Here is a 47,229-nt window from a genome sequence, read left to right as displayed (position 1 = left end):
GGTGTTTATATATGATTTGTTTTTTTTTTTTCGTGTTTTGGTGGGGGTGTTTTTTTTGGTGGGGGGGTTGGGTGTTTGCTGCGGTGTGTGTTTCTTTTTTTTTTCCCCCCCCCCCCCCCCCCCCCCCCCCGCGGTGATGTGGTCAAACCTCGGCGGCTTCGATTTCCACCAGCAACTGGCGATTCTTCACCTGGTCGCCCTGGCTTACGCCGACGCGGCGAACGATGCCGTCGACGCCAGCCTTGAGCGGGTGCTCCATCTTCATCGCTTCCAGCACCACCAGCAGTTGCCCCTTGCTGACGCTGGCGCCCTCGGTGACCAGTACATCGACGATGGCGCCATCCATCGGTGCCTTGACCGCGCCGCTGCTGGCGGCGTTCTGGCCGCCGGCCGGCTCGTGGGTGACATCAACCAGTTCCAGGTTGCCGTGCTCACCATACAACCACAGGTGCTCGCCTTCGATGTGGTAAGCCTGGCGGCGGCGCACACCGTCCAGTTCCAGGGTCAGCCAGCGACCGTCGCTGGCTAGCAGGCGCAGGGACAGCTGTTCCTCGCCATGACGCACGCAAAGGTGCGCTTGGGCGCCGCTGGCGAGTACGTCCAGCTCCACGGCGTGCTTGTGCTCGCCCTGCTTGAGGACGAAACGCCAGGGCGCACTGCCGGCGCTGCGCCAGCCGGACAGGCCGGGCTGATGCGCACGGGCATCGGCCGAGGCCTGGTAGAGCAGGGCGGCGGCCATGGCCAGCTCGGCCAGGCTGGCGGTGTGCGGATGTAGGCTGGGGTCATCGGCGAAGTGTTCGGCGATGAAGGCCGTGGTGGCATTACCGGCCGCGAACTCCGGGTTCTTGAGCAGGTTGGCGAGGAAGCGCTGGTTACCGTTGACGCCGAGCAGCACGCACTGCTCGACGGCGCGCACCAGCTTGCGCCGGGCTTCGTCGCGGGTTTCGCCGTAGGCGATGACCTTGGCCAGCATCGGGTCGTAGAAGGGGGTGACAGCCTGGCCTTCGACCAGGCCGTGGTCGATGCGCACATCAGCCAGCAGTTCGGGCTCCCAGCGCAGAACCTGACCAGTTTGCGGCAGGAAGCCGGCGGCCGAGTCCTCGGCGTACAGGCGCACCTCCATGGCGTGGCCGGTGAGGCGAATGTCGTCCTGCTGCAGCGGTAGGGGTTGGCCTTCGGCGACGCGAATCTGCCAGGCCACCAGATCCTGCCCGGTGATCAGCTCGGTAACCGGGTGCTCGACCTGCAGGCGGGTGTTCATTTCCAGGAAGAAGAATTCGCCGCTGGCGTCGAGCAGAAATTCCACGGTGCCGGCGCCGACGTAGCTCACCGAGGCTGCAGCCTTGACCGCCGCTTCACCCATGGCCTTGCGCAGCTCCGGTGTCATGACCGGGCAGGGTGCCTCCTCGACCACCTTCTGGTGGCGACGCTGCACCGAGCAGTCGCGCTCGCCGAGATAGACGATATTGCCGTGCTGGTCACCGAAGACCTGGATCTCCACATGGCGTGGGCGGATCACTGCGCGTTCGAGGATCAGCTCGCCGGAACCGAAGGCATTCTGCGCCTCCGAGCGGGCGGTGCGAATCTGCCCCAGCAGTTCGGCGGATTCGTGCACCAGGCGCATGCCGCGGCCGCCGCCACCGGCACTGGCCTTGATCATCAGCGGGTATCCGATGCGTTCGGCTTCGCTGGCCAGGGTGTCGTCATCCTGGGCGGCGCCTTCGTAGCCGGGGATGCAGGGCACGCCGGCCTCCAGCATGGCGATTTTGGACAGGCGCTTGCTGCCCATCAGGTGGATGGCTTCCACGGTCGGGCCGATAAAGACGATGCCGGCTGCTTCACATGCGCGGGCGAAATCGGCGTTCTCGGAGAGGAAGCCATAGCCGGGGTGGATGGCGTCGGCACCGGTCTTGCGCGCGGCTTCGATGATGGCGTCGATGCGCAGGTAGGACTGGTTGACCTGGGCCGGGCCGATGCACACGGCTTCGTCGGCGATCTGCACGTGGCGGGCGTCGGCATCGGCCTCGGAGTACACCGCCACGGTGCGGTAGCCGAGTTCGATGGCGGTGCGCATCACCCGACAGGCGATCTCGCCGCGGTTGGCGATCAGGATCTTGTTGAATGCGGGCATCTTTGTGTTCCTGCTGTGCTACCTGGATGGTCTGTTCCGGATGGCATCCGGGTTACGTCAATTCATTCCCTCTCCCCTTGGGGGGAGGGTTAGGGAGAGGAGCTGCGCAAGGCCAAACCCTCTCCCCCAGCCCCTCTCCCGCAAGCGGGAGAGGGGAGTTTTACTGTACCCATTTCGGCTTGCGCTTCTGCACGAAGGCCATGGTGCCCTCGACGCCTTCGGCGCCGGTCACGGCGGCGGCGAACCGTTCGGCAGCGCGGTCGAGCAACGGGCCGAGTGCTTCGCGTTCGCTGGCCAGCAGCAGGGCCTTGGTCTGGGCATTGGCCTGTGGCGCACATTGGCGAATCTGCTCCAGGGTTTCGTCCAGGCGCTGTTGCAGGGCAGCTTCATCGTGCTCGCAGTAGTGCACCAGGCCCAGACGCAGGGCCTCGGCACCGTCGAAGCGGGCGGCGGTCAGGGCCAGGCGGCGCGCATGGGTCAGGCCGATGCGGTGCACGACGAAGGGAGCGATCTGCGCCGGGAGAATGCCCAGCGTAGTTTCCGGCAAGCCGAACTTGGCGCCGCTGGCGGCGATGGCCACGTCGGAGACGCAGGCCAGGCCGAAGCCGCCACCCAGCACGGCGCCTTCCAGCACGGCAACCAGCACCTGCGGCGCGGCCTGGGCCTCTTCCAGCAGCGCACCGAAGGCGCGGTTCAGCTCGCGGTAGGCGTCCCCACCTTTGGCGCGGGCGCCAGCCATGTCCTTGATGTCGCCGCCGGCGCAGAAGTGGCCGCCGGCGCCGCGCAGAACCAGGGCGCGTACGTTCGGATCATGGCGCACGGCCTCCAGGGTGGCGCGCAGCTCGCTGACCATGGCCAGGCTCATGGCGTTGCGACTGTCCGGCCGGTTGAGGGTGACGTGCAGCACGCCACCGATGTAATTCAGCAGCAGGGTTTCGCAGTGGGGCAGATCGTTCATCGCATAGCCTCGGTGTAGGGCGGGTGAAACCCGCCGCACGGGATGAGTGGCAGGTCAGCCTTTCTTTTTCCCTGGCAGGATGCCCATCAGCTTGCAGATGATGCCGAGCATGATTTCGTCGGCGCCGCCGCCGATGCTGACCAGGCGCACGTCGCGGTAGGCGCGCGACACCGGGTTGTCCCACATGAAGGCCATGCCGCCCCAGTACTGCAGGCAGCTGTCGGACACTTCGCGGCCCAGACGGCCGGCTTTGAGCTTGGCCATCGACGCCAGCTTGGTCACGTCGCGGCCTTTCACGTACTGCTCGGTGGCCTGGTAGACCAGCGCGCGCAGGCACTCGATCTCGGTCTGCAGCTCGGCCATACGGAAGTGGATGACCTGGTTGTCGATCAGTGGTTGGCCGAAGGTGTGGCGCTGCTTGCAGTAGTCGATGGTGGTGTCGACGCAGTGTTCCAGACCCTTGATCATGTTGGCCGCGCCGAACAGGCGCTCTTCCTGGAACTGCAGCATCTGCATCATGAATCCGGCGCCTTCGTGGCCGATGCGATAGCGCTGCGGCACACGCACGTTGTCGAAGAACACCTGGGCGGTCTCGGAACTGCGCATACCGAGCTTGTCCAGGTGCGGACTGACGGTGATGCCGGGCGTCTTCATCGGCACCACGATCAGCGACTTGTTGACGTGCGGCTTGTCGTCACTGGTATTGGCCAGCAGGCAAATGAAGTCGGCCGACGGCGAGTTGGTGATCCACATCTTGCTGCCGTTGATCACATAGTCGTCGCCGTCTTTGCGGGCGGTGGTCTTCAGGCCCGCCACGTCTGAGCCGGCGCCGACTTCGGAGACGCCGATGCAGCCGACCATCTCGCCGGTGATGGCCGGACGCAGGAACTCTTCGCGCAGCTCATCGGAGCCGAAGCGTGCCAGGGCCGGGGTGCACATGTCGGTCTGCACGCCGATGGACATCGGGATGCCGCCGCAATGGATGGTGCCGAACTCTTCGGCGGCGACGATGGAGTAGCTGTAGTCCAGGCCCATGCCGCCGAATTTTTCCGGCTTGGAGATGCCCAGCAGGCCCAGCTCGCCGGCCTTCTTGAAAATGTCATGGATGGGGAAGCGGCCTTCCTTTTCCCACTCATCGACGTGCGGGTTGATTTCCTTGTCGACAAAGTTGCGGACGGTACGGCGGAGTTCTTCGTGCTCTTGAGTGAAGATCATTGTTGTTGTTCTCCAGTAGAGTGCGCTGTGCGCACCGCGATCTTGGTTGGTGCGCATGGCGCACCCTACGGTCAGAATCTCGCGACGCCGAAGCTGTTCTTCTTCAACGGTCGCAGGTTGGCTTCGGCGCAGATGTCCAGCAAGAAGCCCAGCAGCTTGCGCGTATCGCGCGGGTCGATCAGGCCGTCGTCCCACAGGCTGGCGGTGCCATAGAGGGCGGTGGACTGGCTGTCGAGCTTCTGCGCAGTGACTTGTTCGAGCATGTCGAGCATCTTCGGATCGGCTTCCTTGCCTTCCTTGACGTGCTTGTCCTCGGTGACGATGCGCAGCACCTTGCCGGCCTGGGCGCCGCCCATCACGGCGGTCTTGCTGTTGGGCCAGGCGAAGATGAAACGTGGGTCGAGGCCGCGGCCGCACATGGCGTAGTTGCCGGCGCCGTAGGAGCCACCTACCACGATGGTGAGCTTGGGCACCGTGGCGTTGGCCACGGCCTGAATCATCTTCGAGCCGTGCTTGATCACGCCGTTTTGTTCCGATTCCGTTCCGACCATGAAGCCGGTGGTGTTGTGGAAGAACAGGATCGGCGTGTTGCTCTGCTCGCAAAGCTGGATGAACTGCGCCGCCTTGGCCGCGCCCTGCGGGGTGATCGGGCCGTTGTTGCCGATGAAGCCGCAGGCCTGGCCTTCGATCTGCAGGTGGCCGCAGACGGTCTGGCTGTCGAACTCGTTCTTGAAGTCGAGAAACTCCGAGCCATCGGCGATGCGTGCAATGATCTCGCGTACGTCGTAGGGCTTCTTGGCGTCGGCCGGCACCAGGCCGAGCAGTTCCTCGGCCGGGTAAAGCGGCTCACGCCAGCTTTTTGCCGGACGCGCCGGCAACTGCTGGTTCCAGGGCAGCATGCCAAGGATCTCGCGCGCCAGGCGCACGCCGTCGGCGGCGTTCTCGGCCAGGTACTCGGCGGTGCCGGCGACCTGGGCGTGCATCTCGGCGCCGCCGAGTTGCTCGTCGGTGGCGATCTCGCCGGTGGCGGCTTTCAGCAGAGGCGGGCCGGCGAGGAACATCTTGGCCTTGCCGCGTACCACCACCACGTAGTCCGACAGGCCGGGCTGGTAGGCCCCGCCGGCGGTGCTGGAGCCGTGCACCACGGTGATCTGCGGCAGGCCCATGGCCGACATGCGCGCCTGGTTGGCGAAGCCGCGCGCGCCTTCGACGAAGATGTCGGCGGCGTAGTTGAGGTTGGCGCCGCCGCTCTCGGCCAGGGTCACCACCGGCAGTTTGTTCTCGAAGGCGATCTGCTGCAGGCGCAGGGATTTCTTCAGGCCCGTGGGGGAGATGGTGCCGCCCTTGATCGCGCTGTTGTTGGCGATCACCAGGCAACGCACGCCGGCGATATAGCCGATACCGGCGATCAGGCCGCCACCGGCCTGGCTGCCGTCCTTGTCGTCGTGCAGCTTGTAGCCGGCCAGCGAGGACAGTTCGAGAAAGGGCGCGCCGGCATCGAGCAGCAGGTTGATGCGTTCGCGCGGCAGCAATTGGCCGCGCTTCTCGAACTTGGCCTTGGCTTCCTGGGCCTTGTCGAGCACCTTCTGCTCGACGTCGCGGAAGGTCGCGATGGCTGTCAGCATGGCGTCGCGATTTTGCGCGAAGGCTTCGCCATGGACATCGATTTCCGATTGGATCACGGGCATCGCCTTACTCCTGATCTTTCAGTACGTCGGGCACGTAGGCCCGGTGGAAACCGTTGTAGGACTCGCTGTTTTTCGCCTTGCCCAGCGTCCAGGCGCGGGTGCCCTGGCTGGCGGCGCCATCGATACGGATGGTGTTGCCGCTGATGAAGTTGGCGCCGGGGCTGAGCAGGAAGACGATGGCCGCGGCGACCTCGGACTCGGTGCCGATGCGCTGCAGCGGCACGTGATCCTTGAGGTTGCGGATCATGTTCTTCATCGACTCGGGGTAGGTGTCCATGCCGCTGGAGGCGATCCAGCCCGGCGCCACGGCGTTGACCCGCACGCCAGCGTGGCCCCACTCGTAGGCGGCGGTCTTGGTGAAGTTCTCCATGCCGGCCCGCGCCGCGCCCGAGTGGCCCATGCCGGGCATGCCGCCCCACATGTCGGCGAGCATGTTGACGATGCTGCCACCGTGCTTGCTCATGCTTTGCAGGAAGACTTCCTTGGCCACCAGAAAGCCGCCCACCAGATTGGTGCGCACTACGGTCTCGAAGCCTTTCTGATTGATGCCGATCAGCGGCGCGGGGAACTGGCCGCCGGCGTTGTTCACAAGCTGGTGGATGCGCCCGCGTTCCTTGATCACCGCGCCGATCATGGCCTTCACGGCTTCTTCGTCGCGGATGTCGCAGACTTGGAAGCTGGCGCTGCCACCGTCCTCGGTGATCTCGGCGCAGGTCTTCTCCAGCTTTTCCTGCTTGCGCCCGACCAGCACCACATGAGCGCCCAGATGGGCCAGCTCGTGGGCCACGCAGCGACCGATGCCGCTGCCACCACCGGTGACCAGAATGGTCTGTTCATTGAACAGGCCAGGTTTGAATACGGAGTCGTAGCTCATTGTTCTTGTTGTCCTGAGTGATTACGGTGCGCGTTGCGCGCTACGAGACGGTTGCAGTGTTCAGGCTGTCGGCCAACGCCTTGGGCACCGGCACCGGGAACTCCAACAGTTGCTGGGCGAAAGCCTTGCCCTGCGGGTCGATGCGTAGGCTGGCGACGCCACCACCGCCCAGCGCGTTCTCCAGCAGGAAGTTGAGGCTGTGGCTGCCTGGCAGGTACCAGCGGCTGACGCGGCCCTGCTCGGCGTCCAGGGTATGCGTCATCCAGTTGGCCACGGCTTCGGGCGTCAGTGCAGCAGCGATCCATGCCAGGTATTCGGGCTTTCTGGCCATCACGCCGATGTTGCTGTGATTACCCTTGTCGCCGGAGCGGGCCACGGCCAGGCGGATCAGGGGTACGGCGGAGTCGGCTTCACCCATTGGCACGGGCAGGGCGGCCGGTGCACGAAGCTGGGCCGGATCGTAGATATCGATCTGCGGCAGGGCGACCGGCTGGCGTTCACCATCGATCTCGACGCTCAAGGCGCAGGCACTCTTGTCCACCAGGAAGCTGAACAGGCGGATCACCGGGTAGACGGTGGGGCGGCCGCCGACGATGCCGGTCAGGCCCGGCGCCATGCCGGTGGCAGCCTGGGCGATCTCGCGGGAGAAGAGGATCAGCGCCTCCTTCTTGGCATGGCGTGCGGCGATCTTCACCACCACTTCGCGGCTGTATTTGCGGTGAGCATGGACGCCATAGGTGGCTTCGCTGCCGAGCAGCTCGACGCTGACTTCTTGGTAACGGCCCCAGCCGCGCTCGGCGAACATTTCTTCGGTCTTCTTGATGATCGCCTCGCTGACCCGTTCGGCCTTAGCCACGGCATCGATACCGGCCAGCAGGAAGCTGGCGGTGCAGCGGAAACCGTCCGGGTGCGTGGCGCTGACCTTGTACTGGTCGGTGGGCGGCACGCCGCGTGCGCCCTGCAGCTGCACGCGGTTGTCACCGACCTGGCTCAGCTCGACCTGGGTGAAGTCGCAGATCACGTCCGGCAGCAGGTAGGCGCGCGGATCGCCGATCTCGTAGAGCATCTGCTCGCCAACGGTAAAAGGCGTGACCAAGCCGCCGGAACCATCCGGCTTGGTCACGACGAAACGGCCATCGTCCTCGACTTCGACGATGGGAAAGCCGATGTGCTCGTAGTCCGGCACGTCGCGCCAGTCGGTGAAATTGCCACCGGTGCACTGCGCGCCGCACTCGATGATGTGCCCGGCCAGCGCGGCCTGGGCCAGCTTGTCGTAGTCGCTCCAGGCCCAGCCGAATTCGTGCACCAGGGCGGCGCTGACCACGGCGCTGTCGACCACGCGGCCAGTGATGACAATGTCGGCGCCCTGTTCCAGAGCGGCGACGATGCCCGGTGCGCCCAGGTAGGCGTTGACCGACACGCAGAAGGGCGGCAGCGGCGCGTCAGTGAACATCTCGCGGGTGCCGGCCTTGACCAGCTCGCCGAGCTTGGGTTGCAGGTTGTCACCGTGCAGCACGGCGATCTTCAGGTTCACCCCGGCCTGCTCGCAGGCGGCGCTCAGGGCCGCAGCGCAGGCCATTGGGTTGACCCCGCCGGCGTTGCTGATGACGCGGGTTTTCTTCGCTGCCAGTTCTCCGAGCAGCGGCGCAAGCACCTCGACGAAGTCGCGGGCGTAGCCGTCATCCGGCTTCTTCATGCGCGCACCGGCCATGATCGACATGGTGATCTCGGCCAGGTAGTCGAACACCAGATAATCCAGTTCGGCGCCGCGAACCAGTTGAGCGGCAGCGGTGGAGGTGTCGCCCCAGAAAGCGGAGGCGCAGCCGATGCGTACGGTTTTGGTCATTGGAATTGGCCCGTCACACATTTGAGAAGGTGAGCTCACACTACCAAGCAAGCGCTTGGTTGAAAAGTGGCGAAAGACGACAATTCGGCCAAAAATGCGCCCAAGCGCTTGCTTGGTCAGCTGGCGCCGCATACATTTCATCAAGCAAGACAAGCACTTGCCGGCAGCATGAAGAATTAATCAGAACAATCGCCGAGCAGGGTAATCAGGGGAGAAGTCAGCGTGGACGAACACAGAGCCCAGGCCGTGATGCAGGAACTGGTCGATAGCGGCCAGGTGACCGATCCGGACAGTGCCCGCGGCAAGCTGTTGCAGATGGCTGCCCACCTGTTCCGCAGCAAGGGTTACGAGCGCACCACGGTGCGTGATCTGGCCGCCGCCATTGGTATTCAGTCGGGCAGCATCTTTCATCACTTCAAGAGCAAGGACGAGATTCTGCGCTCGGTGATGGAGGAAACCATCGTCTACAACACTGCACTGATGCGCTCCGCGCTGGCAGAGGCGCAAGGCACGCGCGAGCGCTTACTGGCGCTGATCCGCTGCGAGTTGCAGTCGATCATGGGCGGTACCGGCGAGGCCATGGCCGTGCTGGTATACGAATGGCGTTCCCTGTCGGACGACGGCCAGGCGCAGGTGCTGGCCTTGCGTGATACCTACGAGCAGATCTGGCTGGCGGTGCTTGGCGAGGCGCGCGATGCCGGTTATTTCAAGGGCGACCCTTTCATTCAACGGCGTTTTCTCACGGGAGCGCTGAGCTGGACCAACACCTGGTTCCGCTCGCAAGGGCCGATGAGCCTGGATCAACTGGCCGAAGAAGCGTTGTCATTGGTCTGTAAGGAAGCTTGATCGATTTCGGCTAGGCTAGTAGCAACTGCCGGTTTTCGGCTCGAACTCGGGCGCAGCGGTCTTCCCGCGCTGCGATCCGTGACGAGAGGTCGAGTTTGCGCGCATTAGCCTTTTGCCTGCTGTCCTGCCTGTTGCTGCATGTGCCTGTCGCGGTTGCGGTCGAGGAGGTGCGTGTCGGCGGTTATCACTTCCCGCCTTACCTGGATAAACCTGACTCGCAGCACCCGCAAGGTCTGGTACCCGAGTTGCTGCAAGCGCTCAACGCGGCGCCGCAGCGGTATCGCTTCGTCCTGGTGCCGACCTCTGCAACCCGCCGTTACCGCGACCTGGAGAGCGGCCGCTTCGATCTGATGTTTTTCGAGTCAAGGCGTTGGGGGTGGCAGGGCACTTCATCCCTGGTCTTGGGGGTGGATATCGATGATGCGGAAGTTTATGTCGCTGCGGCTGAGCCGGGGCGTGGCCAGGAGTATTTCGAGGACCTTAGCGACAAGCGCATGGCGCTCTATAACGGCTATCACTACGGCTTTGCCGGATTCGATGCCGACCCTGACTATCTTGCGCGCACCTTCAACGCGGTGCTGACCTACTCCCACGACAGCAACTTGCGCATGTTGCTGGCGCGACGAGCCGACATCGCAGTGGTGACGCGTTCATACCTGGATTCGTTTCTGGCCCGACACCCGGGAATACTGCCTGAGCTTCTGGTATCCGAGCGCCTGGACCAGCTCTATCACCATCAGGTTCTGCTGCGGCCGAAGGGGGCTTTGAGTCCTGCCGAGGTGGCGGAATTGCTCGGTCAGTTACAAGCCAATGGCGAGCTATCCAGGCTACTTGGACGGTATCGTCTGACATTAGGCGGCAAAGTGTCTGCGCAGTGAAAATCCATCTAGTCGGTCAGGAGAGACTGGAGTAGGCTGCACCACACTAGAAGAAGGATTTTTTGGGGATTCGACATGCGGCATTCGCGGCGCTGGGTTCATGAGTGTTGGGCTGCCTTGGGTCTATTGTTTGCCAGTTCTCTTTACGCTGCCGAGGTCGTCAAGGTCGGCGGTGCGCACTTCCCTCCGTACGTCATCAAATCCAACCTGCAAGAGTCGAGCGGCCTATTGCCGCAACTGCTCGATGCGCTCAATCAAGAACAGGCCGAATACCATTTCACCATGCTGCCCACGGCCATTGTGCGTCGCTTTAGCGACCTGCAACGAGGGCGTATCGACATGGCGATTTTCGAGAACCCGCAGTGGGGTTGGCAGGACATCGACGCCGAGGCCGTCGACATGGGGCTGGAAGACGCCGAGTTATTCGTCGCCAGAGTGGAAGAGCGGCGCGGCCAGGAGTACTTCGAGCAGCTCGAAGGCAAGCGTCTGGCGCTCTACCGCGGTTATCACTACGGCTTTGCCCAGTTCAACAGTGACCCGGAGTTTCTTACCCGCACCTTCAATGCCAATCTCGGCCACTCTCACGACAGCAACCTGCTGATGGTGGTGCGCGGGCGTGCGGATGTGGCGTTGGTGACCCGCTCCAACCTTTACGACTTCGTTGAGCGTAATCGCGAGCATGCGCGCAAGCTGCTGATCTCGGAGGGGGTCGATCAGGTCTACCGTCATCACGCGATGATCCGTCCCGGCGCCCCGATAAGCCCTGAGCGCTTCGCCGCCTTGCTCGAGCGGCTACGGGTAAAAGGCGAATTGCAGCGCATATTTTCGCCTTACCGTATAGCTGTCATGCCAGTCGTAGCGGATAGCTCAACAGCATTAGATGCAGCAGATTGACTGCTGCGTGCAGGGCGATTGCCAGGCTAATGCGGCCGCTGTAGTGAAAGGCCAGCCCATAACCCAGCCCTGCGCAGGTCGCCACCACGGCAGATAGCGCGCTGAAGGGCAGGTGGGCTGCGCCGAAAAGACCCGCCGTCAACAGCAAACCAGGCCATATGCCCAGACGCTTGATCAAGGCGTTTTGCAGCAGACCGCGAAATAGCAATTCCTCCGCCAGCACCGCTACGCCGAGATTGACCGCCAGCCACAGCAGCAGGCCCTGTGGCCATTTCGGTTGCCAGGCGACCAGGCCCAGCGCCATGGCCAGTAGCGGTACCAGCAGCAAGGTGGCGATGCACGCCAGCCAGGCACTTTTCAGCGAATTCACGGGGCTGCGCGGTTGCCCTAGCCACCAGGCGAGCAGGGCGGTTCCCAGCAGCAGTTTGTCCCAGGACAAGCGCAGCGCGTAGGGCGCGGCGTCCGGGCTGAGGATGCGCGGTTGCCACAACTGCCAGGGGCGGAAACCGGGTATGAGATGCGCCGCCAGGGCGCACCCACCGAGCAGGATCAAAGGCAGCCATAGCCAGTTTGGCAGGCGCGGTTGTCCGGCCAGCAAGACGATAACGAACACGCTGCCCAACAGCAGGCCGACGGGCTCGATGAAGCCCAGGCCAGCGCCCAGAGCGAGGGTAAGAGCGGGGAACAGCAAGCGCAGATGCAGGGGCATGGCACCTTCTCCTGAGAAGGCGCGCAGTCTAGCAGGCAGTAGAAAAACTACCTCGGCTTTGGCTTCTTGCGCTGCGAGGGCGCGGAGAGGAGAGTGGTGGCGCTTAGCGTTGACGCTCGCGTGCGTCCTTGGCTTCTTGCTCGACGGCGCGTTTACGCATGCGTTCGAGCTGGTCTTCGCTCAGACGCATCTTTTTGGCGCTGCTGCGCAGCACCAGCAAACTACCAATCACCGAGCCGAACACCAGGACCAGCAGCAGCCAGACGTACCAAGGCATGATGACTCCTTACAAAGGACTAGAGTCGTCACCATAACCCGAGGGCCTAAACTTGTCAGTCTGCCTGTACTGCGACTGCCTGCATGCTGCTGTCGTCCTTGAGCTTCACGCCGCTCAGTTGTAGGCGCAATGCCTGACGAGCCAGGTATTCGAGCTTGTGTGCTGCCAGTTCGTAGGGCAGGCCTTCAGGTCGCACGTTGGAGATGCAGTTGCGGGCGCTGTCCAGGCAGCCCACGCGCGGTGCGTAGGTCAGGTACAGGCCGAGGCTGTCCGGCGAGGTCAGCCCCGGCCGCTCACCGATCATGACGATCACCAGACGTGCGCGCAGGGCTTCACCGATGCCGTCGCCAATCGCCACGCGCCCCTGTTCGGCCAGCACCACCGGGGTGTTGGCCCAGTCGGTATCGAAGCGATCGCGCAGGGCTTGCAACAGCGGCAGGGCATGACGCTGGACGGCAACGGCCGATAAACCGTCGGCGAGGACGATGGCGATTTCAGGCGCGGGCAGTTCGTGCTGCAGTTGCACCTGGCAGGCGCCATGCAAGTGGCGGCCGTGATCCGGGCGCAGCAGGTAGGTCTGCCGGTCTTCGGCATTGCTGCGTACTTTCAAGGTGCGAAAGCCTGCCGCATGCAACTGGTGCTTGAGTTCGCTGAAGTCCAGCGGACGATGTACCGCATCGCGCGCCTGGGCATGGGCCAGGCCGAACTTCAGCACCTCGCGGGTGGGTAGGCTGCAGCCGACGCGGCCGAGCGCGATACGCGCCGAGGTATGCGTGCGCAATTCGTCCCAGGGGTTGTGCTGGATCAAGTCGATCTGTTTCATCAGGCCGCTCCGGAAATCTGTGGCAACTGCTTGAGCAGATGATGGCCGCTACCGATCTCACGCAGGCGGCCGCTGGGTTCGGTAATGGCCATGCGCGCCAGCCAGGCGTCGAATTCCGGTGCGCGTTTCAGGCCCAGCACGTTGCGCAGGTATAGCGCGTCGTGGAACGAGGTGCTCTGGTAGTTGAGCATGATGTCGTCGGCACCCGGGATGCCCATGATGAAGTTGATACCGGCTGCACCGAGCAGGGTGAGCAGGCTGTCCATATCGTCCTGATCGGCTTCGGCATGGTTGGTGTAGCAGACGTCGCAGCCCATCGGCAGGCCGAGTAGCTTGGCGCAGAAGTGATCCTCCAGGCCTGCGCGGATGATCTGCTTGCCGTCGTAGAGGTACTCAGGGCCGATAAAACCGACCACGGTATTGACCAGCAGTGGACGGAATTCACGAGCAACGGCATAGGCGCGGACCTCGCAGGTCTGCTGGTCGACGCCATGATGACCGCCGGCCGACAGCGCGCTGCCCTGGCCGGTTTCGAAATACATGACATTGTCGCCCAGGGTGCCGCGTCCTAGCGACAGTGCGGCCTCGTGGGCCTCGCGCAGGATCGCCAGGGACACGCCGAAACCAGCGTTGGTGGCCTCGGTGCCGGCGATGGACTGAAACACCAGATCGATCGGCGCACCGGCCTCGATAGCCTGGATCTGTGTGGTGACGTGGGTCAGCACGCAGCTCTGCATGGGAATTTCGAAGTGCTGGCGCACCTCGTCCATCATCTGCCATATGCGCATCAGTGTCGGCAGCGAATCGCTGGCCGGGTTGATACCGACCGTGGCATCGCCGGAGCCATAGAGCAGACCGTCGAGCATGCTGGCAGCGATACCACGCACGTCGTCGGTAGGGTGATTGGGTTGCAGGCGCACGGCCAGATGGCCGGGCAGGCCCAGAGTGTTGCGAAAACGGGTGATCACCTGGCATTTGCGCGCCACCAGAATCAGGTCCTGATTGCGCATCAGTTTGCTCACTGCGGCGACCATCTCTGGTGTCAGTCCAGCGGCCACGGCCGCCAGGCGCGCGCTGTCGGTCTTTTCCAGTAGCAGCCAGTCGCGCAGATCACCCACGGTCAGGTGGCTGATCGGGGCGAAGGCCACGGCGTCATGGCGGTCGATGATCAGGCGGGTGATTTCGTCGTCTTCGTAAGGAATCAGCGCCTCGTCGAGGAAGCGCTTGAGCGGCACCTCGGCCAGCGCCAGCTTGGCCGCCATGCGTTCTTCGTAGGTAGCAGCAGCCAGCCCCGCCAGGTAGTCGCCGGAGCGCGCCGGGCTGGCCTTGGCCAGCAACGTCTTGAGGTCAGCGAAGCGGTAGACCTGGCTGCCGATGGTGGTTTGATAAGGCATGGCTGCAACCCGTTGCAGAGAGGATGTGCTTACCGTGCAGTGCTCATGCCAGAGGCCTGACCGCTGACCATCCGCCGCCTGCACCTGGATACCGGTTGGATCGGACGAATGAAAAAGGTGCAGTGGCAGTGTGGGTGCACCGCTCTGGCGCGCAGTCGCGCGATGCCTGTTACATGATGGCAACCGCAATTCGAATGCCGAATTTCCGATGGCAGAAGGTGGTTGGCAGCTGGATGGCCGCTAGACCGGTTTTTATTCGGGCTGCCGCTCTGCATGCGGTAGGGGCTTTAGCCGCGACCAGTGACAGGATGCTTTGCGCTACAATGCGCCGCGTTTTTATCCTGTTCGAGACCCGCCCATGCCCGCCTGCCAAACTCCGATCATTGTCGCCCTCGACTTTCCCAGCCGTGATGCCGCTCTGGCGCTGGCCGACCAGCTCGATCCGGCGCTGTGCCGGGTCAAGGTCGGCAAGGAGCTGTTCACCCGCAGCGGTCCGCAAGTGGTCGAGGCGTTGCAGGCCAAGGGCTTCGAGCTGTTCCTCGATCTGAAATTCCACGATATCCCCAACACCACGGCGATGGCGATCAAGGCTGCTGCGGAGTTGGGCGTCTGGATGGTCAATGTGCACTGTTCCGGCGGTCTGCGCATGATGGCGGCTTGCCGTAATGAACTGGACAAGCTGGTAGGCGCCAAACCGCTGCTGATCGGTGTGACGGTGCTGACCAGCATGGAGCAGCAGGACCTGGCCGGCATCGGCCTGGACGTGCCGCCGCAGGAGCAGGTACTGCGCCTGGCCGGCCTGGCTGCTGAAGCCGGGCTCGATGGTCTGGTCTGCTCGGCGCAGGAGGCGCAGGCACTGAAGGTCGCGCAGCCGCGTCTGCAACTGGTGACGCCGGGTATTCGTCCTGCTGGCAGCAATGCTGATGATCAAAAACGCATCCTCACCCCACGCCAGGCGCTGGATGCCGGCTCCGATTACCTGGTGATCGGTCGTCCCATCAGCCAGGCTGCCGATCCGGCGCAGGCGCTGGCTGCGGTGGTTGCCGAACTGCAAGGCTGACACATCAGTCTCCGGTCAGAGCGCTGCGCCATCAGCGCTTTGCATGACCTGTCACTCCAGAGCCTGATAGTGCTGCTCTGCGCGCGGCCGCCTGGCTAGACTCCTCGCCAATTCAACAAGAATCGCTGCGAGGAAGCAGACATGAGCATGACGTTCTCCGGCCAGGTCGCCTTGGTCACCGGCGCTGCCGCCGGTATTGGCCGTGCCACCGCCCAGGCTTTCGCTGCCGAAGGGCTCAAAGTGGTGGTTTCCGATGTCGACGTGAGCGGTGGTGAAGGCACCGTCGAGCTGATTCGTGCGGCCGGTGGCGAGGCCTGCTTCGTGCGTTGCGACGTGACCCGCGATGCCGAGGTCAAGGCGCTGATGGATGCCACCGTGGCGCAGTACGGCCGCCTGGACTACGCCTTCAACAACGCCGGTATCGAGATCGAACAGGGCAAGCTGGCCGACGGCAATGAGGCCGAGTTCGACGCCATCATGGGCGTCAACGTCAAGGGCGTGTGGTTGTGCATGAAGCACCAGATCCCCTTGCTGCTGGCCCAGGGCGGCGGCGCCATCGTCAATACCGCCTCGGTCGCCGGTCTGGGTGCCGCGCCGAAGATGAGCATCTACGCCGCCTCCAAGCATGCGGTGATCGGCCTGACCAAATCCGCTGCGATCGAGTACGCCAAGAAGAAACTGCGGGTAAACGCGGTATGCCCGGCTGTGATCGACACCGACATGTTCCGCCGCGCCTACGAGGCCGACCCTAAGAAGGCCGAGTTCGCCGCCGCCATGCACCCGGTCGGGCGTATCGGCAAGGTCGAGGAGATCGCGGCTGCCGTGCTCTATCTGTGCAGCGACCACGCCGCGTTCACCACTGGCCAGGCGTTGGCCGTGGATGGTGGCGCCACGGCGATATAAAGGCTCTAGCCCGGTCGTCTGCACGTCGGCTAAGGTTGGCTCGCAGGGCCACTGCCAGCAGTGGCCCTGACTCAGCACAATCCTGCCAGGTTCAACTGGAGCGATAACAATAATGACCGCCGATCCCTTGCTGACGTTTTTCCTTCCCGCTGCGCTGGGCATCATCATGCTCGGGCTTGGCCTGTCACTGAGCCTGGCCGACTTCGCACGCGTGGCCAAATTCCCCAAACCGGTATTGATCGGCCTGGCTTGCCAACTGCTGTTGCTGCCGCTGGCGTGCTTCTTCCTGGCCAAGGCTTTCGGCCTGGCACCGGCTCTGGCCGTCGGCTTGATGCTGTTGGCGGCCTCGCCGGGCGGCACCACGGCCAACCTCTACAGCCACCTGGCCCATGGCGACGTGGCGTTGAACATCACTCTCACCGCGGTCAATTCGGTGATCGCGATTCTGACCATGCCGCTGATCGTCAACCTGTCGCTGGCTTACTTCATGTCCGCCGATCAGGCCATCCCGCTGCAGTTCGCCAAGGTGGTGCAGGTGTTCGTCATCGTCCTCGGGCCGGTGGCCATCGGCATGTGGCTGCGCAGCCGTTTCCCCGGCTTCGCCGAGCGCATGCAGAAACCGGTGAAGATCGTCTCGGCGCTGTTCCTGCTGTTGATCATCCTGCTGGCGGTGGCCAAGGACTGGCGTACGTTCGTGGACTATGCGCCTTCGGTGGGTGGTGCGGCGCTGGCCTTCAACCTGCTGAGCATGGCGGTGGGTTACTGCGTGCCTCGCCTGCTCAAGCTCAACCTGCGCCAGGCGATTGCCATCGCCATGGAAATCGGCATCCACAACGGCACCCTGGCCATCACCCTGGCGCTCAGCCCGGCGCTGCTGAACAACCCGACCATGGCGATTCCTGCGGCCATCTACAGCCTGATCATGTTCGTCACCGCAGCGCTGTTCGGGCTGTGGGTCAACCGTATGCACGGCGCCGAGCTGGCTCACGAAACGGTGGCTGAACAGTAGGGTGCGCCATGCGCACCGCTTGAACACGCTGTTATCCAGTGGTGCGCACGGCGCACGCTACCGTTCGTAGCCCGGATTGCATCGGATTTAGCGCTTGCCCCAGTTCAGTACGGCCAGGGTCAACAGGCCGGCGACGATACCCCAGAACGCTGAACCGACGCCGGCGAGGCTCATGCCCGAGGCGGTGACCAGGAAGGTGATCAGCGCCGCCTCGCGCTCGTTGGGCTCGCTCATGGCCTGGGTCAGGCCGCCGATGATCGAGGCGAACAGCGCCAGCGCGGCGATGGACAGGATCAACGCCGCCGGCAGCGCCGCGAACAGCGAAGCCAGGGTGGCGCCGAAGATGCCGGCAATGCCGTAGAACACCCCGCACCAGACCGCCGCGGTGTAGCGCTTGCGCGGGTCTTCGTGGGCTTCAGGTCCCGCGCAGATCGCCGCGCTGATCGCCGCCATATGGATGCCGTGGCTGCCGAACGGCGCCAGCAGGATCGACACCAGGCCGGTGCTGGTCAGCAGCGGTGACGCCGGCACCTCGTAGCCGTTGGCGCGCAGCACGGCCATGCCCGTCAGGTTCTGCGAGGTCATGGCGACGATGAACAGCGGAATGCCGATGCTGATGGCGGCGGCCAGCGAGAAGCTCGGTGTGGTCCATTCCGGTGTGGCCAGCTGCAGCTGGAAGTTCGTGAAGTCCAGCAGGCCGAAGACTGCTGCCAGCACGCTGCCGACGATCAGCGCGGAGAGCACCGAGTAACGTGGCCACAGGCGCTTGCCAAGCAGGTAGGCGAGCAGCATGGCCACCACCAGGATGGGCTGCTGCTCGGCGGCCACGCAGATTTCCAGGCCGATCTTGAACAGCACACCGGCCAGCAGGGCGGCGGCGATGGAGCCGGGGATGCGGCGCATCAGGCGGTCGAAGGTACCCGGCAGGCCGATCAGCACGATCAGCCCTGAGGCCAGGATGTAGGCGCCAATGGCTTCGCCGTAGGACACCTGCGGCAGGCTGGTGATCAGCAGCGCAGCGCCGGGAGTGGACCAGGCGATCATCACCGGCGCGCGATAACGTAGCGAGAGCGCGATGCAGCACAACGCCATGCCGATGGACAGCGCCCAGATCCACGAAGAAATCTGCCCGGCGGTGAGGCCGGCAGCCTGGCCGGCCTGGAACATCAGCACCAGGGAGCTGGTGTAGCCGGTGAGCATGGCGATGAAGCCAGCGACCACGGCCGAGGTGGAGGTGTCCGCCAGGGGGCGCAGACGAGTAGGGGCGGCGTCTTGCATCAGAACATTCCAGTGTCGACGATGATGGGGTAGAGCGAGGCGACCAGCAGCAGCGCCATGCCGATATTGACGGCGCGCAGCGCGCGCGGGTTGTCCAGCCACTTGCGCAGCATACTGCCGGCGACGGTCCACAACCCCACGCTGGGGCAGTTGACCAGGGCAAACAGGGCGGCGATCAACAGTACGTTGCTGAAGAAGCCATCCTGCGGCGTGTAGGTGGTGATGGCGCCGATGGCCATGATCCACGCCTTGGGGTTGACCCACTGAAAGGCCGCCGCCTGGATGAAGGTGAACGGCTTGGCCTCGGCGTTCTCGCGGCTCTGCGGTGCGCCTGACTGGGCGATCTTCCAGGCCAGATAAAGCAGGTACGCGGCGCCGACATAGCGCAGTACATCGTGCAGCACCGGCAGGCGTTGGAACACCTGGCCTAGGCCCAGGCCCACGGCAGCCACCAGCAGCATGAAGCCCAGGCTGATGCCGAGCATATGCGGAATGCTGCGGCGCACGCCGAAGTTCACCCCGGAGGCGAGCAGCATCATATTGTTGGGGCCGGGCGTCACCGAGGTGACGAAGGCGAAGGCGATGAAGGCGAGCAGCAGTTCGGTGGACATGGTCGTTCTCCGGTGACTGGCAAAGCCTATTGCGCGGCTGCCGTGGCGTCGCGGTACAGCCACCGCTGGGTTAAACCGTACAGTCTGGTCAAGCGCTGCCTGGATGGTTAGCCTCGGCTTTTTGCCGAACAAGGATAAAGGCGATGCAACCAGACAATCCCTACAGTGCGCCGCAGGTGGAGTTGCTCGACAGCGCGGGCGTACAGTCGTTGCCAGGTTGGAGCGCCAGGCAACTGCAGGTGCTGGGCTGGCTGGCGCTGGTCTCGGTGGTAGCCAACGCTCTGGTGGTCGGGCTTACATTTGCCGGAGCCCTGCTGGAGGCAGATGAAGCTGAACTGCTGTTTACCTACACCGACTGGCTTAGCCTGGCGCTGGCATTACTCGGCTGCTACCTGCTGCTGCGTTTCAAAGCCTTTGCCGAAGCCCGCTTTTTCGCGCGCAACCTCAGCGTACCGATCTGGTTGCTGCTTGCGGTGACGCTGCTGCTGGAGGCAGTGGACATGCTTTTCGGTGACCAACTGTTCGCCGGATTGGACTGGCAGACCATCGGCTATATGGCGCTGTTGTGTCTTATGGGCATATGCACCACCTGGCTGGGGATACGGTTGCTCAAGCTGCAAAGTCCCTATCCGGCGCTGAAAGTGATGGCCTGGCTCGATATCGTCGGTGGGCTGATGCTGGCCAGCGTGCTGTTGATGCTGGTGGCGTTGCTGCCGTTGCTTGGGGCCGGCGTGGCGCTGATGCTGGTGTTCTTCAAGGGCGCTGCCGAGTTGCAGGGGGTTGCGGACTGACTGCGTCCAAACGGCAAGAGCCGCCTTATGGGCACAAGGCCAAATCACCGCGGGGGCAGCGCTACAGACCTGTAGGAGCCGGCTTGCCGGCGATGCTTTGCCTCTGTGAGCCTGGTGCTCGCCGAGACGCTTGATCGCCAGCAAGCTGGCTCCTACACAGTCATTTTTCTACGTTTGACTGACAGGCATTAGCCCTTCGGGTGGTCACCATTTGTAGTCGAGACTGGCTGTGACCCGGCGTGGGTCGCCGGCATAGCAGTAGAAACCATCGCAGGTGGCCAGGTATTCCTTGTCGAACAGGTTGTTGGCGTTGAGCGATACGCTGGCGCCACGCAGGTTGGCGTCGAGCTGGCCGAGGTCGTAACGCACTGCGGCGTCGTAGACGGTATAGGCGCTGCTGTGGCCATCGGAAGGATCACGCGCGAAGCCCATGCTGCCGACGGCTATGTTGTCGGTGGAGCCGACGAAGCGGGCGCCAAAACCGATGCCGAAACCGGCCAGCACACCCTGGTTCCAGTCATAGTCGGCCCAGATCGACGCCTGATGCTCGGGGATCAGCGGTAGAGCGCGGTTCTTGTCGCGCGGATCACCGACCTCGGTCATCTTGCTGTTGGTGTAGCTGTAGGAGGCGGTCAGGCTGAGGTTCTCGGTGATGTTACCGGTAGCCTCCAGCTCCAGGCCACGTACCTCTACCTCGCTCACCGGCTCGGTGGCCCCGGCGATGTTGGTGGTCACGATGTTTTGCCGCGTCAGGTCATAGACGGCAGCGGTGAACAGCATGTTGCTGGCCGGCGGTTGATACTTGATGCCCAGCTCGTACTGCTTGCCGGTGCTGGGTTTGAACGCCGCGCCGCCGTTGCCGCCTGCTTCGGCCTGGAAGGATTCGGCATAGGACACATAAGGCGTGAAGCCGGAATCGAACACGTAGCTCAGCGCCGCATTGCCGCTGAATTGGCTGTCGCGGCGGCTGTCCTTGGCATCGTTGGCGTTGTGGAACACCGAGTCGGTGTCCAAGCGATCCCAGCGCCCGCCCAGGGTCAGGCGCCAGGCGTCGAGTGCCATCTGGTCTTGCAGATAGAGGCCGGTGTTTCTGCGTTTCTGGCTGTAGTTCTGTAGATCGCTATAGGTAACGCCACTGAAGTCTTGGCCGTAGCTTGGGTTGTTAATGTTGCTCGGAGGAACGTTAATTCCAATGATGTTCCAGTTGTTGTCATAGAGGTAGGAACCACCGAACTGCCAGCGGTAGTCAGTATTCACTCGTAGGTAGTCGAGGCCCAGCAGCAGGGTGTGCCCGATTGCACCGGTGTTGAAATCGGCCTGGAAGTTGTTGTCCACGGCAAAGTGGCTGATGTTCTCATCATAGATATTAGCGCCACGATCAACTGTGCCGTCGGGCGCTACAGAGAATGCTGTACCACCAGCCGTGATGATCTGGTTATCCAGTTCTAGCTTGCTGTAGCGCAGGTTCTGGTTGAACTGCCAGATATCGTTGATGCGGTGCTCGAAGGCATAACCCAGTGCATAGAAGGTCTTGTCGTAGAACTCCCAGTCAGGGTCGCCAAGGTTCTTGTTGTAGTCGACCTTGCCGGCTGGGGTGCTCAATTTGGTGCCTTGCAGCGGCAGGAACTGGCTGGTGCCGCCGGTATCGTCACGGTTGAACTGGCCGAGGAAGGTCAGTTTGCTGTCGTCGGCAATGTTCCAGGTCAGGCTGGGCGCCAGGTTGAAACGCTGGTCGTCCATATGCTCGATAACGGTGCCACTGTCACGGCCGGTACCGCTGAACCGGTAGAGAAAGCGACCTTCATCGTCGATCTTGCCGGTGCTGTCGAAGCTGATCTGCTTGTGGTTGTAGTTACCAACCTGCACCTGCACTTCATGGCTGCTTTCGGCCTGCGGGCGGCGGCTGACGGCATCCACCAGGCCACCTGGCGGGGTCTGGCCATACACTGCCGAGGCCGGGCCGCGCAGCACGGCGACGCGTTCCAGGTTCCAGGTTTCCAGTTTGGGCATGGCGTAGCTGCCCTTGGGCAGTGGTAGGCCATCGATCATCTGGATCGGTTCGAAACCGCGGATCTTCATCCAGTCGGCGCGGCTGTCGCTGCCGTAGCTGCTGGCGATGACGCCCGGCATGTAGCGCACGGCATCATCGAGGTTCTGCACCTTGCGATCCTGCATCTGCTCGCGGGTGGCGACGGAGATCGAGCGTGGGGTTTCCAGCAGCGGCGTGTCGGTCTTGGTGCCGGTCGCGGTGCGGTTGGCCAGATAACCACGGGTTGGGCCCCAGGCGCTCTCGGCGGCCTGTTCGCTGGCGGTCACGGTGACGTCCGGCAGTGCCATTGCCGCTTCTGCTGCAGGGGTCAGGCTGTAGGCGCCGCCATTGCCGCTTTGCAACTGCAGGCCGGTGCCACGCAGCGCCTGATTGAGGGCTTCGATGGCTTCGTAGTCGCCGTTGACCGGTGCCGAGCTTTTGCCCGCGGTCAGGGCCGGGTCGATGCTCAGGGTCACGCCGGCCTGGCTGGCGATCTGGTTGAGCGTGGCTGCCAGAGGACCGGAGGGCAGTTGGTAGACTTCAGCATGGGCCAGCCCGGCATGGCCGGCAAAGGCGATGGTCAGGGCCAACAGCGTGTGGCGGAAGGGGGCAGGGCGGAAGGACATTGCGAACGTCTCCTAAGAGTTAATGTATCTCAATGTCCTTTTGCCGAAGCAGGAAAGAAAAATGACAGGGGCGGAGAAAATTATTTTTCTGCCGGCACCACACGGGTCCACCAGGGGCTCAATTGCTCGGTGCGCACGGGCAGGCTCAGCGCCAAAGCGGCCAGCGCCTTGTCGCTGTCGTGCAGTGGGAAGCTGCCGCTGATGCGCAGCCCGGCCAGGCTCGGGTCGAGGCTCAGATAGCCAATACGGTATTCGCCGAGCTGATCGATCAGACGCTGCAGGGGCAGGTTGTCCGCCACCAGCATGCCGCGACTCCAGGCGTCGGCGCCGATGGGCGCGGGGTGACTGTCGCTGAGGTGCTGGCTGTCCATGCGCACCTGTTCGCCGCTGTGGATGATGCGTTCCTGCGAGCCAGCCAGCGGCCTGGCAGCGACCGCTGACTGCAGCACGATCAGTTCGGTCGCAGTACCTTCGCGTCGGACCAGGAATCGCGTCCCCAACGCACGCAGTCGTCCCTGCTCCGTTTCGACGATGAAGGGGCGGGTATCGCCCTTGGCGGTCTGAACCAGGATTTCGCCACTGCGCAGGTGCAGGCGTCGTTCGTTGTCGTCGAATGCGATATCCAGCGCACTGCGGCTGTTGAGGCGCACCTGGCTGCGGTCGGCGAGCAGCAGGTCGCGTTGTTCTCCGCTGGCGGTATGGTAGTCGGTTAGGTAATCGCCAAGCGGGCGCTGCTGAGCCAGCAGCACCAGCGTTATGCCCGCGGCCAGCAGCAGACCCAGGGCGCTACCGCCAAGGCGGCGCAGGCTGCGGCGACGGCTGACGCTGCTCTGCAACAGGGCACGTCGTGCCATCGGCGTACTGGCGGCAGAGAGCTGCTGGTCGATGCCGCCGAGGCGTCGCCAGACAAGGTCATGCTCCGGGTGCGCGGCCAGCCAGTCGGTGAAGTCGTGGCGTTGCTGCTCGCTGGCTTCGCCCGAGTCCAGGCACAGCTGCCAGGCGATGGCCTCGTCGAGCACGCGAGCCGAGACCTGGCTCATTGCGGCGCTCCGTACAGCGCGATGTAGCACTGGCGCAGGCCCTGGGCGAGGTATTGACGCACGCGCGACGGGGACACGCCAAGGCGCTCGGCGATCTCGGCATGACCGAGGCCATCCAGACGGTTATAGAGGAACGCTACGCGTGCCTTGCTCGACAGCTGACCGAGCAGGCGATCGATCTCGGCCAGTTGCTCCAGGGCCAGGGCCTGTTCTTCCGGGCTGGGTTGCACGGCTTGCGGAGCCAGCGCGAGTTCTTCCAGATAGGCACGTTCCAGCGCATGGCGGCGAAACTGGTCGACCAACAGCCCCTTGGCGATGGTGGTGAGCAGGGCTCTGGGCTCGCGCGGGGTGTGCAGGTCAGCGCGACCGAGCAGGCGGACGAAGGTGTCCTGGCTCAGGTCTTCGGCGCGCTGCGCGCAGTTCAGGCTTTTGCGCAGCCAGCCGAACAGCCAGTCACGGTGATCGCGATAAAGCACACCGACCAGCTGCTGATTGCTGGAATCCTGAACCGACACGCGCACCTCGCGAGATCTAAGTTAAGGTGATAATGATTCGCATATGATTGCAGAGGTCGTGTCAGGGTGCAATCACGCGTTGGCGTGGCATGACCGGTGGTGCGGGGGAATGGAAAGGCAGGCTGAATCGGTAGGAGCGAGCTCTGCTCGCGAACAAGAGGGTTCGTGAGCAGAACTCGCTCCTACGGGGGGCTTGTGACGACGATGCTCAGGTGCGTTCCTGGCGGCTGCGTGCCAGGGCGTGATTGACGGCCAGCCAGCCTTGCACGGCCTCTTCGCCCATCTCGCTGAATACGCGTTGCAGCAGGCGCGCCTGCTCGCGGCGCAGGGCCTGTTCCAGCTTGGCGCCTTCGGCGGTGAAGCCGAGCACACGCTTGCGCTTGTCGTCCGCGGCAGCCTCGCTCTGCACCAGATTCATCTCGATCAACTGACGCAGCGGCATGTTTAGCGCCTGCTTGCTCACCCCCAGGTAACCTAGCAGTTCCGTCATGTTCAGGCCCGGATACTTGGCGATGAAGAACAGAATGCGATGATGCACCCGCGACAGGCCGCGTTTTGCCAGCATCTCGTCAGGCTTGGCGGTGAAGGCCTGGTAGCCGAAGAAGAAGGCTTCCATGGCAGCCTGTTGGGCTGCAGCGTGCTTGATCACCTGTGCGCCATGATGGTTGGCCTGCGCACCCTCGGCGGGTGACGTTAAAAACTTCTCGGAGAAATTTTTTAGGTCAGTCATATTGACGTATCTCGGGTTGGCGGCGTAGTTTCGGTCAAGCAGTTTGACTTAATTCCAATGACTTTGCAGCCTAGGACAACCCATGGCCTTCTCCGAACGTATCGCCCGCCTGAAAAGCTCTCTGATTCGCGAAATCCTGGCTGCGGCGCAGCGTCCGGAGGTGATGTCCTTCGCCGGTGGCCTGCCGGCCGAGCCGATGCTGCCGAAAGTGGACTGGGCCGAGATGCCGGCGAGCATGGGTCAGTACGGCATGAGCGAAGGCGAGCCGGCACTGCGCGAGGCCATCGCCGCCGAGGCGCGTGCATTGGGCGTGCCTTGCGAGGCCAGCCAGGTACTGATCGTCAGCGGTTCGCAGCAGACCCTTGACCTGGCCTCCAAGCTGTTCATCGATCCGGGCACCGAGGTATTGCTCGAAGCGCCGACCTACCTGGCCGCGCTGCAGGCCTTCCAGCTCTTTGGCGCCGACTGCATCAGCGTGCCGCAGGAAGCCGACGGGCCTGAGCTGGCGGCGCTGCGTCAGCGTCTGGAGAGCCACAAGCCGGCTTTCGCTTACCTGATTCCGACCTTCCAGAACCCGTCCGCCACCCGTTACAGCGAAGCCAAGCGTGAAGCCGTGGCGGCGCTGCTCGACGAGTTCGGCGTGACCCTGATCGAGGATGAACCGTACCGCGAGCTGGTGTTCGATGCCGGCAGCGCCACGCCCATCGTCAGCCGCCTGAAGAAAGCCAGTTGGATCTACACCGGCACCGTATCCAAGACATTGCTGCCAGGCTTGCGCGTGGGTTACCTGATCGCCACGCCTGACCTGTTCCCACACCTGCTGCGCCTGAAACAGTCGGCGGATCTGCACACCAACCGCATCGGTCAGTGGCAGGCGCTGCAGTGGCTGGGCAGCGAGCAGTACCGTGGCCACCTGGCCGAGCTGCGCGATTTCTACCGCCTCCGCCGTGACGCCATGCAGGCGTCGTTGCAGGAGCACTTCGCTGATCTGGCTGATTGGGAGATTCCGCAGGGCGGCCTGTTCTTCTGGCTGACCCTCAAGCAGCCGCTGGATACCCGTACGCTGCTCGACGCAGCGCTGGCGCAGAACGTCGCCTTCATGCCGGGTGAGCCGTTCTTCATTGACCCAGATGCCAACCCAGGCCACCTGCGGCTGAATTTCAGCCACGTGGCGCCGGAGCGCCTGGGCGAAGGCCTGCGCCGGTTGGCGGCGGTGATCCGCGAGGCGCAGGCGAAGTAGAGGCTTGCAGAACCGTAGGAGCCAGCTTACTGGCGATGCTTTCGCGCAAAGCGGATCGCCGGCAAGCCGGCTCCTTGGAAAAGAATGAAACACGGGGAGGGCAACGCGATGTTCAAGGTCTACGGCGATTACCGCTCGGGCAACTGCTACAAGGTCAAGCTGATGCTGCATCTGCTGGGCAAGGAGTACCAGTGGATTGCCATCGACATCCTCAAGGGCGAAACCCAGAGCGAAGCTTTTCTGGCCAGGAATCCCAACGGCAAGATTCCGGTGCTGGAGCTGGAAGACGGCACCTGTCTGTGGGAATCCAACGCCATCCTCAACTTCCTTGCCGATGGCAGCGAGTTTCTGCCGACCGAGCCGCGCCTACGCACCCAGGTACTGCAGTGGCAGTTCTTCGAGCAATACAGCCACGAGCCCTATGTTGCAGTGGCGCGCTTCATCCAGCTTTACCAGGGCATGCCGGAGGCGCGGCGCGAAGAGCACGCGCGCTGCCTGGCGCTGGGCTACAAGGCGCTTAAGGTGATGGAGAAGCAGTTGGAGCGTACCCCCTACTTGGTCGGCGAGCAGTATTCGATTGCCGATATCGCCCTGTATGCCTACACCCATGTGGCGGATGAAGGCGGCTTCAGCCTGGAAGCTTTCCCAGCCATTCGCGCCTGGCTCGACCGGGTAGCCAGCCATCCACGGCATGTGACCATGCTTGTCTGAGGCTGGATGGCGGGGCTGGACAATGGCCGCGAGGCGCGGATAATCTAGCCTAGGTTTTTCACTGCCCTGGTCTTGCACCTCATGCGCACATCCCTGCGTACCGCCCTGATCTGGATGCTGATGCTGGCCCTGCCGGCACAGGCCATGGCGGCGCTTGGCATGCAGTTATGCGAGCAGGTGCATCGCAGCGGCGCTCTGCAGATGAGTTCGACTCAGCAGGTCGAGCACGCCATGCACCACGACATGGCGGCCGACAGCGCACATGACTCGCATCAGGACGCCGCCCCGGTGGCCAGCAGCGAGGCTCCCGGCGATGGCAGCCTCTGCACCCTGTGCGCCTTCTGCGTCGGTGTCGCCGCGCCCAGCCAAGCGTTTTTGAACAACTCCGCCCTGCAAACCGTTGAGCCAGCCGCAGTCTGGCCCGACCGCCTTATCGTCGGCGTGGCCGACACGCCCGAACGCCCCCCGCGTCTTTCTCTCGCCTGAGCCCCTTAGGTAGCGCCGCCTTGCGGCGCCTGTAGCTCACGCGGCCGCCTGGCCGCCGTACGCGAGAACACATCATGACGTTGCATTCCCTTGCCGGAAGGCTGCTGGGCGTCACTGCCCTGGCGCTGCCCGGCATCCTGATGGCGGCCCAGCCCGATCCGCTGGACGCCAACGCCGCCGTGCCGGCGCAGGATTACCGTTCCCCTCTGCAAGACTACCGCGCCCAGGCTGACGAGCCGTTGCAGGACTGGCGCGCGGCCAACGATCTGGTCGGCCGTATCGGCGGCTGGCGCACCTACAGCATGGAAGGCTGGGAGCAGCCGGCCGAGCAGGGCGCCGAGGCCCGTCGAGGGAGGTGGCCATGACCACCATTAAACCCGCCGTACTGCTCTGCGCCGCGCTGCTGCTGGCCGGCTGCGCCGGCTTCAGCCAGGACGGCGGCTTCGACCCGGTGCAGCAAAGCGCCGAGCGCCAGCTGGACAAGCAACTGCTGTGGGCGCGCGACGAGGCCGGCCGTGGGCAGATCGAGGCGCGCGTCGCCGAATTGCTGGGCGAACCCCTGAGCCTGGACGCCGCGGTGCAGCTGGCGCTGCTCAATAACCGTGGCCTGCAGGCGTCCTTCGACGAGCTGGGCATCGGTGAGGCCGAGCGGGTGCAGGCCGGGCGCCTGCCCAATCCCGGCTTCTCCTATGGCCGTCTGGAAAAGGGCAGCGAGGTCGAATACGAGCGCGGCCTGCACCTGAATCTGGCGCGGCTGATCGCCCTGCCGCTGACCTCGCGCTTGGAAGGTCGGCGCTTCGAGCAGTTACAGCGGCAGACCAGCCTGGCGGTGTTCGACCTGGCCAGCGAGACGCGCAAGGCCTGGTACCAGGCGGTCGCCGCCGAGGAGGACCTGGTCTACGCGCGGCAGGTGCTGGACGCCGCCGAAGCCGGCGCCGAGCTGGCCCGGCGCATGGCCGCGGTGGGCAACTTCAGCAAGCTGCAGCAGGCCGAGCAGCAGAACTTCTACGCCGAGGCCGGCATCGGCCTGATCCAGGCCGAACAGGCGCGGGTGCGCAGCCGCGAACAGCTGACCCGCCTGCTTGGCCTGTGGGGCGAGCAACTCGACTACCGTCTGCCCGAACGCCTGCCGGCGTTGCCAAAAACCGCGGACGAGTTGCCGGACGTGGAGCGCCTGGCCATGAACCAGCGCCAGGACATCCAGGCCGTGCGCCTGGATGCCGAGCGTCTGGCGCAGAACCTCGGCCTGACCCGCACCACGCGCTTCATCAACGTGCTGGAGCTGGGCGTGGTTAACAACCGCTCCAACGAGGAGCCGACCCAGCGCGGCTACGAAATCAGCGTCGAGCTGCCGCTGTTCGACTGGAGCGGTGCCAAGGTGGCGCGCGCCGAGGCGCAGTATCGCCAGGCTCTCAACCGCGCCGCCGAAACGGCGATCAACGCCCGCTCGCAGGTGCGCGAGGCCTACCACGCCTACCGCAACGCCTTCGAGCTGGCGCAGCACTACCGCGCCGAGGTGCTGCCGCTGCGCCAGCGCATCGCCGAGGAAAACCTGCTGCGCTACAACGGCATGTTCATCAGCACCTTCGACCTGCTCGCCGATGCGCGCCGCCAGGTGCAGGCGGTGGATGGCTACCTGCAGGCGCAGCGCGCCTTCTGGCTGGCGCGCGCCGACCTCGACATGGCCCTGTTGGGTGCCCCTAATCCCTCGCTCGGCGCGGCGCCTGCCGCTGCTGCCGAGCCGGCCGCCGCCGGCCATTGAACAAGGAAATTCCCAGATGGTTTCACGACGCGATTTCTTTCTCGGGGCCGGCGCCCTCGGCGCTGCGGTGGCCACTTCGGCAGTCAGCCGGGTGGCCATGGCGGCCCTGCCCGAACCGGTGCTGCAGGCCAGCGCCGCCCCCCAACCGCCGCTGCAGCCGGGCAGTGGGCGGCCCTACAACCCGGTGGTCACCCTCAACGGCTGGACACTGCCGTGGCGCATGAACAACGGCGTCAAGGAGTTCCACCTGGTCGCCGAGCCGGTGGTGCGCGAGCTGGCGCCCGGCTACAAGGCCCACCTGTGGGGCTACAACGGCCAGTCGCCGGGGCCGACCATCGAGGTGGTGGAGGGCGACCGGGTGCGCATCTTCGTTACCAACAAGCTGCCCGAGCACACCAGCATCCACTGGCACGGCCAGCGCCTGCCCAACGGCATGGACGGTGTGACGGGCCTGACCCAGCCGGCGATTCCCTCTGGCAAGACCTTCGTCTACGAGTTCGTCGCCCGCCGTCCCGGCACCTTCATGTATCACCCGCACGCCGACGAGATGGTGCAGATGGCCATGGGCATGATGGGCTTCTGGGTCACCCACCCCAGGGAGCACCACCCGCTGATCAGCGAGGTGGACCGCGACTACTGCTTGCTGCTCAGCGCCTACGACATCGAGCCGGGTGCCTACACGCCGAAGATCATGCAGATGCTCGATTTCAACCTGTGGACCTTCAACAGTCGGGTGTTTCCCGGCATCGACCCGCTGGTGGCGCGCCAGGGCGAGCGCGTGCGCCTGCGCGTCGGCAACCTGACCATGACCAACCCCCCGATCCACCTGCACGGTCACGAGGTCGAGGTCACCGGCACCGCCGGCGGGCCGACCCCGGGCGGCGCGCGCTGGCCGGAGGTGACCGCCGACGTGGCGGTGGGGCAGATGCGCCAGCGGGAGGTCATCGCCGACGAGGAGGGCGACTGGGCGCTGCACTGCCACAAGAGCCACCACACCATGAACGCCATGGGCCACGCCGTGCCGACCCTGGTCGGCGTCGATCACCGCGACATGACCCGCAAGATCGCCAAACTGGTGCCGGACTACATGGTGATGGGCGAGCGCGGCATGGCCGACATGGCGGAGATGCAGATGCCGCTACCCGACAACACCGTGCCGATGATGACCGGCGACGGCCCGTTCGGCGCGGTGGAGATGGGCGGCATGTTCACCATGCTCAAGGTGCGCAAGGAGCAGGCCGCCGGCGACTACCGCGACCCGGGCTGGTTCGAGCACCCAGCCGGCACGGTGGCCCATGAGTGGAAGGGCGCACTGGCCAACCCGAGCCGCTCGCACGACGGCGGCGGCCAGTCGATGCCGCTCAAGCAGCCGCTCGAGGCGCCGGTGGAAGTGCAGGTACGCAAGCCGGGTGGCCATGCCGGGCATTGACGGGGCGGGCTGTCACGCGGCCCGCTCCCCACAGCAAGCGAGGATTCACAGATGAAAACAGCACAGTTACTGGTTCTGACCCTGATCGGGCTGCTCGGCAGCCCGGCAGCGCTGGCCCACAGCCAGGCGCACGAGGGGCATCAGGCCGCCGCAACGATCAGGGAGCAGAAGCCCTGGGGCATCGCCGGCGATGACGTTGAGGTCGACCGCACCATCGAGATCCGCATGACCGACCAGATGCGCTTCACTCCGGATCGGCTGCAGATCAGGCAGGGCGAGACCATCCATTTTGTCCACCACAACGACGGCAAGCTGCTCCACGAGTTCGTCATCGGCACCCGCGAAACCCTGGATGAACATGCCGAGGCGATGCTGCGTTTTCCCGGTATGCAGCACGACGAGCCTTACATGGCTCACGTTGCGCCGGGGCAGAGCGGCGAGATGATCTGGACCTTCAACCGCGCCGGCGAATTCGATTTCGCCTGCCTGATCGCCGGCCACTACCAGGCCGGCATGGTTGGCACCATCCAGGTGCTGGCCGACTGACCTACGAGAGGAAACACGCATGAAGAAGCAACTGATGATCGCGGCGCTGGCCGCCCTGTTCAGTCTGCCGTTGCAGGCCGCCGACCCCGCGCCGCTGAGCCAGGGCGAGGTGCGCAAGGTGGACGCCGCCGCGCAGAAGATCACCCTGCGCCACGGCCCCATCGCCAGTATCGGCATGCCGCCGATGACCATGGTCTTCGAGGTCGAGAAGCCGGAACTACTGGAAGGGGTTTCAGCAGGAGAGAAGGTGAAGTTTCAAGTGCAGCAGCGGGGTAACCGTTACATCGTTACCGAACTGCAGGTAGTGGAGTAGCCAGAGAGCCGGCCCAGGCATTGCGCCTGGGCTGGCGAACACTCAGTTCAGGCCGTCGGTCAGGGCCTTGGCAGGTACCAGCTTGACCACTTTCTTGGCAGCGATTTCGATGGCTTTGCCGGTCTGCGGGTTACGGCCGGTGCGTGCCGGGCGCTCGCTCACTTTCAGCTTGCCGATGCCTGGCAGGGTGATCTCACCGTCGTTTTCCAGTGCGTCGCCGACAATTTCGCCCAGCTGATCGATCAGGGTGCGGACAGTGGCTTTGGGCAGGGATACGGCCTCGGCCAGGTCGCTGATCAGTTGGTCTTTGGTGATTGCCATGATGTAACTCCGTTTGCAGGTGAGAGGTTCGATGCTGCCGATATGGAACTGCGCAGTCGAAAACGTGGGAACGCTAACATAAAAGACATGATTCGGCAGTGCCGCAACGGGCACTGCCGATAGGGCTTAGTGTCGCATCAGTCCTGGTGGTTCCAGCGTGCTAGCAAAAAACGCAGCCTGCCGCTGATGCCGGGTTCGCTGGCGCTGTCGAACGGCACCTCGATCTCCAGGCTTCCATCGTTCTGGAGGTTGCCATCGAGTTTATGGTCGGCGCTGTGCACCCCCTGGTTCTGCCAGGCGTGGCTCACCTGCCAGCCGCTGTCGGCGCTGGGCGGGGTTATTTCCAGCACCAGGCTGTTGCGGAACAGGTAGCTGCCCTCGAAATGCTGGTTGACCCATAGCTTGCGCTCCACCTCGTAGTCCGGCACTCGCACGTTAAAGGTCAAGGTATAGGCCAGCCCCTTGCGCCTGCTGTTCACGCGCGCCCGATCAGCCAGAAACAGGCTGCCAAGAAACAGCTTGCCGTTCTCCTGCGGTGCCTTGAGCCAGTGCTGGTGGGCGAGACAGGCCACCGAATCCTCTTCGGCAGTACGCCGGCTCAGGTACCAGAGCTTGCCACGGGGGGCGGCGAGCACTTCGAACTGGTACAGGGCGTTGACCGTTTGCCCCTGGCTCTCAGACTTGCGCAGCTCCTTGGGCAGGGTGATGGCGTCGACTTCAGCCCAGATGTCCACACGTACATCGCCGAACAGAAAGCGCGTGAGATTCTGGTAAGCCTCCTCGCTGTTGACGATGCCGAAGTAGCCGGAATGCGCTCGATAGGTAAAGGCCTTGGCGCAGGGCGCTGTCGGTTTGCTGCTAGCGTCCAGGCCGCAGAGGGTCGCGTTGTCGATGCGCACCAGGCCGTCGCTGCCGTGGCCGGCGAAGGTGCGCGACAGACCCAGGCCAGCTTCGTAGTCCATGCGGTTGGTGCCAACCATGCAGAAGAAGCGTTTGGATGCAAAGCGTGCCTCGGGCAGCCAGTCGACGCGTTCGGTGAGCTTGTAGGCAGCTTCCAGATCCAGAAAGGTCGCCAGGCGCTGGCGGTTGAAATTGCTGATATCGCTCAGGCTCAGCCAGCTCGGCGGGTTGATGCCAAGCAGGTCGATGCCGTTATGCGGAGTAGCGTAGGTGAACACCTTGTCCACCAGCTGAGCCGCGCCGCCCGGGTCCAGCTTGGGATTTTGCAGCAGGCCGCGGCAGACCAGGCCACCCATCGAATGGGCCACCAGATAGCAGCGAAAGTCGGTCTTGCTAATGCCGTTCTTGGGGTTGGCGCAGATCAGCTCGCGCACCTTGAGTATCAGCTCGCCAAGCTTGCTGGCGAATACCTCCAGGCTCGGTGTGCTGCCGATGCCCAGCAGCCGTGAGGCCTCGTCGTAGTAGCGATAGATAATGATCGAACGGCTGCCCAGGCGATTGTCGGTATTGGCGGCCCATTCCGGGTCGAGAATGTCGTAGCCGTCTTCGTACACGTCCTGATAGTCGAATTCCGTGGCCAGGCGGATCACTGGCGACTCGAAGACGAATTTGCGTGGCTGGCGGGTCTTTTCCGCCACCGCGCGGTAGACGGTAGAACCGAGATTGAAACCGCAGAACGGGTCGGCGCTGGTCTGGTCGATCTCCCCCGGGGTCATGGCATAGCCACGCACGTAGATGATCGGATGGAAGGGGCTATGCGAATTGGCCATGGTTGCTCCTGAGGTGGCGTGCGCGTGCCTCGGGAATGCTCATCATGGCCGAACTGCGGGATGCGACGAGTGGCGCGGGTAATAGTGGAGAAGGTTAGCTCAGCGCCAGAGGTTTTCCAGATTTTTGCACCGCCAGACGGCGACTTGGCAAGGCTCGACTAAGCTACTGATACTTGCCTAATGCTGGAGTGCCATCATGTTGCGCGCATTTGCCGATCTGGGGTTCCGCTGGAAGATTGCCCTGCCCATTCTGTTGCTGGCCGCCTTGCTGGTAGCGATGGGAACCTTGGGTGTGCGCGGTATCACTCAGGTCGCCGAATCCAGTACCACGCTGACCAATCGCCATCTGCCTGCCATCAGCCTGCTGCTCAATGCCGACCGGGATCTGTACCAGGCCTTCGTCGCTGAGCGTAGCCTGCTTGATGAGGGTGCCGAGGATCACGTCGCCGCGCTCAAGAAAACTCACGCCGAGAACCTGCAGCAGGCCTATGACCGCGTGCACAAGTTCGCCGCGATGCAGCCAGGCAGCGAAGCACTGGCTCTGGTGGCCGATTTCGACCGTGGTTTCGAACGCTGGAAGGCGACCTCGTTGCGCGTGCTGGAGCTGGCCAATAGCGACCCCAATGCTGCCAGTCGGTTGAGTTTCGCCGATAGCGAGGCGCAATTCGAAGAGGCGCGCAGTGCCATCGACAAGCTCGGCGAGCTTGAGGACAACGCGGCCAATGCGGTGGGCACCGAAGCCATCGCCCGTGGCGAGTCTCTGGCCTGGCAGCAAGGGCTGATCATCGCTATCGGCCTGCTGGTGTGCCTGGTGCTGGTGGTGGGCTTCCCGCTGTTGGTGACCCGTCCGCTGCACAACCTGCTGCATCGTATCGAACAGATCGCCGATGGTGACGGCGACCTGCGTGTGCGCCTGGACGTGCTGTCCAAGGACGAACTGGGCCAGCTCAGCCATGCCTTCAACCGCTTCCTCGACAAGCTGCAACCCTTGATCAAGGAAGTCGGCCGCGTTACTGATGAAGTCGCCGATTCAGCCAAGAGCCTGGCAGACCTGGCGGCTGCCAATGACCGGCTGATCAGCAGTGAGCACGCGGCAGTGGATCAGGTCAGCACTGCGGCCACCGAAATGAGCGTGGCCGTGCATGAAGTGGCGCGCAACGCGCAGAACGCTGCCGATGCAGCACGCAATGCCGAGCAACAGTCACGCGAGGGTGCCCAGGTGGTGGGGGCGACCATCCATTCGATCCGTCAGCTGGCTCAGGAAGTGGAAAGCGCCTCCGACACCATCCAGACCCTGGAGCAGGAAACCGCCAACATCGGTGCGGTACTGGCGGTGATCAAGGGCATCGCTGAACAGACCAACCTGCTGGCGCTCAACGCGGCCATCGAGGCAGCGCGGGCAGGGGAGCAGGGCCGCGGTTTTGCCGTGGTCGCCGATGAGGTGCGAGCGCTGGCAGCACGTACCCAGGAGTCGACCAAGGACATCCAGCAGATGATCGAGCGTCTACAGGCTGGTGTGCAGAATGCGGTCAAGGCCACGCACTCAGGCAGCGCACGGGCGCGGCAGAGCGTGGAGCAGGCTGCCGGTGTGGACCAGGCTTTGAGCGTGACCGGTGATTCGGTGCAACGCATCAACGACATGGCTGCGCAGATCGCCACCGCCTGCGAGGAACAGAGCAGTGTTACCGAGGAAATCGCGCGCAATATCAGCGACATTCGCGACCTCTCCAACGAAGCGGCGCAGACCTCCGAACAGAGCACGCGGGCCAGCCAACACCTGTCCGAGCTGTCCCACGGGCTGGCCCAGTTGGTGGGACGTTTCCGGGTGTGACGTCAGTGTCTCGCGTATCTAAGTGTTTGAAGCAGTTGTAAGTTTACGTTTAGCCGTTACAATGGCGCGGCTCGTCGCAATGGCGAGCAGCGTTATGGTGGCCCTGCCGGTCCCCTCGCAACGATTACCCGTTAACCTGGTCAGGCCCGGAAGGGAGCAGCCACAGCGGGAACATTGTGTGCCGGGGTGTGGCTGGTAGGGTCCACCTCCAGTTTCCAAGCCCTTGCATCCTTCTATCTCAATATCTCAACGCCCATCTGGCGGTTTTTTTGCTGTGCGTAATAAAACGCCCGCGCTTTGGGCGCGGGCTTTCGGCTGTTTGCAGGCTCAGGCGATGCGGTAATTCAACACGCTGTCCTGTTCCTTGAGCGTCTTGCGCAGATCGGCTGGGATATTGCCGGCGCGTACGGCCAGTTCCAGGCGGATTTCTTCCAGGCTCTGGGCGAAGGCATTCTGGTCGTTGATCTGTGGCTTGGCCAGGACGCGGCTGTAGACAGTGCTGTCGCTCTCGTCGAGCAGGGCGAGGATGATGCTGCCGTCCGGTCGCGGTGAGCTGAAGCTGGCACGCAACGGATTGAACAGGTGATCGACGAGCTGTTGGTTGGTGAGTTCCATGTCCTACTCCATCCTGAGGTTGGTCACCTTCGACCTCAGGATGACGACTTAGTTCAGGCAGTGAGCGACTGGCGGGTACGCTCGATCACCTGTTGCAGCGATTCGTCGTTGTACTGGCCTGGGTAGAGACGCTGGCTGTACTGGGCGATACCGGTCTTGTCGACCAGGGTAAAGCTGAAGCTGCCCTTGCGCGTTGCCTGGATGCGGCAATCGAACGGAGCGAAGGCGTGAGTCAGGGTGCTGATGGCTTTCTGAATTTGATGTTGAGCATTCATTTTTTCTAGGTATTCCTTAAAGCATGTGCGCTTCGTTGCGCGTGGTGTAGCTCCATGTGGTTGGCCGAAAAACGGCCATAGCATGTCAACCGATCGGAGCTTGATTAGCACGATAAAGTTCCATTGTTACGGTTCTTCGGCGTGGTCGGTACGTCGGAGGCAGGCAGAGGAACTGCACCGATAAACGGCGAGTCGGCCTGATCAGTCAGCAGGTGGGATCGGGGAGGGCGGCAGCGCGGAGATGCGCTAGACGTTGAACCGGGAAACCAGCGAGGGGGCGCAAAGGCCTTAATGACTTACAGCGTGGTACGAACGGCGCGGATGGTAATGCTTTGTGCAAGAAATAACCAGCACTATTTCTCAAGTCAGGGCGATGCTGCCCCACACATGCGGGTGGCGGATGCAATTTGCCGGTTGCTCCGCTAGGATTAGCCCACTTTTGCTTTCCTCATATGACGGTTTTCCATGAGTTATCAGGTTCTTGCACGTAAATGGCGTCCGCGCTCGTTCCGCGAAATGGTCGGCCAGACGCATGTGCTCAAAGCCCTGATCAACGCCCTGGACAGCCAGCGCCTGCACCATGCCTACCTGTTTACCGGTACGCGTGGTGTGGGCAAGACCACTATCGCGCGGATCATTGCCAAGTGCCTGAACTGCGAAACCGGCATCAGCTCTACCCCTTGCGGCACCTGCTCGGTATGTCGGGAAATCGATGAGGGGCGTTTCGTCGACCTGATCGAAGTGGACGCCGCCAGCCGCACCAAGGTCGAAGATACCCGTGAGCTGCTCGACAACGTGCAGTACTCGCCGAGTCGTGGGCGCTTCAAGGTCTACCTGATCGACGAAGTGCACATGCTTTCCACCAGCTCCTTCAACGCCCTGTTGAAGACCCTGGAGGAGCCGCCGCCCCACGTCAAATTCCTCCTCGCCACCACCGACCCGCAGAAGTTGCCGGTTACCGTGCTGTCGCGCTGCCTGCAGTTCTCGTTGAAGAACATGCCGCCGGAGCGGGTGGTAGAGCACCTGACCCACGTATTGACCGCCGAGAACGTCCCGTTCGAGGACGATGCCCTGTGGCTGCTCGGCCGCGCTGCCGACGGCTCGATGCGCGACGCCATGAGCCTGACCGACCAGGCGATTGCCTTCGGCGAGGGCAAGGTGTTGGCGGCTGACGTGCGTGCCATGCTTGGTACGCTCGATCATGGTCAGGTCTACGGTGTGCTACATGCGCTGATCGAGGGCGATGCACGGGCGCTGATCGAGGCGGTACGGCATCTTGCCGAGCAGGGGCCGGATTGGAATGGTGTGCTCTCGGAAATGCTCAACGTTCTGCATCGTGTGGCGATTGCCCAGGCGCTGCCAGAGGCCGTCGACAATGGCCAGGGCGACCGCGAGCGTGTGCTGCAACTGGCCCAGGCGCTGCCAGCCGAGGATGTGCAGTTCTACTATCAGATGGGTTTGATCGGGCGTCGTGACTTGCCCCTGGCACCTGAGCCGCGCGGCGGCTTCGAGATGGTGCTGCTACGGATGTTGGCCTTCCGCCCGGCGGGAGCCGATGACGCGCCCAAGGTCACGCTAAAGCCCTTGGGGATCAGCCAGGCCACTGCTGATTCCCAACAAAATCCAGTGGCCGGCACCGCTATGCCGGCTTCTGCTCCTGTGCTTTCTTCGCCTGCTCCTGCTCCTGCTCCTGCTGTCGCACCGGCGCCTGTTGCGCCTGCCCCGGTTGAGGCCGTCGCGGCTACGCCAGCGCCTGTCGTTGAGCCTGCCGTGAGTGAGCCGGAACCCGAGGTTGTGCCTGCGGTTGCAGCGACCGCTATCGTGGAGCCTGAGCCTGAGCCTGAGCCTGAGCCCGCTGCCCCTGCTGTCGTCGATGTGCCCTGGGAAACTTCCGCGCCCGTTGCGCCTGTGGCCGACGCCGTTCAGGCCGTCGCGTCAGTCGTGCCTGAGGTGACTGTTGTCGAGCCTGAAGTCCCGCAAGTGACCGCGGCTGCCGCTGCGGAGCAGAGCGAGGCTGCGCAGCCGGTGGTGGAAACCGATGGCGCCGACGACGAGCCGCCGCTTGGTGACTACGACTATGTCGAAATGGACGCCGAAACCCTCGATTACGATTTCGGCCAGGCTGAAACCGCTGCGCCTGCGGTCGAAGAACCGTTGCCGGCCGCCAAGCCGGCTACCGGGCTGGCGGCGGAGTGGCTGTCACTGTTCCCGCAGCTCGGCCTGGGCGGCATGACTGGCAGCATCGCCGCCAACTGCACCCTGATCGAAGCCAATGGTGATGACTGGCTGCTGCACCTGGACCCGGCGCACAGCGCGCTGTTCAACCCGACTCAGCAGCGCCGTCTCAATGATGCGCTGAACCAGCAGCAGGGACGCAGCATCAAACTGCGCATAGAACTGTGCAAGCCCGAGCAGGAAACGCCGGCGCAGGCCGCTGCTCGTCGCCGCGCTGATCGCCAGCGCAGCGCCGAGTCCTCGATCCATGCCGACCCGCTGGTGCAGCAAATGATTCAGCAGTTCGCGGCCAAGGTGCGCGACGACAGCATCGAACCACTCGATACCCCCAGTTAATTCTGAACACCGAGGATACCGACATGATGAAAGGTGGCATGGCAGGCCTGATGAAACAGGCTCAGCAAATGCAGGAAAAAATGCAGAAGATGCAGGAAGAGCTGGCCAACGCCGAAGTGACCGGCCAGTCCGGCGCCGGTCTGGTCAGCGTGGTGATGACCGGTCGTCACGACGTCAAGCGCATCACCCTGGATGACAGCCTGATGCAGGAAGACAAGGAAGTGCTCGAAGACCTGATCGCCGCTGCCGTCAACGATGCGGTGCGCAAGGTTGAGCAGAACAGCCAGGACAAGATGTCCGGCATGACTGCAGGGATGCAGCTGCCCCCCGGCTTCAAAATGCCCTTCTGACAGGCCACGTGCCGTCCAGTCGACGCACATGGCGGTGTTGCCGGCGAACTCGGAATCCTCATGTGCTCCAGCACACTGCGGTTCCTCGTCCGCCGGCGCCTTGCCCTGCACGCCGCCTGATCGCCACTCTTACTCGTATTGCTCGCGTGTGCAGTTCGTAGGGTGGGCTTTAGCCCACCAGATCATTGCCCGCCAACTTTTGCAGGACTTCCATGAGCTTCAGCCCTCTGATTCGCCAGTTGATCGATTCTCTGCGCATCCTGCCCGGCGTCGGCCAGAAGACTGCGCAGCGCATGGCGCTGCAACTGCTTGAGCGTGATCGCAGTGGCGGTCAGCGTCTGGCGCAGGCGTTGAGTGCGGCGATGGAAGGCGTGGGACATTGCAAGCGCTGCCGCAGCCTGAGCGAGGACGAGGTCTGCCAGCTGTGCCTGGACGAGCGGCGTGACGACAGCCTGCTGTGTGTGGTGGAAGGTCCGATGGACGTGCATGCAGTGGAGCAGACCGGCTTTCGCGGTCGCTACTTCGTGCTCAAGGGGCACCTGTCGCCGCTCGATGGCCTGGGTCCGGAAGCCATCGGTATTCCAGCGCTGCTGGAGCGTGTCGAGGCCGGTGCTTTCAGCGAAGTCATCCTGGCGACCAATCCGACGGTAGAGGGCGAGGCCACGGCGCACTACATCGCCCAGATCCTTGCCGGCAAAGGCCTGATCGCCTCGCGTATCGCCCATGGTATGCCGCTGGGCGGTGAGCTCGAACTGGTCGATGGCGGCACGCTGGCCCATGCCTTGGCTGGCCGGCGCCCGATCAGCCTGTAAACCGTCAAACCCTCTCGATTCGGAGTGCCTGTGATCGCTGACACTCTGTGCCGTATTGCCCTGTTGCTCCTGCTTGTAGCGCCCCTGGCCGCGCAAGCTCAATGCCCGGCCGGGCAGGTACAGGTGTGCCTGGGCAGCTCCTGTCTGTGCGTGCCGGATCCCGTGCGTATGCGTGAGGACGGCCTGAACCTGGCCGCGGTCAGGCTTGAAGCGTGGTTGCTGCAATCTCGCCAGGCCGCTCTGCGGGCCGGTACCGAGCCCATCCCTTTGATGATTCGCGCGCAGCTCGCGCGGTTCTACGACGATGCGTTGCTCGATGAAGTGCGTTATCGCGTCGGCATAACAGACGAGATGGACGCTGCCACCGTCATGCTGCAGAACCCCGATGTACAGGCCGTGACGCTGGTCGACGTGGTGGTGTTTCGCAGCAGCGATGCCGCCGCAGAGGATGCTGTGCTGTGGGCGCATGAGTTATGGCATGTGCAGCAGTACCGTGAGTGGGGCACCGATGGCTTCGCCCAGCGCTACACCCGTAATTTCCAGTCAGTGGAAGGGCCGGCCTACGAAATGGGCGAGCGAGTGAGGAAGGCGCTGCGCGAGCAGAAATGAAACGCTCGCTTGAAAACCAAGCAAGCGCTAGGTTAGGGTGGCCAAAACAATAACGGGAGTACCCGCATGGCCGCCCCTTTGTCGTATTTCGATGAATCCCACCAACTGGTTCGTGATTCCGTCCGGCGTTTCGTCGAGCGCGAGATCCTGCCGCATATCGACGAGTGGGAGGAGGCCGAGGAGTTTCCTCGTGAGCTGTACCTCAAGGCCGGCGCCGCAGGCATTCTCGGTATCGGCTACCCGGAGCAGTTCGGCGGCAGTCACGAGGGCGATGTCTTCGCCAAGGTCGCGGCCAGCGAGGAGCTGATGCGCAGTGGCTCGGGCGGACTGGTGGCCGGGCTGGGTTCACTGGATATCGGCTTGCCGCCCATCGTCAAATGGGCCAAGCCCGTCGTGCGCGAGCGTGTAGTGCCGCAGGTGCTGGCCGGCGAGAAGATCATGGCGCTGGCGGTGACGGAGCCTTCTGGTGGCTCCGATGTGGCCAATCTCAAAACCCGTGCCGTGCGTGACGGCGACCACTACCGCATCAATGGCAGCAAGACCTTCATCACCAGTGGTGTGCGTGCCGATTACTACACGGTCGCGGTGCGTACCGGTGGCGAGGGCTTTGGCGGCGTCAGCCTGTTGCTGGTGGAGAAGGGTACGCCGGGTTTCACCGTCGGGCGCAAGCTGAAGAAGATGGGTTGGTGGGCGTCCGACACTGCCGAGCTGTTCTTCGACGATTGCAAGGTGCCGGTGGAGAACCTGATTGGTGTGGAGAACGCCGGCTTCGCCTGCATCATGGCCAACTTCCAGAGCGAGCGCCTGAGCCTGGCGATCATGGCCAACATGACCGCGCAACTGGCGCTGGAAGAGTCGATGAAATGGGCGCGCGAGCGTCAGGCGTTCGGTAAACCGGTGGGCAAGTTCCAGGTGCTCAAGCACCGCCTGGCCGAGATGGCGACCCAGTTGGAGGTATCGCGTGAGTTCACCTACCGCCAGGCCGCACAGATGGCGGCTGGCAGAAGCGTGATCAAGGAGATTTCCATGGCCAAGAACTTCGCCACCGATATCGCTGACCGTCTGACCTACGATGCGGTGCAGATCATGGGTGGCATGGGTTATATGCGCGAAAGCCTGGTCGAGCGCCTGTACCGCGACAACCGCATTCTCTCCATCGGTGGGGGCACGCGGGAGATCATGAACGAGATCATTTCGAAGCAGATGGGTTTGTAGCGGCTGGCGTGGGAGGGGCTTCAGCCGCGATTAGCCTAAACGAGGCGAAATAAAGCGCCTCCCACGGAAATCGGTGATCAGGATGCTGCCTGACTCTGCGCCGCCTGGCGCAGGCGCGCGATGTCGCGTTGCGGTGGATCACCGAACAGGCGGCTGTACTCGCGGCTGAACTGCGATGGACTTTCGTAGCCAACGCGATAACTGGCCGCCGCTGCTTCGAGGTTGTCGCACAGCATCAGCCGGCGAGCCTCCTGCAAGCGCAGCTGCTTCTGGTACTGCAGCGGGCTGAATGCCGTCACGGCCTTGAAGCGATGGTGCAGGGTCGACGGGCTCAGGTTCACCTCGCGGGCCAGCTCCTCGATACGCAGCGGCTGGTCGAAGTTCTTGCGCAGCCACTCGATAGCGCGGGAGATGCGTTGGCTCTGGCTGTCGGCGATGACCACTTCATGCAGGCGATGGCCCTGTGGGCTGAGCAGCATGCGATAGAAAATCTCGCGCAGGGCCAGTGGCGCCAGCATGGCGATGTCGCGCGGGGTTTCCAGCAGGCGCAGCAGGCGAATCACCGCATCCAGCAGGCGTGGGTCGAGACGATCGAGAAACAGCGCGCGCTGTGAGGCAGCATCCGGTGCCGGAATGGGCGGCATCTCGGTGAGCAGGCTGCTGATCAGGGCTGGATCGATCTCCAGTGCAAGACTCAGGTACGGCGCCTCCGGGCTGGCTTCGATCACTCGGCCCGTCACCGGCAGCACCACCGATGCCACCAGATAGTTCAGTGGATCATAGACATAGAGTTCGTCACCCAGGCGTATCTCCTTGCGGCCCTGGGCGATGATGCACAGGCACGGGTCGTAGACCGTTTGCATCGGCAGGCTCGGTGTCGTGGCGCGCGCCAGTTTCAACCCTGGAATAGCAGTGAGGTGCAGGCCGTCCTCGGGTACGAAGCGATCGACCAGGCGTGCCATTTCATGGCTGAGTTCGGCAAGGGGAGTGTCGAGCGTTGTGGCGGTGTGAATGGGTGACTGCATGGCGCGCCTCCGGAAAGTCAGCGAAGCCTAGCCAGGTTTTTCAGGCAAGTCATGAGGGGCGGCAGGATTAGGCAAATATTTGCCAGTAATGGGCAAATGACCAGTTATACAGAGTATTTCAAGGTTTATCGCATGACGATTCGGCTGCCTGGCAGTGATCCAATCAATGCAGGTTTAGGCAAGAATATGCCAGTAATCGACTAACGCTGGGATGACCATCTGCCTGATCTTTGTCGTCATCGCGTCGTGCCTCTGTGCCGGCTCAAGCACATGCAGTAGCCATGTCACCCGCTAAGTGGTGCCCACATCCCTCACGAAAGGAGCGAGCCATGCCGAGTAAATGGTTGATCGCGCCATTGACCCTGTTGTTGCTCGCCACGGCCTGGCTCGACTCAAGAGCCGTTGGCGGAGCGACTTTCGTCGAACCAGACGCAGCGCCCCATGTTTTGCAGCGAAACGCTGCCGGTCTGTATTGATTCAGTTCCAGGAGGTTGCCATGAGCATCATTCATCGTATGACCTTTTATGCCCGTCATGGCCGTTCGACTCGGTTGGGTCAGTGCCTGGCGCGGTTGCACGAGGTTGGCCGAGATATGCCGGGCTGCGAACGTCTGCGTGTATTTCCTCTGCACAATGATCCACTGACCTGGTTGATAGAAGGGCAGTGGCGCTCAGCTGCGGCACGTGACGCTTTCCTCGGCAGCGAAGGTCTGCGCCGGGTAGTGGCTCAGGCTATAAACGAAGGGCTGTTCACTCAGCTCGAATGCGGCATGGAGTTACAGCAGCAGGTCGCCTGAGTCGCTCAGACTTGCCTTTGTGAATTTATCTCTATAGATTTTCATGAAATTAATTATTAAAAATTTCATGAGTCATCTATGTTTCGCCACGCCAGTGAGCACGTCGACAGCTACTACGCGCAGAGCTGTCAGGATCGGCTGAAGCGCTATCCGACCCTGCAGGGTGACTTGCAGTGTGATGTGCTGGTGGTCGGCGCCGGCTTCAGTGGCTTGCACACCGCCTTGCGCCTGATCGAAGCGGGACGCAAGGTCATTCTGCTCGAGGCCAGTCGCGTGGCCTGGGCTGCCTCCGGGCGTAACGGTGGGCAGGCGATTCTCGGCTGGTCCTGCGATATGCCGCCGCTGGAAAAGGCGCTTGGTATCGAGCGTGCACGCCGTCTATGGGACGGTATGGCCTGGGCGTCCCGCGAGTTGCGCGAACTGCCGCAGCGTCATGGTTTCGACTGCGATTACCGCCGGGGTCATCTGTGGACGGCAGTGCTCCCGCGCCGCGTGGCGCTGCTGCATGAATGGCAGGAAGAGGCCGCCTATAAGTGGGGGCACCGCGCGCTGCAGTTCGTCTCTCGTGAGCAGATGCCGCAATGGGTCGCCAGTGAGCGTTATCAGGCAGGTCTGTATGACCCAGAAGCCGGCCACCTCAACCCGCTCAAGCTGGCACTGGGTCTGGCCGAGGCCTTCGTTCGCGCCGGCGGGCAGATATTCGAGCAGAGCCGTGCGCTGAGTCAGGATAAGCAGGGCGACGGCTACTACGTGCGTACCGAGCAGGGCAGCGTGCAGGCCGATCAACTGGTGCTGGCCTGCAACACCTATATCGACGATCTGGAGCCGCGTCTGGCTCGGCGCATCCTGCCGGTCGGCACCTACCAGATCGCCACCGAGCCGTTGGGCGCAGAGCGCGTCGAGGCATTGCTGCCGCGCAACACCTGCGTCACCGACAACCAGTTCGTCCTCGATTACTTCCGCCGTACGCCGGATCACCGCCTGCTGTTCGGCGGGGGCTGCACATACCTCGGCGGCTTGCCAAAGGACATCGCTGCTGCCACGCGGCCATTCCTCGAGCGTGTATTCCCGCAGTTGTCAGGCGTGGCCATCGACTTTGCATGGGGCGGGCATATCGACGTGACTCGTGCTCGTACGCCGGATATCGGCGGCGAGAACGGCCGTTACTGGCTGCAGGGCTTCTCCGGACATGGCGTATTGCCGACGCTGGCGGCTGCGCGAGCGGTCAGCGATGCCATTCTCGGCAATGACGACGAACTGGCGCTATACCGGCAGCTGCGCAACCCTGAATTCCCCTTCAGCGAGCGCCTGGCGGCGCCGCTCGAGGCCATTGGCAAGGCCTGGTACCGATTAAGAGACAGCTTCTGAAATGGACAGCCCAGAGATGGACAAGAACCTGGAGATGGCAGCCCTGGCCGTGCTCATCCACGACCTGCGCAAGCACAAGAAGGTCACCCTCAACGAGCTGGCCGAGCGCATCGGCCGCTCCGTGGGCTTTCTCTCGCAGGTCGAGCGTGGCTTGTCGCGCCCGACGGTGGAGGATCTGACCGCCATCGCTGAGGCGCTCGACGTACCCACGACCTATTTCTACAGCCTGCCCAAGCCCAAGGCGCTGGATTGGGTGACCCGGCCGGACGAACGCCGCACCCTGTACCTGGCTGGCGGCATCACCGACATCATGGCCTCGCCGACGCTGCAGGGCGCCTTCATGGTCGTAGACAGCCTGCTCGAGCCGGGCGCCAGCAGTGGCGAGCGGCAGATGAGCGACCGTTCGGAGCAGGCCGGCTACGTGCTCGAAGGCCAACTGACGCTATGGTTGGGCGAGGACGAACAGAGCGCCACGCTTTACCCCGGCGACGTTTTCCAGGTGCCGAGCTATGCGCGCCTGCGTTATGCCAACCAAGGCGACACCCCCGCGCGGGTGTTGTGGATCTACACCTGACCTCCCGTGAATCGGAAATCACCACCATGAACGCCACCCGAGTCGAGCTGCTCGACGAAGTCCGCCAATTCCGCCAGGCCCACCCCGAGGTGCGCTTCGTCGACCTGATCTGTCTGGATATCCCTGGGCATTTCTACGGCAAGCGCTACCCCATCGAGATGCTGGAGAAGGTTGCCGCCGGCAGTGTCCTGAAGTTGCCGCAGAATTGCGTGCTGCTCGGTGCCCAGGGCGGGCTCTACGAGATCGGCGACTACTGCTTCCATGACGGCGACCCGGACGCACCACGGCGACTGATTCCTGGAACGCTCAAGCTGGTGAACTGGGAGCGTCAGCCGCTGGGACAGATGCTGATCAGCTCCGATGGCACCGAAGCACCCATCGAGTTCGAACCGCGCGAGGTGCTGGCGCGTGTGGTGCAGCGCCTGGCGGCGCGTGGCATTCACCCGGTGGTGGCCTTCGAGCTGGAGTTCTACCTGTTCGACAAGGCGCTCAAGGACGGCTTGCCGCAGTACCCGCGCGATGACCTGAGCGGGGATGCCGACGACCAGCCGAACATGCATATCGAACGGCTGTCGCGCTTTGCCGAGGTGCTCGACGACATCAGCGAGACTGCGCGGCTGCAGGGCATTGATACCACGGTGATCACCGCCGAGATCGGCCCGGGGCAGTTCGAGATCAACTTCAGTCATAACGCCGACCCGATGCAGGCAGCCGACTGGTCGGCGCTGTTCTGCCGGGTGACCCGTGGCGTGGCGCTCAAACACGGCCATCGCGCCAGCTTCATGGCCAAGCCGTACCTGCAGTATCCAGGCAGCGGCATGCACATCCATGTCAGCCTGTACGACGAGGCCGGTGACAACCTGCTGGCCCGTGACGAGCAGCGTCCGTTGCGGCATGCCGTGGCCGGTTGCCTGGAGCTGCTGCCGGAGCTCATGCCGATCTACGCGCCGAACCACAACAGCTACCGCCGCTTTGGCGCCCAGGTGAATTCGGCGAGCAAGGCCAGCTGGGGCTTCGAAGACCGCGACGCCTGTGTGCGCATTCCCGAGTCGGACGCGCGCAATCTGCGCCTGGAATTCCGCCTGCCGGGCGCCGATGCCAACCCTTACCTGGTGCTGGCGGCGCTGCTGACCAGTATCGAACAGGGCCTCGACGCCCAGGTCGAGCCCATTGCACCACTGAATGACGACCGCGCCAGCGGCGTCGACTTTCCCAACGACATGCTCGACGCCGTGCGCCGTATGCAGGCCGGCGAGCGCGTCGTCGCTGGTCTAGGCAGCGAGTTCGTCATGGTTTATTGCGAGAACAAACGCCAGGATCACCTGGCCTTCATGCACGACATCAGCCCGCGCGAATACCGCTGGTACCTGTGATGTCACGGACAGAAGGAGGCGCCATGAACAACGCCCAGAACAACTCGAAAACCGCACGCTGGCAGGCCCTGAGCCAGGCCCACCACCTGGCGCCGTTCAGTGATTACAAGCAGCTGGCCGAAAATGGCCCGCGCATCATCACCGAGGCCAAG

General features: G+C 63.5%; 46 protein-coding genes, 1 other RNA gene and 1 pseudogene. 27 read left to right on the top strand and 21 right to left on the bottom strand.

Annotated elements, in window-relative coordinates; genetic code table 11:
- Positions 1-142 precede the first annotated feature (142 nt).
- From EGJ86_RS21560 to EGJ86_RS21535, 6 genes are all read right to left on the bottom strand, one after another.
- Positions 143-2,131: an acetyl/propionyl/methylcrotonyl-CoA carboxylase subunit alpha gene (locus EGJ86_RS21560; protein WP_125836570.1), complete on the bottom strand. Its 1,989-nt coding sequence runs from the start codon at positions 2,129-2,131 to the stop codon at positions 143-145.
- Positions 2,132-2,291: 160 nt separating this feature from the next.
- Positions 2,292-3,089 (bottom strand): isohexenylglutaconyl-CoA hydratase, encoded by a 798-nt coding sequence (atuE, locus tag EGJ86_RS21555; protein ID WP_125836569.1) that lies wholly within the window; start codon positions 3,087-3,089, stop codon positions 2,292-2,294.
- A gap of 54 nt (positions 3,090-3,143) precedes the next feature.
- Positions 3,144-4,304 carry a citronellyl-CoA dehydrogenase gene (gene atuD, locus EGJ86_RS21550; RefSeq protein ID WP_125836568.1) on the bottom strand — a complete coding sequence of 387 codons (1,161 nt, stop codon included), beginning with the start codon at positions 4,302-4,304 and terminating at the stop codon, positions 3,144-3,146.
- A gap of 71 nt (positions 4,305-4,375) precedes the next feature.
- Complete coding sequence (gene atuC / locus EGJ86_RS21545; RefSeq protein ID WP_125836567.1) at positions 4,376-5,992, bottom strand: geranyl-CoA carboxylase subunit beta; 1,617 nt, start codon at positions 5,990-5,992, stop codon at positions 4,376-4,378.
- Between the two features lie 4 nt (positions 5,993-5,996).
- On the bottom strand, positions 5,997-6,866 hold the full coding sequence (locus tag EGJ86_RS21540) for an SDR family oxidoreductase (protein ID WP_106735247.1): 870 nt from the start codon (positions 6,864-6,866) through the stop codon (positions 5,997-5,999).
- Between the two features lie 40 nt (positions 6,867-6,906).
- Positions 6,907-8,712: an acyclic terpene utilization AtuA family protein gene (locus EGJ86_RS21535; protein WP_125836566.1), complete on the bottom strand. Its 1,806-nt coding sequence runs from the start codon at positions 8,710-8,712 to the stop codon at positions 6,907-6,909.
- A gap of 222 nt (positions 8,713-8,934) precedes the next feature.
- Here EGJ86_RS21535 and EGJ86_RS21530 point away from each other — a divergent pair, with 222 nt between their 5' ends.
- The 3 genes from EGJ86_RS21530 (at position 8,935) to EGJ86_RS21520 (ending at position 11,330) form a co-directional block, all read left to right on the top strand.
- Positions 8,935-9,558, top strand: coding sequence for a TetR/AcrR family transcriptional regulator (locus EGJ86_RS21530; RefSeq protein ID WP_125836565.1), 624 nt, complete (start codon positions 8,935-8,937; stop codon positions 9,556-9,558).
- Between the two features lie 95 nt (positions 9,559-9,653).
- Positions 9,654-10,436: an ABC transporter substrate-binding protein gene (locus EGJ86_RS21525; protein ID WP_125836564.1), complete on the top strand. Its 783-nt coding sequence runs from the start codon at positions 9,654-9,656 to the stop codon at positions 10,434-10,436.
- A 75-nt stretch (positions 10,437-10,511) separates the two neighbouring features.
- A complete protein-coding gene (locus tag EGJ86_RS21520; RefSeq protein WP_125836563.1) occupies positions 10,512-11,330 on the top strand; it encodes an ABC transporter substrate-binding protein in 819 nt (272 codons plus the stop codon).
- Here EGJ86_RS21520 and EGJ86_RS21515 read toward each other — a convergent pair.
- From EGJ86_RS21515 to EGJ86_RS21500, 4 genes are all read right to left on the bottom strand, one after another.
- Positions 11,281-12,039, bottom strand: coding sequence for a CPBP family intramembrane glutamic endopeptidase (locus tag EGJ86_RS21515; protein ID WP_125836562.1), 759 nt, complete (start codon positions 12,037-12,039; stop codon positions 11,281-11,283). The two genes, EGJ86_RS21520 and EGJ86_RS21515, sit on opposite strands and share 50 nt — an antisense overlap.
- Positions 12,040-12,142: 103 nt before the next feature.
- Positions 12,143-12,316, bottom strand: a complete 174-nt coding sequence (locus EGJ86_RS21510; protein WP_099525466.1) for a DUF2897 family protein — start codon at positions 12,314-12,316, stop codon at positions 12,143-12,145.
- A gap of 55 nt (positions 12,317-12,371) precedes the next feature.
- Positions 12,372-13,139, bottom strand: a complete 768-nt coding sequence (gene eutC, locus EGJ86_RS21505; RefSeq protein ID WP_125836561.1) for an ethanolamine ammonia-lyase subunit EutC — start codon at positions 13,137-13,139, stop codon at positions 12,372-12,374.
- Positions 13,139-14,533, bottom strand: coding sequence for an ethanolamine ammonia-lyase subunit EutB (locus EGJ86_RS21500; RefSeq protein WP_125836560.1), 1,395 nt, complete (start codon positions 14,531-14,533; stop codon positions 13,139-13,141). The genes eutC and EGJ86_RS21500 overlap by 1 nt, the downstream gene beginning before the upstream one ends.
- A 358-nt stretch (positions 14,534-14,891) precedes the next feature.
- Between EGJ86_RS21500 and pyrF the strand changes: the two genes are divergently transcribed.
- The 3 genes from pyrF to EGJ86_RS21485 all read left to right on the top strand — a co-directional run bounded on the left by pyrF (position 14,892) and on the right by EGJ86_RS21485 (position 17,505).
- Complete coding sequence (pyrF, locus tag EGJ86_RS21495; RefSeq protein WP_125836559.1) at positions 14,892-15,593, top strand: orotidine-5'-phosphate decarboxylase; 702 nt, start codon at positions 14,892-14,894, stop codon at positions 15,591-15,593.
- 141 nt (positions 15,594-15,734) lie between these two features.
- Entirely contained in the window at positions 15,735-16,496 is a 762-nt protein-coding gene (locus tag EGJ86_RS21490; protein ID WP_125836558.1) for an SDR family oxidoreductase, read from the top strand.
- Between the two features lie 112 nt (positions 16,497-16,608).
- Positions 16,609-17,505, top strand: a complete 897-nt coding sequence (locus EGJ86_RS21485) for a bile acid:sodium symporter family protein (protein WP_125836557.1) — start codon at positions 16,609-16,611, stop codon at positions 17,503-17,505.
- A gap of 87 nt (positions 17,506-17,592) precedes the next feature.
- Here the strand turns inward: EGJ86_RS21485 and EGJ86_RS21480 are convergent, their stop codons facing one another.
- Positions 17,593-18,783, bottom strand: coding sequence for a benzoate/H(+) symporter BenE family transporter (locus EGJ86_RS21480; RefSeq protein WP_125836556.1), 1,191 nt, complete (start codon positions 18,781-18,783; stop codon positions 17,593-17,595).
- Positions 18,783-19,394, bottom strand: a complete 612-nt coding sequence (locus EGJ86_RS21475) for a LysE family translocator (RefSeq protein WP_125836555.1) — start codon at positions 19,392-19,394, stop codon at positions 18,783-18,785. The genes EGJ86_RS21480 and EGJ86_RS21475 overlap by 1 nt, the downstream gene beginning before the upstream one ends.
- Before the next feature lie 143 nt (positions 19,395-19,537).
- On the opposite strand from EGJ86_RS21475, the gene EGJ86_RS21470 reads away from it, so the two are divergent.
- Complete coding sequence (locus tag EGJ86_RS21470) at positions 19,538-20,185, top strand: hypothetical protein (protein ID WP_106735259.1); 648 nt, start codon at positions 19,538-19,540, stop codon at positions 20,183-20,185.
- Positions 20,186-20,389: 204 nt separating this feature from the next.
- On the opposite strand, the gene EGJ86_RS21465 is transcribed toward EGJ86_RS21470, so the two are convergent.
- The 4 genes from EGJ86_RS21465 to EGJ86_RS21450 form a co-directional block, all read right to left on the bottom strand.
- Positions 20,390-22,840 carry a TonB-dependent siderophore receptor gene (locus tag EGJ86_RS21465; RefSeq protein WP_125836554.1) on the bottom strand — a complete coding sequence of 817 codons (2,451 nt, stop codon included), beginning with the start codon at positions 22,838-22,840 and terminating at the stop codon, positions 20,390-20,392.
- An 80-nt stretch (positions 22,841-22,920) separates the two neighbouring features.
- The gene (locus EGJ86_RS21460; RefSeq protein WP_125836553.1) at positions 22,921-23,880 is read right to left on the bottom strand and encodes a FecR domain-containing protein; all 960 of its coding nucleotides are present in this window, start codon (positions 23,878-23,880) and stop codon (positions 22,921-22,923) included.
- A complete protein-coding gene (locus tag EGJ86_RS21455; RefSeq protein WP_125836552.1) occupies positions 23,877-24,395 on the bottom strand; it encodes an RNA polymerase sigma factor in 519 nt (172 codons plus the stop codon). Before EGJ86_RS21455 ends, EGJ86_RS21460 begins: the two co-directional genes overlap by 4 nt.
- Before the next feature lie 208 nt (positions 24,396-24,603).
- Entirely contained in the window at positions 24,604-25,125 is a 522-nt protein-coding gene (locus tag EGJ86_RS21450; RefSeq protein ID WP_125836551.1) for a MarR family winged helix-turn-helix transcriptional regulator, read from the bottom strand.
- An 82-nt stretch (positions 25,126-25,207) separates the two neighbouring features.
- Here EGJ86_RS21450 and EGJ86_RS21445 point away from each other — a divergent pair, with 82 nt between their 5' ends.
- The 8 genes from EGJ86_RS21445 (at position 25,208) to EGJ86_RS21410 (ending at position 31,612) form a co-directional block, all read left to right on the top strand.
- A complete protein-coding gene (locus EGJ86_RS21445; RefSeq protein WP_125836550.1) occupies positions 25,208-26,365 on the top strand; it encodes a PLP-dependent aminotransferase family protein in 1,158 nt (385 codons plus the stop codon).
- A gap of 108 nt (positions 26,366-26,473) precedes the next feature.
- A complete protein-coding gene (locus EGJ86_RS21440) occupies positions 26,474-27,076 on the top strand; it encodes a glutathione S-transferase family protein (protein WP_125836549.1) in 603 nt (200 codons plus the stop codon).
- Between the two features lie 81 nt (positions 27,077-27,157).
- A complete protein-coding gene (locus EGJ86_RS21435; RefSeq protein WP_125836548.1) occupies positions 27,158-27,562 on the top strand; it encodes a hypothetical protein in 405 nt (134 codons plus the stop codon).
- 74 nt (positions 27,563-27,636) lie between these two features.
- Positions 27,637-27,927 (top strand): hypothetical protein, encoded by a 291-nt coding sequence (locus tag EGJ86_RS21430; protein ID WP_256672485.1) that lies wholly within the window; start codon positions 27,637-27,639, stop codon positions 27,925-27,927.
- Positions 27,924-29,324 carry a TolC family protein gene (locus tag EGJ86_RS21425; protein ID WP_125836547.1) on the top strand — a complete coding sequence of 467 codons (1,401 nt, stop codon included), beginning with the start codon at positions 27,924-27,926 and terminating at the stop codon, positions 29,322-29,324. The genes EGJ86_RS21430 and EGJ86_RS21425 overlap by 4 nt, the downstream gene beginning before the upstream one ends.
- A gap of 16 nt (positions 29,325-29,340) precedes the next feature.
- Entirely contained in the window at positions 29,341-30,753 is a 1,413-nt protein-coding gene (locus EGJ86_RS21420; RefSeq protein WP_125836546.1) for a multicopper oxidase domain-containing protein, read from the top strand.
- Between the two features lie 51 nt (positions 30,754-30,804).
- Complete coding sequence (locus tag EGJ86_RS21415) at positions 30,805-31,299, top strand: plastocyanin/azurin family copper-binding protein (protein WP_125836545.1); 495 nt, start codon at positions 30,805-30,807, stop codon at positions 31,297-31,299.
- A gap of 19 nt (positions 31,300-31,318) precedes the next feature.
- Complete coding sequence (locus EGJ86_RS21410) at positions 31,319-31,612, top strand: copper-binding protein (protein ID WP_059391761.1); 294 nt, start codon at positions 31,319-31,321, stop codon at positions 31,610-31,612.
- Positions 31,613-31,654: 42 nt separating this feature from the next.
- On the opposite strand, the gene EGJ86_RS21405 is transcribed toward EGJ86_RS21410, so the two are convergent.
- Positions 31,655-31,933: an HU family DNA-binding protein gene (locus EGJ86_RS21405; RefSeq protein ID WP_017677253.1), complete on the bottom strand. Its 279-nt coding sequence runs from the start codon at positions 31,931-31,933 to the stop codon at positions 31,655-31,657.
- A gap of 137 nt (positions 31,934-32,070) precedes the next feature.
- Positions 32,071-33,663, bottom strand: a complete 1,593-nt coding sequence (locus tag EGJ86_RS21400) for a triacylglycerol lipase (protein ID WP_125836544.1) — start codon at positions 33,661-33,663, stop codon at positions 32,071-32,073.
- Positions 33,664-33,859: 196 nt separating this feature from the next.
- On the opposite strand from EGJ86_RS21400, the pseudogene EGJ86_RS25705 reads away from it, so the two are divergent.
- The 3 genes and pseudogenes from EGJ86_RS25705 to ffs all read left to right on the top strand — a co-directional run.
- Positions 33,860-34,636: pseudogene (locus EGJ86_RS25705) on the top strand (MCP four helix bundle domain-containing protein); the annotation flags it as partial.
- A 153-nt stretch (positions 34,637-34,789) separates the two neighbouring features.
- Positions 34,790-35,494 (top strand): methyl-accepting chemotaxis protein, encoded by a 705-nt coding sequence (locus EGJ86_RS25700; protein WP_372237985.1) that lies wholly within the window; start codon positions 34,790-34,792, stop codon positions 35,492-35,494.
- Between the two features lie 104 nt (positions 35,495-35,598).
- An RNA gene (gene ffs / locus EGJ86_RS21390) (signal recognition particle sRNA small type) lies at positions 35,599-35,695 on the top strand.
- A 126-nt stretch (positions 35,696-35,821) separates the two neighbouring features.
- Here the strand turns inward: ffs and EGJ86_RS21385 are convergent.
- Entirely contained in the window at positions 35,822-36,109 is a 288-nt protein-coding gene (locus tag EGJ86_RS21385) for a DUF3509 domain-containing protein (RefSeq protein WP_017677242.1), read from the bottom strand.
- A gap of 53 nt (positions 36,110-36,162) precedes the next feature.
- On the bottom strand, positions 36,163-36,384 hold the full coding sequence (locus EGJ86_RS21380; RefSeq protein ID WP_099525504.1) for a hypothetical protein: 222 nt from the start codon (positions 36,382-36,384) through the stop codon (positions 36,163-36,165).
- Positions 36,385-36,849: 465 nt separating this feature from the next.
- Here EGJ86_RS21380 and dnaX point away from each other — a divergent pair, with 465 nt between their 5' ends.
- From dnaX to EGJ86_RS21355, 5 genes are all read left to right on the top strand, one after another.
- Positions 36,850-38,955, top strand: coding sequence for a DNA polymerase III subunit gamma/tau (dnaX, locus tag EGJ86_RS21375; RefSeq protein ID WP_125836542.1), 2,106 nt, complete (start codon positions 36,850-36,852; stop codon positions 38,953-38,955).
- Between the two features lie 23 nt (positions 38,956-38,978).
- Positions 38,979-39,305 (top strand): YbaB/EbfC family nucleoid-associated protein, encoded by a 327-nt coding sequence (locus tag EGJ86_RS21370; protein WP_074940389.1) that lies wholly within the window; start codon positions 38,979-38,981, stop codon positions 39,303-39,305.
- A 212-nt stretch (positions 39,306-39,517) separates the two neighbouring features.
- Positions 39,518-40,117, top strand: coding sequence for a recombination mediator RecR (gene recR / locus EGJ86_RS21365; RefSeq protein WP_125836541.1), 600 nt, complete (start codon positions 39,518-39,520; stop codon positions 40,115-40,117).
- Positions 40,118-40,147: 30 nt separating this feature from the next.
- Positions 40,148-40,726, top strand: coding sequence for a DUF4157 domain-containing protein (locus EGJ86_RS21360; RefSeq protein WP_125836540.1), 579 nt, complete (start codon positions 40,148-40,150; stop codon positions 40,724-40,726).
- A 66-nt stretch (positions 40,727-40,792) separates the two neighbouring features.
- Positions 40,793-41,941, top strand: coding sequence for an acyl-CoA dehydrogenase family protein (locus EGJ86_RS21355; protein ID WP_125836539.1), 1,149 nt, complete (start codon positions 40,793-40,795; stop codon positions 41,939-41,941).
- A 77-nt stretch (positions 41,942-42,018) separates the two neighbouring features.
- Here EGJ86_RS21355 and EGJ86_RS21350 read toward each other — a convergent pair whose 3' ends face one another.
- Complete coding sequence (locus EGJ86_RS21350) at positions 42,019-42,966, bottom strand: AraC family transcriptional regulator (protein WP_099525509.1); 948 nt, start codon at positions 42,964-42,966, stop codon at positions 42,019-42,021.
- 496 nt (positions 42,967-43,462) lie between these two features.
- Here EGJ86_RS21350 and EGJ86_RS21345 point away from each other — a divergent pair, with 496 nt between their 5' ends.
- The 4 genes from EGJ86_RS21345 (at position 43,463) to EGJ86_RS21330 (ending at position 47,077) form a co-directional block, all read left to right on the top strand.
- Complete coding sequence (locus EGJ86_RS21345) at positions 43,463-43,762, top strand: antibiotic biosynthesis monooxygenase family protein (protein WP_125836538.1); 300 nt, start codon at positions 43,463-43,465, stop codon at positions 43,760-43,762.
- 78 nt (positions 43,763-43,840) lie between these two features.
- Complete coding sequence (locus EGJ86_RS21340) at positions 43,841-45,130, top strand: FAD-binding oxidoreductase (RefSeq protein WP_125836537.1); 1,290 nt, start codon at positions 43,841-43,843, stop codon at positions 45,128-45,130.
- Positions 45,131-45,146: 16 nt separating this feature from the next.
- The gene (locus tag EGJ86_RS21335; RefSeq protein ID WP_125836536.1) at positions 45,147-45,704 is read left to right on the top strand and encodes an XRE family transcriptional regulator; all 558 of its coding nucleotides are present in this window, start codon (positions 45,147-45,149) and stop codon (positions 45,702-45,704) included.
- A 26-nt stretch (positions 45,705-45,730) separates the two neighbouring features.
- Positions 45,731-47,077, top strand: a complete 1,347-nt coding sequence (locus tag EGJ86_RS21330) for a glutamine synthetase family protein (RefSeq protein WP_125836535.1) — start codon at positions 45,731-45,733, stop codon at positions 47,075-47,077.
- Positions 47,078-47,229: the final 152 nt, after the last annotated feature.

Origin of the sequence: Pseudomonas sp. o96-267, from assembly GCF_003935465.1 — a bacterium.
Classification (GTDB): domain Bacteria; phylum Pseudomonadota; class Gammaproteobacteria; order Pseudomonadales; family Pseudomonadaceae; genus Aquipseudomonas; species Aquipseudomonas sediminis.
The sequence above is the reverse complement of the archived record's forward strand: the minus strand, read 5'-3'. Positions and strand labels throughout refer to the sequence as shown.

Bases quoted from the DNA above. Each gene is read 5' to 3' on its own strand.
- EGJ86_RS21560 (WP_125836570.1), bottom strand. From the start codon at position 2,131: ATGCCCGCATTCAACAAGATCCTGATCGCCAACCGCGGCGAGATCGCC.
- atuE (WP_125836569.1), bottom strand. From the start codon at position 3,089: ATGAACGATCTGCCCCACTGCGAAACCCTGCTGCTGAATTACATCGGT.
- atuD (WP_125836568.1), bottom strand. From the start codon at position 4,304: ATGATCTTCACTCAAGAGCACGAAGAACTCCGCCGTACCGTCCGCAAC.
- atuC (WP_125836567.1), bottom strand. From the start codon at position 5,992: ATGCCCGTGATCCAATCGGAAATCGATGTCCATGGCGAAGCCTTCGCG.
- EGJ86_RS21540 (WP_106735247.1), bottom strand. From the start codon at position 6,866: ATGAGCTACGACTCCGTATTCAAACCTGGCCTGTTCAATGAACAGACC.
- EGJ86_RS21535 (WP_125836566.1), bottom strand. From the start codon at position 8,712: ATGACCAAAACCGTACGCATCGGCTGCGCCTCCGCTTTCTGGGGCGAC.
- EGJ86_RS21520 (WP_125836563.1), top strand. From the start codon at position 10,512: ATGCGGCATTCGCGGCGCTGGGTTCATGAGTGTTGGGCTGCCTTGGGT.
- EGJ86_RS21515 (WP_125836562.1), bottom strand. From the start codon at position 12,039: ATGCCCCTGCATCTGCGCTTGCTGTTCCCCGCTCTTACCCTCGCTCTG.
- EGJ86_RS21510 (WP_099525466.1), bottom strand. From the start codon at position 12,316: ATGCCTTGGTACGTCTGGCTGCTGCTGGTCCTGGTGTTCGGCTCGGTG.
- eutC (WP_125836561.1), bottom strand. From the start codon at position 13,139: ATGAAACAGATCGACTTGATCCAGCACAACCCCTGGGACGAATTGCGC.
- EGJ86_RS21500 (WP_125836560.1), bottom strand. From the start codon at position 14,533: ATGCCTTATCAAACCACCATCGGCAGCCAGGTCTACCGCTTCGCTGAC.
- pyrF (WP_125836559.1), top strand. From the start codon at position 14,892: ATGCCCGCCTGCCAAACTCCGATCATTGTCGCCCTCGACTTTCCCAGC.
- EGJ86_RS21490 (WP_125836558.1), top strand. From the start codon at position 15,735: ATGAGCATGACGTTCTCCGGCCAGGTCGCCTTGGTCACCGGCGCTGCC.
- EGJ86_RS21485 (WP_125836557.1), top strand. From the start codon at position 16,609: ATGACCGCCGATCCCTTGCTGACGTTTTTCCTTCCCGCTGCGCTGGGC.
- EGJ86_RS21480 (WP_125836556.1), bottom strand. From the start codon at position 18,783: ATGCAAGACGCCGCCCCTACTCGTCTGCGCCCCCTGGCGGACACCTCC.
- EGJ86_RS21475 (WP_125836555.1), bottom strand. From the start codon at position 19,394: ATGTCCACCGAACTGCTGCTCGCCTTCATCGCCTTCGCCTTCGTCACC.
- EGJ86_RS21470 (WP_106735259.1), top strand. From the start codon at position 19,538: ATGCAACCAGACAATCCCTACAGTGCGCCGCAGGTGGAGTTGCTCGAC.
- EGJ86_RS21465 (WP_125836554.1), bottom strand. From the start codon at position 22,840: ATGTCCTTCCGCCCTGCCCCCTTCCGCCACACGCTGTTGGCCCTGACC.
- EGJ86_RS21460 (WP_125836553.1), bottom strand. From the start codon at position 23,880: ATGAGCCAGGTCTCGGCTCGCGTGCTCGACGAGGCCATCGCCTGGCAG.
- EGJ86_RS21450 (WP_125836551.1), bottom strand. From the start codon at position 25,125: ATGACTGACCTAAAAAATTTCTCCGAGAAGTTTTTAACGTCACCCGCC.
- EGJ86_RS21445 (WP_125836550.1), top strand. From the start codon at position 25,208: ATGGCCTTCTCCGAACGTATCGCCCGCCTGAAAAGCTCTCTGATTCGC.
- EGJ86_RS21440 (WP_125836549.1), top strand. From the start codon at position 26,474: ATGTTCAAGGTCTACGGCGATTACCGCTCGGGCAACTGCTACAAGGTC.
- EGJ86_RS21435 (WP_125836548.1), top strand. From the start codon at position 27,158: ATGCGCACATCCCTGCGTACCGCCCTGATCTGGATGCTGATGCTGGCC.
- EGJ86_RS21430 (WP_256672485.1), top strand. From the start codon at position 27,637: ATGACGTTGCATTCCCTTGCCGGAAGGCTGCTGGGCGTCACTGCCCTG.
- EGJ86_RS21425 (WP_125836547.1), top strand. From the start codon at position 27,924: ATGACCACCATTAAACCCGCCGTACTGCTCTGCGCCGCGCTGCTGCTG.
- EGJ86_RS21420 (WP_125836546.1), top strand. From the start codon at position 29,341: ATGGTTTCACGACGCGATTTCTTTCTCGGGGCCGGCGCCCTCGGCGCT.
- EGJ86_RS21415 (WP_125836545.1), top strand. From the start codon at position 30,805: ATGAAAACAGCACAGTTACTGGTTCTGACCCTGATCGGGCTGCTCGGC.
- EGJ86_RS21410 (WP_059391761.1), top strand. From the start codon at position 31,319: ATGAAGAAGCAACTGATGATCGCGGCGCTGGCCGCCCTGTTCAGTCTG.
- EGJ86_RS21405 (WP_017677253.1), bottom strand. From the start codon at position 31,933: ATGGCAATCACCAAAGACCAACTGATCAGCGACCTGGCCGAGGCCGTA.
- EGJ86_RS21400 (WP_125836544.1), bottom strand. From the start codon at position 33,663: ATGGCCAATTCGCATAGCCCCTTCCATCCGATCATCTACGTGCGTGGC.
- EGJ86_RS25700 (WP_372237985.1), top strand. From the start codon at position 34,790: ATGAGCGTGGCCGTGCATGAAGTGGCGCGCAACGCGCAGAACGCTGCC.
- EGJ86_RS21385 (WP_017677242.1), bottom strand. From the start codon at position 36,109: ATGGAACTCACCAACCAACAGCTCGTCGATCACCTGTTCAATCCGTTG.
- EGJ86_RS21380 (WP_099525504.1), bottom strand. From the start codon at position 36,384: ATGAATGCTCAACATCAAATTCAGAAAGCCATCAGCACCCTGACTCAC.
- dnaX (WP_125836542.1), top strand. From the start codon at position 36,850: ATGAGTTATCAGGTTCTTGCACGTAAATGGCGTCCGCGCTCGTTCCGC.
- EGJ86_RS21370 (WP_074940389.1), top strand. From the start codon at position 38,979: ATGATGAAAGGTGGCATGGCAGGCCTGATGAAACAGGCTCAGCAAATG.
- recR (WP_125836541.1), top strand. From the start codon at position 39,518: ATGAGCTTCAGCCCTCTGATTCGCCAGTTGATCGATTCTCTGCGCATC.
- EGJ86_RS21355 (WP_125836539.1), top strand. From the start codon at position 40,793: ATGGCCGCCCCTTTGTCGTATTTCGATGAATCCCACCAACTGGTTCGT.
- EGJ86_RS21350 (WP_099525509.1), bottom strand. From the start codon at position 42,966: ATGCAGTCACCCATTCACACCGCCACAACGCTCGACACTCCCCTTGCC.
- EGJ86_RS21345 (WP_125836538.1), top strand. From the start codon at position 43,463: ATGAGCATCATTCATCGTATGACCTTTTATGCCCGTCATGGCCGTTCG.
- EGJ86_RS21340 (WP_125836537.1), top strand. From the start codon at position 43,841: ATGTTTCGCCACGCCAGTGAGCACGTCGACAGCTACTACGCGCAGAGC.
- EGJ86_RS21335 (WP_125836536.1), top strand. From the start codon at position 45,147: ATGGACAAGAACCTGGAGATGGCAGCCCTGGCCGTGCTCATCCACGAC.
- EGJ86_RS21330 (WP_125836535.1), top strand. From the start codon at position 45,731: ATGAACGCCACCCGAGTCGAGCTGCTCGACGAAGTCCGCCAATTCCGC.